Genomic DNA, 46,083 nt, shown 5'->3' with positions numbered 1-46,083 from the left:
GGTGTTTCCGACTCTATCAGATCTTTTTCCGATCCGATTTCCTCGGCGCTTTCCAGGTTCCCGCTCTCGCGTTTCCCTTTCCGGCGGTTCCGACTTTATCAGAGATTCTGAGTCGGTTTTCCGCCGGTTCCGGGAGTGTCCCCCGAAGTGCTTGAAGCCTTCGGGTTCCCGTCCTGGCGGAGCCGTAAACGTACTGGAGCGGGGCGCCCCGATGCAAATCGAGGTGCCCCGCTCCCAGTTCGTCCCGGGGGACGTACTCGGGTCAGACCTCCACGACGACCGGGAGGATCATCGGCCGGCGCCGGTAGGAGTCCGAGACCCACTTGCCGAGGGTGCGGCGGATGAGCTGCTGGAGCTGGTGGGAGTCCGCGATGCCCTCCTGGGCCGACTTCTCCAGCGCCTCCGCGATCTTCGGGATCACCGCGGCGAAGGCGGAGTCCTCGATGCCCGAGCCGCGGGCCTGGACGTGCGGGCCGCCCGTGACCTTGCCCGTGGTGGAGTCGACCACCACGAAGACCGAGATGATGCCCTCGTCGCCGAGGATCTTCCGGTCCTTCAGCGCGGGCTCGCCGACGTCGCCGACCGAGAGGCCGTCCACGTAGACGTAGCCGGCCTGGACCTTGCCGGAGATCCTGGCCTTGCCCTCGACCAGGTCGACGGTCACACCGTCCTCGGCGATGACGATCCGGTCGTGCGGGACTCCGGTGAGAGCGCCCAGCTCGGCGTTGGCCCGCAGATGGCGCCATTCGCCGTGGACCGGCATGAGGTTCCGCGGGCGGCAGATGTTGTAGAAGTACAGCAGCTCGCCGGCCGAGGCGTGGCCCGAGACATGCACCTTGGCGTTGCCCTTGTGCACGACGTTGGCGCCCCAGCGGGTCAGGCCGTTGATGACCCGGTACACCGCGTTCTCGTTGCCCGGGATCAGCGACGACGCCAGGATCACCGTGTCGCCCTCGACGATGCGGATCTGGTGGTCGCGGTTGGCCATGCGGGACAGCGCCGCCATCGGCTCGCCCTGCGAGCCGGTGCAGACGAGCACGACCTCGTGGTCGGGCAGGTCGTCCAGGGTCCGGACGTCGACCACCAGGCCCGGCGGGACCCTCAGATAGCCCAGGTCCCTGGCGATGCCCATGTTGCGGACCATGGACCGGCCGACGAAGGCGACCCGGCGGCCGTACTCGTGCGCGGCGTCCAGGATCTGCTGGATGCGGTGGACGTGGCTGGCGAAGCTGGCCACGATGATCCGCTTGCGCGCGCCGCCGAAGACCTGGCGCAGCACGTTGGAGATGTCCCGCTCGGGCGGGACGAAGCCCGGCACCTCGGCGTTGGTGGAGTCCGCGAGGAGGAGGTCGATGCCTTCCTCGCTCAGCCGCGCGAACGCGTGCAGGTCGGTCAGGCGGTTGTCCAGCGGGAGCTGGTCCATCTTGAAGTCGCCGGTGTGCACGACCATGCCCGCGGGGGTGCGGATGGCGACCGCGAGGGCGTCCGGGATGGAGTGGTTGACCGCGATGAACTCGCAGTCGAAGGGGCCGACGCGCTCACGCTGTCCTTCCGCCACCTCCAGGGTGTACGGGCGGATGCGGTGCTCCTGGAGCTTGGCCTCGATGAGGGCGAGGGTCAGCTTGGAGCCGATGAGGGGGATGTCCGGCTTCTCGCGCAGGAGGAACGGGACTCCACCGATGTGGTCCTCGTGGCCATGGGTGAGGACGATGCCCTCGATGTCGTCGAGACGGTCACGGATGGACGTGAAGTCCGGCAGGATCAGGTCGATTCCGGGCTGCTCCTCCTCGGGGAAGAGCACTCCGCAGTCGACGATCAGCAGGCGGCCGCCGTATTCGAAGACGGTCATGTTCCGGCCGATCTCGCCGAGGCCACCGAGAGGGGTGACCCTCAGACCGCCGTCGGCAAGGCGCGGGGGCGAACCCAGTTCAGGATGCGGATGACTCAAAAGACTCTCCTCAAACACGCGCGCCACGTACCGGTGGGCACGTGGCGCGCGTGACGTTCGTGCAGAAGCAGTTGTCATGTTGGGTTGCGGGCACCGGTGGCCCGCCTATTCAGTTGTCAGGCCTCGGGTTCACGGGGTGGTGCGAAGTCTCGTTGTCAGAGCTGTACCCCGCCGGCGGCAAGATCGATCTTGAGCTGCTCGGTCTCCTCGGGCGTGAGCTCGATCATCGGGGCCCGCAGCGGACCGCTGGGCAGGCCCTGGAGGGCGAGCGCGGCCTTGGTGGTCATGACGCCCTGGGTGCGGAACATCCCGGTGTACACCGGGAGCAGCTTCTGGTGGATCTCGGTGGCCTTCTGGACGTCGCCGGAGGTGTACGCCTCGACCAGGGCGCGCAGGTCCGGGGTGACGACGTGGCCGACGACGGAGACGAAACCGACCGCGCCGACCGAGAGCAGGGGCAGGTTCAGCATGTCGTCGCCGGAGTACCAGGCGAGGCCGGAGCGCGCGATGGCCCAGCTCGCCCGGCCGAGGTCGCCCTTGGCGTCCTTGTTGGCGACGATCCGCGGGTGCTCGGCGAGGCGCACGATCGTCTCGGTGTTGATCGGGACGCCGCTGCGGCCGGGGATGTCGTAGAGCATGACCGGCAGGCCGGTCGCGTCGGCGATGGCCTTGAAGTGCCGGTACAGGCCCTCCTGCGGAGGCTTGTTGTAGTACGGCGTGACGGTCAGCAGGCCGTGCGCGCCGGCCTGCTCGGCGGCGCGGGCCAGTCCGATGCTGTGCCGGGTGTCGTTGGTGCCGACGCCCGCCACGACGTGGGCACGGTCGCCGACCGCTTCCCGGACCGCGCGCACCAGGTCCGTTTTCTCCGCATCGCTGGTGGTGGGGGACTCGCCGGTGGTGCCGTTGACGATCAGGCCGTCGTTGCCTGCGTCCACCAGGTGGGCGGCGAGCCGCTGCGCGCCGTCGAGGTCGAGTGCGCCGTCCGCCGTGAAGGGCGTGACCATGGCGGTGAGGACCCGCCCGAAGGGGGTCTGCGGAGTCGAGGTCGGAGCCATGGGTAACACGCTACTCGCTGCTCAAGGTGGGGGCTGCCCTCGGGGGGCGGACCGACGGGTGCCGGCAAAAATGGAGCCCGGCACTGCCTGCTCGGGGGTTCAAGCAGTGCCGGGTCCGTTTGATCAGGCTAGATGAACTTCTGCAAGCCCCGCAATCCGGACACTTCGCCCGGCTGAACCGTACATCTGTACCTGCCTGGGGCGGAGGGCGCCGGTTACGGCGCTACCCGGCCGTTGGCGTTGAAGGCGGCGTGGGTCAGCGGCATGAGCCTGGCCCACTCGGCCTCCATCTTCTCGCCCACCATCTCGATCTCCCGCTGCGGGAAGGACGGCACCTTGGCCAGCTCGTGCTGGGTGCGCAGACCGAGGAAGTGCATGAGCGAGCGGGCGTTGCAGGTGGCGTACATCGACGAGAACAGGCCGACCGGCAGGACCGAGCGGGCCACCTCGCGGGCGACACCGGCCTCGAGCATCTCCTGGTAGGCCTCGTACGCCTGCCGGTAGGAGTCCGTCATGACCCGGCCGACCAGCTCCTGCTGGGCCTGGGTGCCCTCGACGAACCGGTACTTGCCCGGGCGGCCCTCCTGGACGAGCTTGCGGGACTCGTCGGGGACGTAGAAGACCGGCTCCAGCTCGCGGTAGCGCCCGCTCTCCTCGTTGTACGACCAGCCCACGCGGTGCCGCATGAACTCGCGGAAGACGAAGATGGGGGCGCTGATGAAGAAGGTCATCGAGTTGTGCTCGAAGGGGCTGCCGTGCCGGTCGCGCATGAGGAAGTTGATCAGGCCCTTGGAGCGCTCGGGGTCCCTGTCCAGCTCGGCCAGGGACAGCTCGCCGAGGGTGGAGACGCGGGCCGCGAACAGCACGTCGGCGTCCGACGCGGCGTGCTTGACCAGGTCGACGGTGACGTCGCTGCGGAAGCTGGGCTTCGGGTCGTCGGCGGGGGTGGCGGTCACGGCTGGGCGGGTCCCTTCCTTCACGTCTGACGGGCGGCGCCCACTTTACGGCTCTACGGCCCGCATCCGGCATCGGGGCATTCGGTGCCGGGGCGCGACATCTTTGGTGAAGATCTGCGATTTCGGTGGAACCGGGCACCTTTGGGGACACTCGGTCGTCCGTATGGGTGAGACACCCCTGTTCGACCCCCGGAAGGAGTCGTACCCCCGATGCTCCGTCGGCGCGAGCCCGTACCGTTCGCCTTCGTCGCCGAAGCCGACCGGTTCCGCAGCAATGTCGCTCCCCCGCCCCGCGAGCGCGTGTCCACCGGGCGAATAGCCGGGCGCTGCCTGCTGGGGCTGACCATCGTCGCCGCGCTCGTGGGCTCCGTGATCCTCGGCACGCCCGCGCTGACCATCAGCCACTCCCCCGCCGAGACCCAGCAGTCCCAGGTCTCCCCCGGACACTGAGCCGGTGCGGGCGCCGTGCCACCGCCCCGGTGGCACGGCGGGCACCTCCCCCGGACCCCCACGGGTGGTGGGCGCGGACCCATGCGGATAGCCTCACCGGGCACAGCCCACGCATGGATTGAGTGAGGACCAGCCGTGCCCCTGTCCTTCCTGACGGCCGACCGCGCCTTCGACGCGGCGGACGACGTAGCGCTTCCGTTCGACGACCGCGAGCGCTGGCGACGCCCCTACCGGCCCGGGCCGTGGCGCGTGGGGGTGGCCGCCCTCGTGCTGCTGCTCGCCTCCTTCGTGCTGCTCGCGGGGGTCGTCACGGCGGTCACCGCCACGCTGTCCTCCGCCGGTTTCTGCTTCGTCGTCGCCCTGGTCCTGATCGCGGGCGCGCTGCGGATGCTGCGCATGGGCGTCTGGGTCAGCGCGCGCGGGCTGCGCCACGTGAGCCTCCTCGTCACCCGTACGACGCCGTGGCCACAGGTCGCCGGCGTGCGGACCGTGCAGCAGCCGGTGCGCTGGCTGGGGCTGCCGCGCACGGTGCAGGGACAGGCGCTGGCGCTCAGCCGCACGGGCCGTGGGCAGCAGGAGCCGCCGCTGCTGATGACCACGCACAACGCCGACTTCCTCGGGCGCGCCGAGGCGTTCGACCGGGCGGCGGACGCGGTGGAGGCGTGGGCGGAGGAGAACAGGCAGCGTTGACGCCGGCCGCCGATGTGCGTGAAGGGGCCCGGTCCGCGCGTGCGGACCGGGCCCCTTCGCGTACACGGCGGTGTTCCGGGCGTCAGACGGTCTGCACCGGTTTGCCGTCGTGCAGGGCGATCGCCCGCTGCATCGCCTTGCGGGCCCGGGGGGTGTCGCGGGCGTCGTGGTAGGCGACGGCGAGGCGGAACCAGGTGCGCCAGTCGTCGGGGGCCGCCTCCGTCTCGGCCCTGCGCTCGGCGAAGACCCGGTCCGCCGAGTCACGGTCGATGCGCCCGCTGGGCGTGCGGCTCAACTCGTCGAGGGGCAGGCCCCCTTCGGCGTCGAGCTCGGCGGCGAGCTGGTTGGCCCGGCGGACGAACTGGGTGTTCTTCCACAGGAACCACAGGCCGATCACCGGCAGGATCAGCACGGCGATCCCGAAGGCGACGGTGACGGGTGTGCCGTACTGGATGAGCATGACGCCGCGGCTGCCGACCAGGACGAAGTAGAAGACCAGGACGGCGGCCGTGACGAGGTAGGTGATCTTCGCGCGCATGAGGGGCTTCGGGGCTCAGTTCAGGTCGAGGAAGTGCTCCAGGCCGATGGTCAGGCCCGGAGTGGTCACCACGCGGCGCGCGCCGAGCAGGATGCCCGGCATGAAGCTGCTGTGGTGGAGCGAGTCGTGGCGGACGGTGAGCGTCTCCCCCTCGCCGCCCAGCAGGACCTCCTGGTGGGCGAGGAGACCGCGCAGGCGCACGGAGTGGACCGGCACCCCGTCGACGACGGCGCCGCGCGCTCCGTCCAGGGCGGTGACGGTGGCGTCCGGCGCGGGGGCCGAGCCCGCCTCCGCCCGGGCCTCGGCGATGAGCTGCGCGGTGCGGGTGGCGGTGCCCGACGGGGCGTCGGCCTTGTTCGGGTGGTGCAGCTCGATGACCTCGACCGACTCGAACCAGGGCGCGGCGATCTGCGCGAACTTCATGGTGAGCACGGCGCCGATGGAGAAGTTCGGCGCGATCAGCACACCGGTCTGCGGGGACAGGGCCAGCCAGCCCCGCAGCTGCGCGAGGCGCTCGTCGGTCCAGCCGGTGGTACCGACGACGGCGTGGATGCCGTGCCGTACGCAGAAGTCGAGGTTGCCCATGACCGACCCGGGGGTGGTCAGTTCGACCGCGACCTGCGCGCCGGTCTCGGCGAGGGTCTCCAGCTTGTCGCCCCGGCCGAGGGCGGCGACCAGTTCCATGTCCTCGGCGGCCTCCACCGCCCGTACCGCCTCGGACCCGATCCGGCCCTTGGCACCGAGGACCGCCACGCGCAGCTTGCTCATCTCTTGCTTCCTTACCACCGACGGACGGACAGGGAGTCAGGCGACCGCGTCGTGCAGACGCTCGGCCTGCTTGTCCTTGAGCGGGCCGATGACCGACAGCGACGGGCGCTGTCCCAGGATGTCCCGGGCGACCGAGCGGACCTCGTCCGGGGTGACCGCGGCCATCCTGGCCAGCATGTCGTCGACGGAGATCTGCTCGCCCCAGCACAGTTCACTCTTGCCGATACGGTTCATCAGCGCACCCGTGTCCTCCAGGCCGAGGACGGTGGAGCCCTGGAGCTGGCCGATGGCGCGGCCGATCTCGTCGTCGGTCAGCCCGTTCTCGGCGACGTGGTCGAGTTCGTCCCGGCAGATCCTCAGCACGTCGTGCACCTGGCTCGGGCGGCAGCCGGCGTAGACGCCGAACAGTCCGCAGTCGGCGAAGCCGGAGGTGTAGGAGTACACGCTGTAGGCCAGGCCGCGCTTCTCCCGGACCTCCTGGAAGAGGCGGGAGGACATGCCGCCGCCGAGGGCTGTGTTCAGCACGCCCAGGGCCCAGCGCCGGTCGTCGGTGCGGGCCAGGCCCGGCATGCCGAGGACGACGTGCGCCTGTTCCGTCCTGCGGTTCTGCAGCTCGACCCGGCCGGCGGCGCGCAGGGTGCGGCGGCCGTCGCGCGGGGCGATGGGGGCGGCGTGGGCGTTGCCGAGGGCGCCGGCCTTCTCGAAGGCGGCGCGGACCTGGCGTACGACCTTGGCGTGGTCGATGTTGCCGGCGCAGGCGACCACCAGGTGCGTGGGGTCGTAGTGCTTCTTGTAGAAGCGGCGGATGCGGTCGGCGGTGAGGGCGTTGACCGTGTCGACCGTGCCGAGGACCGGGCGGCCGAGGGCGTTGTCGCCGAACATGGTGTGCGCGAACAGGTCGTGCACGCAGTCGCCGGGGTCGTCCTCGGTCATGGCGATCTCCTCGAGGATCGCGCCGCGTTCGACGTCGACGTCCTCCTCCAGGATCAGCGAGCCGGTGAGCATGTCGCAGACGACGTCGATGGCGAGGGGCAGGTCGGTGTCGAGCACGCGCGCGTAGTAGCACGTGTACTCCTTGGCCGTGAACGCGTTCATCTCGCCGCCGACAGCGTCGATCGCGGCGGAGATGTCCAGGGCGGACCGGCGGGACGTGCCCTTGAAGAGCAGGTGCTCCAGATAGTGCGTGGCGCCGTTGAGCGCGGGCGTCTCGTCGCGGGAGCCGACGTGCGCCCAGATGCCGAAGGTGGCGGAGCGCACGGAGGGCAGGGTCTCGGTGACGACGCGCAGGCCGCCCGGGAGGGTGGTCCTGCGGACGGTGCCGATGCCGTTCTGGCCCTTGACGAGGGTTTGGGTACGGGCGACGGCCCGCGCCTCCGAAGAGGTGCGGGCCGTCGCCTTGAAGCCACGGGACGTCACTTGTCGGCGTCGTCCTTCTTGTCGTTGCCGTCTTCCTCGCCCTCGATCACGGGGACCAGGGAGAGCTTGCCGCGGGAGTCGATCTCGGCGATCTCGACCTGGACCTTGTGGCCCACGCCGAGCACGTCCTCGACGTTCTCCACGCGCTTGCCGCCGGCCAGCTTGCGGATCTGCGAGATGTGCAGCAGACCGTCCTTGCCGGGCAGCAGGGAGACGAACGCGCCGAAGGTGGTCGTCTTCACGACCGTGCCCAGGTAGCGCTCGCCGACCTCGGGCATCGTCGGGTTGGCGATGCCGTTGATCGTGGCGCGGGCGGCCTCGGCGGACGGGCCGTCGGCGGCACCGATGTAGATCGTGCCGTCGTCCTCGATGGTGATCTCGGCGCCCGTGTCCTCCTGGATCTGGTTGATCATCTTGCCCTTGGGGCCGATGACCTCACCGATCTTGTCGACCGGGATCTTCACGGTGATGATCCGCGGCGCGTTCGGGGACATCTCGTCCGGCGTGTCGATCGCTTCCATCATCACGTCGAGGATGTGGAGGCGGGCGTCACGGGCCTGCTTGAGGGCGGCGGCCAGGACGGAGGCCGGGATGCCGTCCAGCTTGGTGTCGAGCTGGAGGGCGGTGACGAACTCCTTGGTGCCGGCGACCTTGAAGTCCATGTCGCCGAAGGCGTCCTCCGCACCGAGGATGTCGGTGAGGGTCACGTAGTGCGTCTCGCCGTCGATCTCCTGGGAGATCAGGCCCATGGCGATACCGGCGACCGGGGCCTTCAGCGGCACACCGGCGTTCAGCAGCGACATGGTGGAGGCGCAGACCGAGCCCATCGAGGTCGAGCCGTTGGACCCGAGGGCCTCGGAGACCTGACGGATCGCGTACGGGAACTCCTCGCGTGTGGGCAGCACCGGCACGAGCGCGCGCTCGGCGAGGGCTCCGTGGCCGATCTCGCGGCGCTTGGGGGAGCCGACGCGGCCGGTCTCACCGGTGGAGTACGGCGGGAAGTTGTAGTTGTGCATGTAGCGCTTGCGGGTCACCGGGGAGAGGGTGTCCAGCTGCTGCTCCATGCGGAGCATGTTCAGGGTGGTGACGCCCAGGATCTGGGTCTCGCCACGCTCGAACAGCGCGGAGCCGTGCACCCGCGGGATGGCCTCGACCTCCGCGGCCAGCGTGCGGATGTCGGTGACACCGCGGCCGTCGATGCGCTTCTTCTCCTTGATGACGCGCTCACGGACCAGGGTCTTGGTCAGCGAGCGGTACGCGGCGGAGATCTCCTTCTCGCGGCCCTCGAACTCGGGCAGCAGCTTCTCGGCGGCCAGCCCCTTGACGCGGTCCAGCTCCGTCTCGCGCTCCTGCTTGCCGGCGATGGTGAGCGCCTGGGCGAGCTCGGGGCGGACGGCGGCGGTCAGCGCCTCCAGGACGTCGTCCTGGTAGTCGAGGAAGATCGGGAACTCGCCGGTCGGCTTGGCGGCCTTGGCGGCGAGGTCCGACTGGGCGCGGCAGAGCACCTTGATGAAGGGCTTCGCGGCCTCCAGACCGGCGGCGACGACCTCCTCGGTGGGGGCCTCGGAGCCGCCGTCGACCAGCTTGATGGTCTTCTCGGTGGCCTCGGCCTCGACCATCATGATCGCGACGTCGCCGTCCTCCAGGACGCGGCCGGCGACCACCATGTCGAAGACGGCGTCCTCGAGCTCGGTGTGCGTCGGGAACGCGACCCACTGGCCGCTGATCAGCGCGACGCGGACGCCGCCGATCGGGCCGGAGAAGGGCAGGCCGGCCAGCTGCGTCGACGCGGACGCGGCGTTGATCGCCACGACGTCGTACAGGTGGTCGGGGTTGAGCGCCATGACGGTGCAGACGACCTGGATCTCGTTGCGCAGGCCCTTCTTGAAGGACGGGCGCAGCGGGCGGTCGATCAGGCGGCAGGTGAGGATGGCGTCCTCGGACGGACGGCCCTCACGGCGGAAGAAGGAACCGGGGATCTTCCCGGCCGCGTACATCCGCTCCTCGACGTCGACCGTCAGCGGGAAGAAGTCGAGCTGGTCCTTGGGGTTCTTGGACGCGGTGGTGGCTGACAGCACCATGGTGTCGTCGTCCAGGTACGCGACGGCGGAGCCGGCGGCCTGCTTGGCCAGGCGGCCCGTCTCGAAGCGGATGGTACGGGTGCCGAAGGGGCCGTTGTCGATCACGGCTTCGGCGTAGTGGGTCTCGTTCTCCACTAGCGTTTTCTCCTCGTCGTCGTCCTCCCGCCCGTGTGGCGGGGGGACGGTGGCGGAGAGGCGCTCCGTCCGGTGCGGGCCGGTCTTCGATCGAAGCACCCGGGGTTCACTTCTCCCGGGGGCCACTACCGAGGACCGGCGGCGGCGAGGTGCGCTCCTCCTCGTTTCGTCATGGGCGGACATGCCGTGCCCGCCTGGGGCAGGCCCTGTCACGCCGTGTCACAGGTACTGCGTACTGCGTCTACTGCGTCGTGCTACCACACTACAAAGCGGCACCGACACTCCGCACGTTCCCGTGCGTTCTCTTACGTACGGCAAAGGGAGCGGTCCCCTGTCTCGCGGGAACCGCTCCCTTCACGACGTCCTACTTGGCGCCCGCCGCACCGCGGCGGATGCCGAGGCGGTCGACCAGCGCACGGAAGCGCTGGATGTCCTTCTTGGCGAGGTACTGCAGCAGGCGGCGGCGCTGACCGACCAGGATCAGCAGGCCGCGGCGGGAGTGGTGGTCGTGCTTGTGGGTCTTGAGGTGCTCCGTCAGGTCGGAGATCCGACGGGACAGCAGAGCGACCTGGACCTCGGGGGAGCCGGTGTCACCCTCCTTGGTACCGAACTCGGTGATGATCTGCTTCTTCGTTGCGGCGTCGAGCGACACTCGTACTCCTCGTGCTCCGTGAGTGGCCTCCGAGTGCCCCCGGTCTTCGTCTCGGGGGAGCTTCCCTGACTCGGGAGGCGGGGATCCGCTGGGCGCGGCCTCCAGGGCCCGCAGGACTTCCTGCGAGGGCTCCGGGGGTGCGTACACAAACGGCCGTCACACAGCGTACCAGGCCGCGACGGCCCGATTTCCCCCGGTTCTCCGATCCTGCCTAGGGGGGCCGGCGGGCCACTAGGGTGAGCGCGGCACCGTTGGGCTCGTCTGGAAGGGGTCGCTGCGACATGGCGGAGACGGAAGCGGAGATCAAGGCTCGCAAGGAACGCGAGCGCGACGAACTGTACGCGCTCGACATCTCCGGTGTGCAGTGGCACTGCGCGCCGGGCACGGAGGAGCACGAGGAGCGCGTCGAGATCGCCTATCTGCCCGACGGCGCCGTCGCCATGCGGTCCTCCCTCGACCCGGAGACGGTGCTGCGCTACACGGAGGCGGAGTGGCGGGCGTTCGTGCTGGGCGCACGGGACGGCGAGTTCGACCTGGAGCCCGCTCCGCACAACGGGGGGCTCGCGGCCGAGTGAGGGGCGCGCGGACATGAAAGGGGGCGGCACGTGCGCGTGCCGCCCCCTTTCGTCAACCCGCGTGACGGATGGGCGTGGTTGCCGGATCGGTCCTTCAATGGCCCTGCCGGCCAGGCCGGTTCGTGAGCCGTGGTGTCTCGGGGTTCAGGGTTCACCTTCTGTACGGCTTGAGTACGGATGTGTCCGTTCTGCTTGCGGATGCCTTGCTGTGCACGGCGATTCGGGGCAGGTTGTCGTCAAGTGTGCGGGCGCCGGGGGACGGACGGGCCTGCCGTGGTGAGTCTCCTGGTGATTAGGCTGGGACAGGGGGCGCGATGTCGGAACCCGTGAACCGGGCATCGTCGTCACGGGGGGAAGTCGGTGGATCGGACGGCCTCGAACGACCAAGGACGACGAGAAATGGTCGCCCCCGCACGGCATTGAGGGCGCTCGACCACACCAGGAGGAACTGTGAGCAGCGATCGGGACGGGATCCGCGGGGGCTGGGCCACGCCCGGCGACGACCAGCCCGACGCGGCGTCCGCCATCGAGGCGACGGGCGAGTTCACGATCGACTACGCGCCGCCCGCCTGGTACACGCAGAACGCGTCGAGCGGGCCGGGGCAGTCGGCCGACGCGGCCGGTGGGGCGGGAGGCCCTTCTCCTGACGCCCCGGTTCCGCCGGGGGCCCCGGTTCCGCCGGGGGCCCCGGTTCCGCCGGGGGCCCCGGCTGCGCCGGGCGGTCCCGGGCGGCCCGCCGCTCCGAGCGGTCCGGTGCCCGGGCTGACTCCGCCGCCGCACGCCACGGCGACGCCGGGGGCGCCCTTCACACCTCCTCCGCCGACGCCGGGAGCGCCCTTCACGCCGCCGGCTCCCGCGCCGGGGGTGTCCCTCACCCCGCCTCCGCCCGCGCCAGGCGCGCCCTTCACGCCGCCGGCTCCCGCACCAGCAGCGTCGTTCACTCCACCCGCTCCCGCACCGGGGGCACCGTCCACTCCACCTCCGCCCGCGCCAGGCGCGCCCTTCACTCCGGCCGCGCCTGCGCCGGGGGCACCGTTCACGCCGCCCCCGCCGGCGGTGGGGGGCCCGGTCGCCGTGCCGAAGCTGCCGCTGGGTGACGGGTTCGAGCCGCAGCAGGCGGCGGATTCGCCGGAGGAGGATACGGCCGGTGCCTCGTCTCCGGCGGCGGTGCCGCACATCCCGGTAGGCGGGTCGCCCTCGGGCCCGGGTACCGGGGCCGGCGACCTTGAGAGCGGTGCCACCATGCGGATCTCCGCCGTCGCCGTCCGGCGGGAGGCGGCGCAGGTGGCCGACGAGCAGGGCGAGGCGCCCGGCCCCGAGGACGGGGAGGACGAGTCGGCCGCGGTGACGGACACGGACTCTCAGGCCGGGACCGGTGCCGGCGCCGCGACTCACGAGGCCGACGAGTCGGGCGACGAGCCGGAGGGGTCCGGGGAGACCGAACCGGCCGGCGTGACCGGGCTTCGGGACGGCTCCGACGCAGCGGAGGATGTGGCTGAGGATGCCGACTCGGGCGACGTGGACGTGGTCCCGGCGGATTCCGATGCCGAGTCCGCCGACGTCGAGGCCGAGGAGGACCAGGTAACCGAGCCGGCGTCCGCCGAATCCTCTGATGCCGAGGAGGCGGAGAAGACGGAGGAGACCGAGGCGCACGCGGAGGCGGAGGCGGATGCCTCGGTGTCCGACACCGAGGTGACGGACGGCGCGCCCGAGGAATCCGCTGCCGCGGCCTCGGAGCCCGTCCCCGACGAACTTGAGGACGCCACTCCGGACGACTCGACGCCCGCCGCGGAACCGCAGGACGCTGCCCCGCAGGACTCGGAGCCGCAGGACTCGGAGCCGCAGGACGCCGTTCCGCAGAAGCGGGAGGAACGGGAGTCCGAGCCCGAGGACGCCGTTCCGCAGGACGCCGTTGTTCAGGCCCCGGCATCCCCCGACACGGCGTCCCAGGAGGCCACCCCGGCAGCGGCCGCCGAGGCTTCGCAGGGCGCGCCCGCCGCCTGGGCTCCGCCGCCGGTCCCGCAGGGTCCGGTGCCGCCCCTGCCGCCGTCGTACCAGCCCGCGGTGCCCGCGTCAGCGGCTCAGTGGCCCAGCGAGCCGCAGCCGACGGCTCCGCAGGGTCAGCCGCACGAGTCGGCCCAGCAGCCGCCCTTCCAGCCGCAGGCGCCTCAGCCCGCGCCCGCTGCCTGGACTCCGCCCGCCGTACCGTCACCGCCGCCCCCGGCGTCCGCTCCAGCGGCCCCGCAGCAGGGCTACGGCTTCCCGCACCCCGGCACCCCCGGTGCGCAGCAACCGCCGACCGCTCCCCCCGAGCCCCCGGCCGGATACGGCTTCCCCCAGCCCGGCACCCCCGGTGCGCAGCCCTCGCCCGGCAGCCGGCCGCCGACCAGCCCCACCGCACCTCCCGCCAACCCGCAAACCGGATACGGCTTCCCCGGTCCCGGCATCCCCGGCACCCAGCCGCCGGCAACCGCCCCCGCCGAGCCCCCGGTCGGCCCCCAGGCCGGATACGGCTTCCCCCAGCCCGGCACCCCGGGCGCGCAGGCCTCGTCGGCGGGCCGGCCTCCGACGGGCCCCACCACTCCCCAAGCCGGATACGGGTTCCCCGGCACCCAGCAGCCGCCCACGCGGCAACCGGCAACCGCCGCCGCCCCGGACCCGGCCAACGCCCAGCCCGGTTACGGCTTCCCGCAGCCCGGCACCCCGGGTGCGCATCCCGCGCCCGGCGGCCGGCCGCCGACCGCCCCCACCGCACCTCCCGCCGACCCCCAAGCCGGATACGGGTTCCCCCAGCCCGGCGCCCCCGGTGCGCAGCCCCCCGCCGCGGGCCGGCCGCCGGTTCCTGGCCCGGTGGGCGCGGAGCAGCCGGGCGGATACGGGTTCCCGCAGGGCCAGGGCCCGGCCGCCGCCCCTGGTGTCCCCAACCCGCCCGCGCAGCCCGGCGGAGCTCAGGCGCAGCCGCCGGCTCCCCCGCAGCAGCCCGTCGACCCCCGTCTCGGGGCCAGTTGGCCGCAGCCCATACAGCACGACCAGCGCCAGCCGATCAACCCCGGTGCGGCACCGCTCGGTTACACGGCGGCCGTGGAGCTGTCCTCCGACCGGCTGCTCAACAACAAGAAGCAGAAGGCCCGCAGCACTCGGCCCGCCGGTCCCGGAGCACGGTTCCGGATCGGCGGGAAGAAGGAGGAGGCCGAGCGGCAGCGCAAGCTGAGCCTGATCCGTACACCGGTGCTGTCCTGCTACCGCATCGCGGTCATCAGCCTCAAGGGCGGCGTCGGCAAGACGACCACCACCACCGCGCTCGGCTCCACGCTCGCCACCGAACGGCAGGACAAGATCCTCGCCATCGACGCCAACCCGGACGCCGGCACGCTCGGCCGCCGGGTGCGCCGGGAGACCGGGGCCACCATCCGTGACCTGGTCCAGGCGATCCCGTACATCAACTCCTACATGGACATCAGGCGGTTCACGTCCCAGGCGCCCTCGGGTCTCGAGATCATCGCCAACGACGTCGACCCGGCCGTGTCCACGACGTTCAACGACGAGGACTACCGCCGCGCGATCGACGTGCTCGGCAAGCAGTACCCGATCATCCTGACCGACTCAGGTACGGGTCTGCTGTACAGCGCCATGCGCGGTGTGCTCGACCTCGCCGATCAGCTCATCATCATCTCCACGCCGTCCGTGGACGGTGCCAGCAGTGCCAGTACGACGCTGGACTGGCTGTCGGCGCACGGGTACGCCGACCTCGTCTCCCGTTCCCTCACCGTGATCTCCGGGGTGCGCGAGACCGGCAAGATGATCAAGGTGGACGACATCGTCGCGCACTTCGAGACCCGTTGCCGCGGTGTCGTCGTGGTGCCCTTCGACGAGCATCTGTCCGCCGGTGCCGAGGTCGACCTCGACATGATGCGGCCGAAGGTGCGGGAGGCGTACTTCAACCTCGCGGCGATGGTCGCGGAGGACTTCGTACGGCACCAGCAGGCGCACGGACTGTGGACCTCCGACGGCAACCCGCCGCCGGTCGCGGCCCCGCCCATGCCGGGCCAGCCGTACCCCGGCCGGCCGGTTCCCGGACAACCCCATCCGGGCCAGCCGTACCCCGGCCGGCCCGCCCCTGGCCAGGCGTACCCCGGACAGGCGGTCCCAGGCCAACCCGCCGTCGGCCAGGTGCCCTACGGCCAACCCGCCCCCGGTCAGCCGCTTCCGGGCCAGTTCGCTCCCCAGCCGCCCGGCCAGACCGGGCAGCCCGGACAGCCCGGTCCTGCTCAGCCGTACCCGGCCCAACCGCAGCCCTACCCCGGCCACCAGCCAGGACAGCCGGGCCACCCCGCTCAGCCGGACCAGGCTGACCAGCCCTACCCCCAGACCCCGCAGCAGCCGGGCCAACCCAGCCCGGCTCACCCGCAGACTCCTCCCCCGCCCCACCAGTAGCTCCACCACCCCTCCGGGCCCGCGCCGTTCCCACGGCGCGGGCCTTCGCGTGTTCGCAGTCAGAACCGGTCGTATTCCGCCGCCACGCCCTCACCAGGAAGGCTTCAGTGGTCTCCACCAATGGGAGCAAGATCGCACTCAAGTCGTTATTTCCGCAGGCCACATGGGGTTTGACGCACCGTTGACGCGCGCAGACTGCCGCTGATAGACACTCACTTCATTCCGCCGGCGCCACCCGATCAAGCCCGTTCAAGCCAGCCCGGCAGAAGGCGCAAACCGTCTTCTGCGAGCGACGACGCGAGGTCACCGAGCCATGAAGACACACGATCAGCACGGCAGAGGACGTACCGGCCCCCGGTTGAAGGGGACACGGTTGCTGGCCGCGGGCGCCGCCGCCCTCGCCCTCACGGCCGGGCTCGCGACCCCCCTCGCTCCGGCCGCGCCGCAGGCCCACGCCGCGGAGAGCGCGCAGGGCAAGAAGGGCAAGAAGGTCCTCACGGTCGCCGTCGCGCAGAGCGTCGACTCGCTCAGTCCCTTCCTCGCGGGACGTCTGCTCAGCACGAGCGTCCACCGGCTGATGTACGAGTACCTGACCAACTACGACCCCAAGGACGCCCACGTCGTCCCGGCCCTGGCCACCAAGTGGGAGCCGTCGCCGGACAAGCTGACCTGGACGTACACGATCCGCTCGAACTCCAAGTGGTCGGACGGACAGCAGGCCACCGCCGAGGACGCGGCCTGGACGCTCAACAAGATGATGACCGACGAGGGCGCTGCCACCGCCAACGGCAACTTCGTCACCAACTTCGCCGAGGTCACCGCGCCCAGCCCCACCGAGCTCGTGATCCGGCTGAAGAAGCCGCAGGCCACGATGACCGCGCTCGACGTGCCGATCGTGCCCAAGCACGTCTGGGAGAAGGTCGACGACTTCTCGAAGTTCAACAACGACAAGAGCTTCCCGATTGTCGGCAACGGGCCGTTCGTCCTGACCGGCTACAAGCCCGACAGCTACGTGCGGCTGGAGGCCAACAAGAGCTTCTGGCGAGGCGCGCCGAAGTTCGACGAGCTGGTCTTCCGGTACTACAAGGACCAGGACGCCGCCGTCGCCGCGCTGCGCAAGGGCGAGGTCTCCTTCGTGGCGGGCTCGCCGGCCCTGACACCCGCTCAGGCCGCCTCGCTCAAGGGCGCACAGAACATCCACGTCAACGAGGGCCCCGGCCGCCGCTTCTACGCCCTCGCCACCAACCCGGGCGCCCAGGCCAGGAACGGCAAGAAGTTCGGTGACGGCGACTCGTCCCTGCTGGACGAGCGGGTGCGGCACGCGCTGTTCATGGCGGTGGACCGGCAGACCATCGTGGACAAGGTCTTCCAGGGCCACGCGGAGCAGGGCCAGGGCTACATCCCGCCGCGCTACGAGTCGTACTTCTGGAAGCCGTCGGCGGACCAGGAGCTGGCGTACGACCCGGCGAAGGCCGGCCTGCTCCTCGACGAGGCGGGCTACAGGAAGAACGCGGACGGCAAGCGCGTCGGCAAGGACGGCAAGCCGCTGAACTACCGCGTGCTGTGCCACGCCACCGACCCCAACGACAAGGCGGTCGGCAAGTACCTCCAGGAGTGGTGGGGCAGGCTCGGCATCGGGGTCGAGCTCAACTGCCTCGACAACGTGACCGATCCATGGCTCGCGGGCAAGTACGACCTCGCCTTCGACGGCTGGTCCGTCAACCCGGACCCCGACTACGTGCTCTCCATCCACACCTGCGCCGCGCTCCCGGCGACCCCGAAGGACACCGACGCCACCGACGACTTCATCTGCGACAAGAAGTACGACGAGCTGTACGCCAAGCAGTTGGCCGAGTACGACCCCGCCAAGCGGGCGGACCTGGTCAAGCAGATGGAGTCGCGGCTGTACGACCTCGGGTACATGAACGTCATGGCCTATCCGAACGCCGTCGAGGCCTACCGCACGGACCAGATCGAGTCGATCACGACCATGCCGGCCAAGGCGGGCAACATCTACGGCCAGGACGGCTACTGGAGCTGGTGGTCGGCCGTTCCGGCGAACTCCGGCGATTCCTCGGGCGGTTCCACGTCGACGGGCGTCATCATCGCGATCGTCGCCGGCGTCGTCGTCCTCGGCGGCCTCGCGGCGCTCTTCGCGGTGCGCCGCCGGGCGACAGCAGAAGACCGCGAATAGGCAGTGAGCGCACATGACCGCTGAAGCGACACCCGCGCTGGTCGAGGGGCCCGCCGCCGATCCGGGGAAGTCCGGACCGGCGGCGGGCCGCGGACCCCGGGCGCGGACCGGTACCACCTATCTGCGGTACGCGGCGGGCAAGCTGGGCGGTGCGGCCGTGTCCCTGCTCGCCGTCCTCGTCACCAGTTTCTTCCTCTTCCGGCTGATCCCGGGCGACCCGGTGAAGTTCATGACCGCCGGCCGGCCGGTCTCCGCGCAGCAGCTCGCCGCCTACCGGCGGGAGTTCGGGCTCGACCTGCCGATGTGGCGGCAGTTCACGGACTACTGCGGCAAGGCGCTGACCGGGGACCTGGGAACCTCGTACCAGTTCCGCACACCGGTCATCGACAAGATCACCGAGGCGCTGCCGAACACCCTGCTGCTGACCGGTACGGCCTTCGTGCTCTACACCGCCCTCGGGGTTCTCCTCGGCACCCGCTCCGCCTGGCGGCACGGGAAGCTCGGCGACCGTGTCAACACGGGGCTGGCGCTGACGCTCTACTCGATCCCCGCGTTCTGGCTGGGGCTGCTGCTCATCATCGTGCTCTCGGTCGGCGTGGGCCCGGTCCCGGGCCTGTTCCCGACCGGGGGCATGGAGTCGGGCGGCAAGGAGGGCCTCGCGTACGCCGTCGACGTCGCCCACCACCTCGTGCTGCCGGTGGTGACGCTGGTCGCGGTCGAGTACGGGCAGACGTTGCTGGTCACGCGGTCGGCGCTGCTTGACGAGATGGGCAGCGACTATCTGACGACCGCGCGGGCCAAGGGACTTCGCGACGACCTCGTACGGCGGCGGCACGCCGTGCCGAACGCGCTGCTGCCGACCGTGACGCTGATCTTCGTCAATCTGGGGCGGACGGTCGCGGGAGTGATCCTCGTCGAGACCGTGTTCTCCTGGCCGGGTCTGGGCGGACTGTTCTACCAGGCGCTGAGCGTGCCCGATCTGCCGCTGGTGCAGGGGCTGTTCTTCGTCTTCGCCGCGGCGGTGATCCTGATGAACACCCTTGCCGACGTCCTGTATCCGCTGCTCGACCCGAGGGTGGGACGATGACCGCCGACACCACCGCGACCACCGGTCCGGACCGGGCACCCGACCCCGATTCCGGCCCCGGCCCGCGCGCGCTCGCGAGGCAGCGCCGCCGGGCCTCGGTCGTCCGCTTCTGGATGCAGTACCGGACTCACCGGGCGGGCCTGGTGGGGCTCGCCGCCCTCGTGCTGTGCGCGCTGGTCGCGCTGACCGCGCCGCTGACCGTCGGGTCGGACGTGCAGAGCGTGACCGACGCGCCCGGCGGGCCGCTGGAGAGTCCGAGCGCCCACTTCCCGCTGGGCACCGACCAGTTCGGCAGGAACCTGCTGGGCCTTCTGATCTGGGGCTCGCGCGTCTCGCTGCTGGTCGGGCTGCTCGCCGCCGTGCTGTCGGTGGCGATCGGCGCGGTCATCGGCGTCACCGCCGGGCACTTCCGCGGCTGGTACGCCACGGTGATCATGCGGGTCACCGACTGGTTCCTGGTGATGCCGACGCTGGTGCTCGCCATCGCGCTGGCCACCGTCATGTCCCGCTCGCTGGGCACGATCATCCTGGCGATCGGCGTCACCACCTGGCCGACCACCGCCCGGCTGGTGCGGGCGCAGACGCTGGCGGTGGAGTCGCGGCCGTACATCGAGCGGGCCAAGGCGCTCGGCGGCGGCCACTGGCACGTGATGTCCCGGCATGTGCTGCCCAACGTCATGCCGCTGGTGCTCGCACAGACGACCCTGATCATCTCCTCGGCGATCCTGGCGGAGGCGACGCTCGCCTTCCTCGGGCTCGGCGACCCGACGCTCGTCTCCTGGGGCGGGCTGCTCCAGGACGCGCGCGAGGCCGGCGCGGTCAGCTCCGGCGACTGGTGGTACCTGGTGCCGCCGGGCATCGCCATCGCGGTCGTCGCGCTGGCGTTCACCCTGTGCGGGCGGGCCGTCGAGGCCGTTCTCAACCCCAGGCTGGGGGTGTCGCGTTGAGTCTCCTCGAAGTGCGCGACCTGGAAGTGACGTACGCGTCGGGGGCGGCCGCGGTGCGCGGGGTGGACCTCACCCTCGGCGCCGGCGAGAAGCTCGGCATCGCGGGCGAGTCCGGCTGCGGCAAGTCCACGCTGGCGCTGGCGCTGCTGCGGCTGCTGCCGGCCGGGACCCGGGTCGGCGGCGAGATCCTGCTCGACGGCGAGGACGTGCTGGCCATGAAGTGGGGCCGGGTGCGGGCGGTCCGCTGGGCGGGGGCGTCGATCGTCTTCCAGGGCGCGATGCACTCGCTCAACGCCGTGCACCGCGTCGGCGACCAGATCGCCGAGCCGATCCTGCTGCACCGCAAGGCCACGCCGGCCGGCGCGCGGAAGAAGACCGGTGAACTGCTGGAGCAGGTGGGGCTGCCCGCCGCGCGGGCCGGCGCCTACCCGCACGAGCTGTCCGGCGGCCAGCGGCAGCGCGTGATGATCGCGATGGCCCTGGCCTGCGACCCCCGGCTGGTGGTCGCCGACGAGCCCACCACCGCGCTCGACGTGATGATCCAGGCACAGATCCTGCGCCTGATCGAACGGCTCGTGAGCGAGCAGGACCTGGGCCTGCTCATGATCAGTCATGACCTCGCCGTGCTGGCCGACACCTGCGACCGGCTCGCGATCATGTACGCGGGCCGCGTGGTGGAGGAGGGCCCGGCCCGGCAGGTCTACGAGGACGCCCGGCATCCCTACGGCAAGGCCCTGTCGGACGCCTTCCCCCGGATCGGCGACCCGGCGTCCCGCTTCGCTCCGCGCGGTCTGGCGGGCGACCCGCCGGACCCGTCCGCCGTTCCCTCAGGCTGCGCCTTCCACCCGCGCTGCCCGGTCGCCCTCGACCTGTGCGGCACCCAGGACCAGTTCCTGAGGGAGGCCGGTCCGCGACGGCGGGCGGCCTGCGTCCACGTGGACGCGGGGGCGGAGGCGGAGGCGGAGACGCCAAAAGCGGAGACGACGGAGGACGACGTGAGGAGCGGCACGCCATGACCACATCCGCGCTGCTGAGCGTCGAAGGGCTGCGGGTCGTGTTCCCCGGTCGGCACGGCGGGCCCGCGGCCCGCGCCGTGGACGGGGTCGACCTCGACATCCGGCGCGGCGAGATCGTGGCGCTGGTCGGCGAGTCGGGCTGCGGCAAGACGACCCTGGCCCGCTCCCTGCTCGGTCTGGTGCCGCCGACAGCGGGCCGCGTCACGTTCGACGGTGCCCCGCTCGACTACTCCTCCCGGGCGCTGAAGGCGTACCGCAAGCGGGCCCAACTGGTGCTCCAGGACCCGAACGGCTCACTCAACCCCCGGCACACGGTGTACGACGCCGTGGCCGAGGGTCTGCGCGTCCACGGATACCGAGGGGACGAGCGCGCTGCCGTCGCCGGAGCGCTGGCACGGGCAGGGCTGCGACCGCCCGAGCGCTTCTTCCTGCGCTACCCGCACGAGCTGTCCGGCGGCCAGCGCCAGCGCGTGGTCATCGCGGGAGCCCTGGTCCTGGAGCCGGAACTCCTCGTCGCCGACGAGCCGGTGGCCTCCCTGGACGCCTCGGTGCGTGGCGAGATCCTCGCCCTGCTGCTGCGACTGCGTGCCGAACTCGGCCTGTCCGCGCTGGTGGTGACGCACGACCTGGGGCTGGCCTGGAACATCGCCGACCGGGTCGCGGTGATGTACCTCGGCCGGATCGTGGAGACCGGTGAGGTGGAGCAGGTCCTGACCGCTCCCCGGCACCCGTACACCCGGGCCCTGTTGTCGGTCCTGCCCGAGGCGGCCGGAGAACCGGTCGTCCTGACGGGTGAGCCCCCGGACCCGTCCCGGATCCCCTCCGGCTGCCGCTTCCACGTCCGCTGCCAGGTCCTGGCGGACGGCGACGCGGAACGGGCGGGCGTGGCGGACGCGTGCCGCGGCCGGGACCTGGAGATCCTGCACGGGGGCGGGGAAGCCCAGGTGGCATGCCACTGGGCGCGCGCCATGACCGTGCCCGGGGAAGAGACCGGGCCACAGGCGGTGGCTGAGGCACAGACGGAGGCGGGCGCAGAGGCGTAGGCCGGTCGCCGGTCGCCGGTCGCCGGTCGCCGGTCGCCGGTCGCCGGTCGCCGGTCGCCGGTCGCCGGTCGCCGGTCGCCGGTCGCCGGTCGCCGGGGAGGTTACCGGCGGCCGGGCGACCCAGGGGTCCGGCTACGCCGTCCTCGCGTCCTCCGCGACGATCCGCCGGCACTTCTCGACGTCCTCGGCCATCGTCTCCAGGAAGGCCTCCAGCGAGTCGAACTTGGCCTGGCCGCGGACGAAGTCCAGAAAATCGACGCCGACGTGCAGTCCGTACAGGTCGAGGCCCACGCGGTCGATGGCGTACGCCTCCACCGTGCGCTCGGTCCCGTCGAACTGCGGGTTCGTGCCCACGGAGATCGCGGCGGGCATCACCTCGCCCTGGGCGTGCAGATAGCCGGCGTAGACGCCGTCAGCGGGGATCGCGGTGTGCGGAAGGGTCTCGACGTTGGCCGTGGGGAAGCCCAGTTCACGGCCGCGCTGGGCGCCGCGGACCACGACGCCCTCGACCCGGTGCGGGCGGCCCAGGATCTCCCCGGCGCCCCGGACGTCGCCCTCGGCGACCAGGCGGCGGGTCAGGGTCGAGGAGAACGGCTCGCCGCCGCCCGCCTCTCCGGTGACGTACAGGTCGACGACCTCGACCTCGAAGTCATAGGTCTTGCCCTGGTCGGCCAGGAACTCGACGTTGCCTGCGGCCTTGTGCCCGAAGCGGAAGTTGGGGCCCTCGACGACCGCTTTGGCGTGCAGCTTGTCGACCAGCACCTTGACGACGAAGTCCGCCGGGGACAGCTTGGAGAACTCGGCGGTGAAGGGCAGCACGAGGACCGCGTCCACGCCCAGCCCGGCCATCAGCTCGGCCCGGCGGTGGTGGGGGGCGAGCAGCGGCGGGTGGCTGCCGGGGCGCACGACCTCGCTGGGGTGCGGGTCGAAGGTGACGACGACGGCAGGGACGCCCAGGTCTCGGGCGCGGTCCACGGCGTGCTCGATGATCAGCTGGTGTCCGCGGTGGACTCCGTCGTAGGAGCCGATGGTGACGACGCTGCGCCCCCAGTCCTGGGGGATGTCCTCCAAGCCACGCCAGCGCTGCACTGTGACCGCTCCTCGTCGAACCCGTGTCCGTGTTGTTCCGGGTTGCCCTAGTTGTTTTCTGCTGCTTGTCCGCAGGTCTAAGGGTGCCATGCCCGGCGGTCGCCGCCCGCACCGGCATGGGGGGCTGTGATCCGGCGCACGTCGTCAGGCGGGGACGGGTACGCCCGCCGTGTTCTCGATCGTCCGGCGGGCGGCGGGACCCACCAACGGGGCCCAGTCCCGTGGGGCGTCGGTCAGCCAGCAGGCCACGCGGGCGGCGAGGCCGGGCACGTCCCGGCCCAGCTCCACCAGGCTCCGGTCGAACAGGGCCGCGCCGTCGGGGGTCCGGACGAGGAGCAGTCCGACGCGGTGGACCAGGCCGCGGAGGTCCTCCTCGGCGGTGGAGGCGGCGGCGCGCAGCACCGCGTCCAGGACGGCCGGGGCGTCCTCGTGGGCCAGGAGGAAGTCCAGCAGCTCCCGGCGCAGCGGGCGGGAGGCGGGGGCGCCGGGGGTGGCGAGCACGCCGGCCAGCGCGCGGCGCAGCCGCTCGCGGCCGTCGTGGGCCCGGTCGCCGGCACCCGCGCCCTCGTCGCCGTCGAGGAGGCCCGCGACCAGGGGGAACAGCACCGATCGGGCGGCGGGGTCGTCGTCCAGGCGCTGGTCGACGTACGCCGCCACCGGCCCGGCGCTCTCCGGATGCCGTGTCACCGCCTCGCGGACCACGACGGCGACCCGGCGGGCGAGCGCGGGCGTGGCGGCCTCGCCGAGCGCGCGCAGGGCCTCACCGATGCCGGTGCCGCTGTCGCCGCCGCTGCCGCGCCCGCCGGTGGTGTCCCGGCGCAGGCACGCACCGATGGCGGCGAGGACCGCCTCGGGGTGGGTGGCCAGGGCGGGCGTCAGCGCGCTCGGCGGCAGGTGCCGGTCGCCCGCCGCGAAGTGCCGCAGTGCCCGCGGCAGATGGCGGGCGCGGGTGTGCGGATCCCGGACGAGAAGGGCGAGCGCGCCGCCGTGCAGCGCGGAGTCGGCGGGGCGGTCGAGCAGGGCGAGGGCGGCCTGGCACAGCAGTTCGCGGTCGGCCTCGGTGCGCGCCCGGGGCGCGGTGCGCAGGCCGTAGGCCAGGGCCTGCGTCCTCAGCGCGGGACGGTCGTCGTGCGCCCACCGGGCCACCGCACGGCAGAGCGCGGACGGCTCCTCCTCGGCGAGCACGGCCAGCAGCTCCTCGGCGCGCGGGTGGGCGCACCCGGCCAGCGTGTCGGTGAGGTCGTCCAGGGCGCGGGCACGGTGGGTGTGGAGCAGGGCCTGGGCGGCCGTGGCCACGGTGGCGTGCGGCGCGGCGGGCAGCGGGCGCTCGTCGTCGAACCAGCGGGTGAGGTGCCGTTGCACGGCGGCGGGGTCGGCGGTGAGCAGGCGCGCGACGGCGTCCAGGTAGCGGGACGGGCGGCGGGACCCGCTTCGTGTGACCAGCGGTGCGCCGTCGGCGATGAGGAGGCGTCTGAGCAGGTCGCAGCGGTCGGCGTCGGACAGGTGCAGAGCGGTCCAGAAACCCGGTCCGAAGCCGGTCGGCACGGGCAGGTCGCACTGCTGCCACACCGCGATCCGCTCGGCGAGCAGCCGCAGCACACGGAGGTACGGTGTCGCGTCCGCCACGCGCAGCAGTGCGCCGGCGAGCAGCCGCGACGCCCACCAGGAGTGCGGGTCGGTGTCGAGGGCGCACAGCAACTCCTCGAGCCGGACGGCCAGTCGGCGGGTGCCGTGCTGGCGGGCCAGGAGAAGCAGGGCGTGGACGACGGGGCCGGCGCGGTGGTGCGGAACGGGCTGCGGGGGCCGCGGCGCGCCGGGTGTGTGCCGGCGGTGGACCAGGACGCTCAGGGCCTCGTCCAGGTCGAGGTGGGTGCCCTGGATCCAGTCGGCGATCTCCTCGTGCGCGAAGCGGTAGCCGCTGCCCGCCGGGACGAGCAGCCCCTCGGCGAGGACGGCCGCCGCCCAGCCGGTGCCGCCGCCGAGGCGGGCCGGGGTGGGTCCCCGGGGGAACAGCTCCTCGAACGCCGCCGGGGCCAGTTCCCCCGGGCCGAGGCTGCGGCGGGCGGCCTCGTGCACCTGGCCGGAGACCTTCGCCGCCAGGCGCCGTACGGCGGTGCCGCGCAGCCCGTTCTCCGCGGCGAGGCGGACGGCGATGCGCAGGCACATCAGGTCCAGGTGGGCCGCGAGGACGTCGTCACGGTCGAGTGGGGGGTGGCCGGCGGCGTCGGGGAGGGCGGCGCGCACCTCCGACAGGAGCCTGAGGGTGAGCGGGTGGCGGGCGGCGGCGTCCACCAGCGCGCCGTCCGGGATGCCGTGACGGGCGCAGGCCTCGTGGGCCTCGGCGGGGGTGAGGCCGCCGAGGGGCAGACAGGGCGGCAGGTGGCCGATGGCGCCGTCCGGGCCGGCCGGCGCCGTGACCGGGGTGTGGAGCAGGTCCACCGGGAAGCACGCTCCGGCCGTCTCCCAGTACGCCTCCCGGCAGGCCACCACCAGCCGCGCCCCCGTGCGGCGCAGCCACTGCGCGGTTGCCTCGGTCCACTCGGGGAGCCGGTCGGCCAGGGCGGGCGGCATCCCCTCGGGGTCGTCGAGGAGGAGCAGGAGGGGGCGGCCGTGGGCGTGGGCGAGGCGGGCGACGCGTTCCGGGGTGAGGTCGGCGCGTTCGGTGGTCAGGGGCGCCCGGGCGGCCGCGACGATCCGGGCCGCCCGGTCCAGTGCCCGGCCCACCGCGTCCGCGACCGAGGCGTCGGTGCCCAGCAGATCGGCCCCGCGCAGCCACAGGGTGGGCGCGGGCGAGCCGCCGCGGGCACGGTGGCCGGCCAGCGCCGCGAGCTGAGTCGTACGGCCGCTTCCGGACTCCCCGACGAGCCCCAGCACGGCGGCCGGGCTGTCACCGAAAGCGGTCAGTTCCCGCGCCACCTCGGCCCGTTCGACCGGCCCGGCGGGTGCCCCCGGCCCGCCCGCCCTCGGGATAAGGGACGGCAGGGCTCCGGCGGGGCCGTCCTGGGCCAGGGAGGTGGCCGTGAGTTCGAGGACCGCGGCCAGGTTCAGGTCGGGTCCGTAGGCGGAGACCGTGGCCTCGTTGCGGGAGAGGAGGCCGGCGAGGGGGCCCTCGCCGGTTCGGCGCAGCGGTACCGCGAAGCCGGCGTCGCCGCGACCGGAGTGCAGTGCCGTGCCGAGGACGGCGACCACCGCGCCGGTCTCCGCGTCGAGGACCGGCCCCCCGGCGGCCCCGCCGCCCGGTCGGAGCGCCTCGCGGCCCGCCGTGCCGATCGCCAGTTCCGTGACGCCGTCGAGGAGGTGGAAGCGGTCCGTGGCCGTGTACGTCACCGTGGCCGTGCCGAGCACCCGTGCCTCGCGCCAGTGGTCGGCCGCGATCCGGACGTAGGTGCCGCTGCGGACGCCGTCGCGCACGGTGACGGGAAGCGGCTCCAGGCCGAGGCCCTCGGTGCGGATCAGGGCCAGGTTCAGGGCGGGCAGCGCGGTGATCGCGTCGGCCGTCACCACGCGGGAGCGGTCGCCCGGGCCGGGGTCGTGCAGGATGAGCTGGGGCAGTCCGTCGACCGCCTCGTGGCTGGTGATCAGCGTGCCCCGGTGGTCGGCCGCGAAGCCGGTGCCGCGGGGCCGTCCCGCCAGGTCGCGGATGCGGACCAGGGAGCGGTCCAGAGCGTGGTCCCGCGATTCCACCACGCGCTCCGGTCCCTGTGGTCGCCGCGTCTGTGTGGATTCATGGAGGTCCCGCCCCGCCATGCCCGAACCTCCCCGCCGTACCGCCGTGCCTGCCCAGTGCTGCGACCGTAGGCCGCGGATGATCAGCGGAACAGGCCGGGCGACAAACGCGCCCCCCTGCGCTCCCCCCGTTCACTCCGAGCGCCCGTGCAGTCGGGTGAATGGAACCGGGCCGCTGGACAAAGCTCATGGGTGGGGGAACCGAGGGGGGAGGGAACCGTGGAGCGGCGGATGGGGAACACCCCGTGTTCGCCGCTCCACGGTCACCGCCGGGCGCGTTCAGCCGAAGACGGCCAGGCTCTTGGCCTTGCCCCGCTGCTCCTCCACGAGCGCGAGAAGGCGGCCGTCGGGGCCGTAGACGGCGACGGCACCGGCGCCCGCGTACTCGTCGGGCACCTCCAGCCGTACGCCGTTCATGAGGAGCCGCGCGCGCCGGGCGTCGACGTCCCAGCGGGGGAACGCCGCCGCGGCCGCCTCGGCGACCGGCATCACGGTCAGTTCCTGCTGGAGCTGGTCCAGTGTCCTGGCGGAGTCCAGCTTGTACGGGCCGACCCGGGTGCGGCGCAGCGCCGTGAGGTGGCCGCCGACGCCGAGGTCGGCGCCCAGGTCGCGGGCGAGGGCGCGGATGTAGGTGCCGGAGGAGCAGACCACGGACACCACCAGGTCGAGCACGGGGGTGCCGTCGTCGGCGACGGCGTCGCGGACGTCGTACACGGTGAAGGAGGAGACCGTCACCGGCCGGGCCGGGATCTCGAACTCCTCGCCCTCCCGCGCCCGCTTGTACGACCGCACGCCGTTGATCTTGATGGCGCTGACCTTGGACGGCACCTGCATGATGTCGCCGGTCAGCTTGGCGACGGCGGCGTCGACGGCGTCCCGGGTCACCTTGGAGGCGTCCGTGGAGGAGGTGATCTCGCCCTCGGCGTCGTCGGTGACCGTGTTCTGGCCGAGCCGGACGGTGCCGACGTACTCCTTCTCGGTCAGCGCGAGATGGCCGAGGAGCTTGGTGGCCTTCTCCACGCCGAGCACGAGCACACCGGTCGCCATGGGGTCGAGGGTGCCCGCGTGGCCGACCCGCCGGGTCCTGGCGATGCCGCGCATCTTGGCCACGACGTCGTGCGAAGTGAAGCCCGACGGCTTGTCGACGATGACGAGGCCGTCGGGCGGGGTGGGCTTGCTGGTCATGCGGTGGTGTCGTCCGTCCCGTCGTCGGACCCCGGCTTCTTGTACGGGTCCGCCTCACCGGCGTACGAGGCACCGGCGGACGTCTCGCGCACCTTCTCGTCGGAGGCACGGGCCTTGTCGAGGAGGTCCTCGATGTTCCGGGCGGTGTCCGGCAGGGCGTCCGCGACGAAGGCGAGGGTCGGGGTGAACTTCACCCCGGCCGCCCGGCCGACCTCGGAGCGCAGGATGCCCTTGGCGCTCTCCAGGCCGGCGGCCGCCGCCTTCCGCTCCTCGTCGTCCCCGTAGACGGTGTAGAAGACCGTCGCCTCCCGCAGGTCACCCGTGACCCGGGTGTCCGTGATGGTGACGTGCGAGCCGAGCCGCGGGTCCTTGATCCCGCGCTGCAGCTTCTGGGCCACCACCTCTCGGATGAGGTCCGCCAGCCTTTTCGCCCGCGCGTTGTCGGCCACTGGTCCGTCTCCCGTTCTTTCTTCTTCTGCTGGTGCGGTGTGGATGGTGCGGTGGGGCGCGGCCTAGTCGTCCTCGCCGTGGAAGCGGCGTCTGACGGACAGCAGCTCCACGTCGGGACGGCCGGCGACCAGCCGTTCGCACCGGTCCAGCACGTCGGTCAGGTGCGTCGCGTCGCCGGAGACCGCGGCGAGACCGATGACGGCCCGCCGGTGGAGGTTCGTGTGGTCCACCTCCGCCGCGCTCACCGCGTACTTGCGCTGGAGCTCGGCGACGATGGGGCGGACGACGGAACGCTTCTCCTTCAGCGAGTGGACGTCGCCGAGGAGCAGGTCGAAGGACAGAGTCCCCACGTACATGTGTGTGCCCGGGTTGCCCGCCGGTACGGGTTCGACGGTCCTGCCTTCTCGGTGGGCAGGGACATCAAGAACGGTACCGCGAACCCCGCCGGTGACTCGACGGGGTTTTCCGCGGCCCGGGTGGGGCAGGTTCTCCCGCCGGCCCCCGGGCACGGCTCGCGGCCCCGGACACGGCCGTGCCGGCCGACGGGAGTGGTCCCGCCGGCCGGCACGGGGTGTCTGCGGCGTTACGCCCGCGGCTTCTCGCGGAGCTCGTACGTCGCGATGACGTCGTCGATCTTGATGTCGTTGAAGTTTCCGAGGTTGATACCACCCTCGTAGCCTTCGCGGATCTCGGTGACGTCGTCCTTGAAGCGGCGCAGACCCTCGATGTTGAGGTTCTCCGCGATGACCTTGCCGTCGCGGAGCAGGCGCGCCTTGCTGTTGCGCTTGACCTCGCCGGAGCGGATGAGCACACCGGCGATGTTGCCCAGCTTGGACGAACGGAAGACCTCGCGGATCTCCGCCGTGCCGAGCTCGACCTCCTCGTACTCCGGCTTGAGCATGCCCTTGAGGGCCGCCTCGATCTCCTCGATCGCCTGGTAGATGACCGAGTAGTACCGGACGTCCACACCCTCGCGCTCGGCCATCTGCGCGGCACGCCCTGCGGCGCGCACGTTGTAGCCGATCACGATGGCGTCGGAGCCCATGGCCAGGTCGATGTCCGACTCCGTGACCGCACCCACACCGCGGTGCAGGACACGGATGTCGACCTCTTCGCCGACGTCGAGCTGGAGCAGCGAGGACTCGAGAGCCTCGACCGCACCGGACGCGTCGCCCTTGATGATGAGGTTGAGCTGCTGGACCTCGCCGGCCTTGAGCACCTTGTCCAGGTCCTCGAGCGAGACGCGGCGGACGCGCTTGGCGAACGCGGCGTTGCGCTCACGGGCGGCGCGCTTCTCCGCGATCTGACGGGCCGTACGGTCCTCGTCCACCACGATGAAGTTGTCGCCCGCACCCGGGACGTTGGTCAGGCCCAGGACCTGCACCGGCGTCGACGGACCGGCCTCGGCCACGTTGTTGCCGTTGTCGTCGAGCATCGCCCGGACGCGGCCGTACGCGTCGCCGACCACCATGGTGTCGCCGACCCGCAGCGTGCCTCGCTGGACGAGCACCGTCGCCACGGCACCGCGGCCGCGGTCGAGGCGGGACTCGATCGCGATGCCCTGCGCGTCCTGCTGCGGGTTGGCGCGCAGGTCGAGCGAGGCGTCGGCGGTCAGGACCACCGCTTCCAGCAGCGAGTCGATGTGCAGACCCTGCTTGGCGGAGATGTCGACGAACATCGTGTCGCCGCCGTACTCCTCGGCCACCAGGCCGTACTCGGTCAGCTGACCGCGCACCTTGGTCGGGTCGGCGCCCTCGACGTCGATCTTGTTGACCGCGACCACGATCGGCACGTCGGCCGCCTTGGCGTGGTTGAGCGCCTCGACCGTCTGCGGCATGACGCCGTCGTTGGCCGCGACGACCAGGATGGCGATGTCCGTCGACCGGGCACCGCGGGCACGCATGGCGGTGAACGCCTCGTGACCCGGGGTGTCGATGAAGGTGATCGCCCGGTCCTCGCCGTTGACCTCGGTCGCGACCTGGTAGGCACCGATGTGCTGGGTGATGCCGCCGGCCTCGCCCGCGATGACGTTCGTCTTGCGGATGGCGTCGAGCAGTCGGGTCTTTCCGTGGTCGACGTGACCCATGACGGTGACGACCGGCGGGCGGACGACCAGGTCCTCCTCGCCGCCCTCGTCCTCGCCGAACTCCAGGTCGAAGGACTCGAGCAGCTCGCGGTCCTCCTCCTCGGGGCTGACGATCTGAACCGTGTAGTTCATCTCGTCGGCGAGGAGCTGGAGCGTCTCGTCGGACACGGACTGCGTGGCCGTGACCATCTCGCCCAGGTTCATCATGACCGCGACGAGCGACGCCGGGTTGGCGTTGATCTTCTCGGCGAAGTCGGTGAGCGACGCACCGCGCGACAGGCGAATGGTCTCGCCGTTGCCGCGAGGCAGCATCACGCCGCCGACCGACGGGGCCTGCATGGCCTCGTACTCCTGGCGCCTCTGCCGCTTCGACTTGCGGCCACGGCGCGCGGGACCGCCGGGACGGCCGAAGGCGCCCTGCGTGCCACCACGGCCACCGGGACCACCCGGACGGCCGCCGAAGCCGGGACGGCCACCGCCGCCACCGCCGAAGCCGCCGCCACCACCGGGACGACCGGCGAAGCCGCCGCCACCACCGGGACGACCTGCACCGCCGCCGCCACCGGGACGACCGGCGAAGCCGCCGCCACCACCGGGACGACCGGCACCGCCGGGACGACCCGCACCACCCGGACCACGACCGCCGCCACCGGGGCCGGGACGCGGGCCGGCAGCGGGACGCTGCGGCATCATGCCGGGGTTCGGGCGCGGACCGCCCGGACGCGGACCGCCCTGCGGACGGGGCATCGAGCCCGGGGTCGGGCGCGGACCGCCCGGAGCCTGCGGACGCGGACCGCCGCCCTGGGCACCGGGGCCCTGCGGACGGGGACCGGCGCCGGGGGCACCGGGGCCGCCGGGACGCGCGCCCTGCGGACGCGGCGCCTGCGGACGCGCCATGCCGGTGGAGCCACCGGACGTGAAGGGGTTGTTGCCCGGACGCGGGCCGGCCGGACGACCGCCCGGACGCGCACCCTGGCCACCGGGGCGCGCGGCACCCTGGCCGGGACGCGCTCCCTGGCCCTGACCCTGACCCTGACCCGGGCCGGGACGGCCACCGGGCTTGGGGGCACCCGGACGGGCACCACCGGGCTTCGGCGCGGCCGGAGCCGGAGCCGACGGCGGAGCGGTGAACTCCGGCGTGGTGGGCGCGGCCGGAGCCGGACGCGGCGCGGGCTTGGGACCCGGCACCGGACGCGGGCCCGGAGCCGGCGCGGACGCCGACGGGACCGCGGGCTGCGCCGGGGCGGGCCTGGGCGCTGCCGACGGCTTGGGCGCGATCGGACGCTCGCCCGCCGGCTTGGCGGGGCGAGAGGGACCCCCGGCCTGCGCCGGCGAGGGCGCGGCGGGCCTGGGGGCGGCCTTCTTCGGGGCACCCGGCTTCGCGGCGGACCTGCCGCTGCCGTTGCCCTGCTGGAAGGCGTCAGTCAGTTTGCGTACTACGGGCGCCTCGATCGTCGAGGATGCCGATCGGACGAATTCACCGAGTTCCTGGAGCTTGGCCATGACGACCTTGCTCTCCACACCGAACTCCTTGGCGAGTTCGTATACCCGGACCTTAGCCACTTCGCTCCTTTGAGGTCCGGGTTGCGGCCGGACCGTCGCTAGTTCATGGGCGTACTCATCGCGTACTCATCGAGTGCTCATCGCAATCTCGACCTGCTTTCGACTCGCGAGGTACCAGGCCGCACGGGGACTTCCGTACGGCACGTTTTCCTTGCCGTGTTGCCTCAGCAACCTTGTGCCTGCTCGACGTACCGGCGCAACGCCATTACGTCGAGCGGTCCCGGGACGCGGAGCGCCCGCGGAAACGCCCGGCGGCGCACCGCCTGGTCGAGACAGACCGGGGCGGGGTGCACATAGGCACCCCGGCCGGGCAGCGTACCGCGAGGATCGGGGACGCATTCGCCCCCGACCACCACGGTCCGCAACAGTTCGATCTTGGCCGCTCGCTCCCGGCATCCCACACAGGTACGCTCAGGGCATGCGCGGGCACGCGTCCGGCCAGACACAGCTAAGTCTACCTCCCCGCACCGACCTCACCCCTGCGGGGCAGAGATCGAACGGCTGTTGTCGTATTCCGAGCGACCTGCGGCTCGGATCCATTCCCTCCGTACGGGTGAACTGCCCCGCGCGTCCGGGTGAACCCGACCGCGGTCGCGCCCGGACGGCTACTCGGGTGCCCGCTCGGACGGCTGCTCGGTGTCCGGGCGGATGTCGATCCGCCAACCGGTGAGCCGGGCCGCCAGCCGGGCGTTCTGGCCCTCCTTGCCGATCGCCAGCGAGAGCTGGTAGTCCGGCACGGTGACGCGGGCCGAGCGGGCGGCCAGGTCCACGACGTCCACCTTGGAGACACGGGCCGGCGACAGCGCGTTGGCCACCATCTCGGCCGGGTCGTCCGACCAGTCGACGATGTCGATCTTCTCGCCGTTCAGCTCGCCCATCACGTTGCGCACCCGGCCGCCCATGGGGCCGATGCAGGCGCCCTTGGCGTTCAGGCCCGAACGGGTGGACCGTACGGCGATCTTGGTGCGGTGACCGGCCTCACGGGCGATCGCGGCGATCTCCACGGAGCCGTCGGCGATCTCCGGGACCTCCAGGGCGAAGAGCTTCTTCACCAGGTTCGGGTGCGTGCGGGACAGCGTCACCGAGGGGCCGCGGACGCCCTTGGCGACCCGGACCACGTACGACCGCAGCCGCAGGCCGTGGGGGTAGGTCTCGCCCGGGACCTGCTCCTGCACCGGCAGGATGGCCTCCAGCTTGCCGATGTCCACCAGCACGTTCTTCGGGTCGCGGCCCTGCTGGACCACCCCGGTGACGATGTCGCCCTCGCGGCCGGCGTACTCGCCGAGCGTCGCGTCGTCCTCGGCGTCGCGCAGCCGCTGCAGGATGACCTGCTTGGCGGTGGTGGCGGCGATACGGCCGAAGCCGGACGGGGTGTCGTCGAACTCGCGGGGCTCCTGGCCCTCCTCGAGGTCCTGGGGGTCCTCCTTCGCCCACACGGTCACATGCCCGGTCTGCCGGTCGAGCTCCACGCGCGCGTGGCGGCGGCTTCCCTCGGTGCGGTGGTAGGCGATGAGGAGGGCCGACTCGATCGCCTCGACCAGCAGGCCGAAGGAGATCTCCTTCTCTCGTACCAAGCCCCGCAGGGCACTCATGTCGATGTCCACGGCTACGCCTCCTCTTCCTTCTGGTCCTTGCGGCTGAACTCGACCTGCACCCGCGCCCTGACGACGTCCGGGAAGCCGAGTCTGCGGGTCGTGGGCCTGCGCCCCTTCACTCCGGGCACTTCGAGGTCGAGTCCTTCGTCGTCGACCTCGAGGATCCTGGCCACCAGCTCGCCGCCCTCGGCCAGCTGGAACTTCGCCAGCCGGCCCGTGGCGCGCACGTAGTGCCGGTGTTCCGTGAGGAGGCGTTCCGCGCCCGGGGTGCCGACCTCGAGGGTGTACTCGCCCTCGCCCATCGCGTCCGTCTCGTCCAGCCTCGCCGAGAGCGCACGGCTCACATCGGCGATCCGGTCCAGGTCGGCCCCGGTGTCGGAGTCGACGACGACGCGCAGCACACGCTTGCGTCCTACGGAGTCCACGGCGATCTCTTCGAGATCCAGGCCCTGGGAGGTGACGAGCGGTTCCAGCAGTTCCCGCAGCCTCTCGCTCTGGGTGGTGCTCATCCGGGTGACTCCTCGGCCGCGTGTGCTGTTGTGGGTTGGTCGCGTGTCTGGTCAAAGGGTATCCGGTCCGCAGGGGTGTTGCCGTCCACCTGGGCAGCGGCGGTGCCGCTGGGTGAAGCGTGCGCGGGGCGCGGGTACCGTGATCACGGGCGAGCCGCCCCTGCCCTCCCGTCCATTTCGTTTCGTACGCACCCGAGGACGTCTGCCGTGCCGTTCCCCTCATCTCCGCGCGTCCTGACAGGCCCGCGCAGAAGGAGCCTGCTCGCCTCGGCCGCGGGGGCCGCCCTGCTCGTGGGCTGCTCCACCGGTTCCGACTCCGGCGGTGCGGGCGAGTCCCCGTCGCCCGACGAGCGGGTACGCGCGCGTGCGGCACGTGACAGCGAGGAGCTGGCGCGGCGGTACGACGCGGTGATGGCCGCCCATCCGGCGCTGGCGGAGCGCCTGCGGCCACTGCGCGCGCAGATCGCGGCGCACGTGGAGGCGTTCGGCGGCGCGGCCAAGGCCTCGCCCGGCGCGACGGCGCCGACCGCGCCGCCGTCGGGCTCGACCGCAGCGCCGACGGGCTCGGCGGCACCCGAGGGCTCCGGCTCGCCCGACGGGTCGCAGGCACCGGCGGGAGCCGAGGCCTCCGGCTCTCCCGCCGCCCAGCAGACCGCGAAGTCCGCCCTGGCCGGGCTCGCCGCGGCCGAGCGTTCCCTGTCCGACCGGCGCACCGCCCTCCTGATCCAGGTGCCCGGCGAACTGGCCCGCCTGCTCGCCTCGGTGGCGGCGGCCGGGGCCGCCCACGCGTATCTCCTGACGGAAGGTGACAAGTGAGCCAGGTGACGGACCGGCGACGGCTCACGGCCCTGCAGGCGGCGCTCGCCGCCGAGCACGCGGCCGTGTACGGGTACGGCGTCGTCGGGGGCCGGATCGGCGAGGGCCGGCAGGCCGAGGCGCGGTCGGCGTACGACGCCCATCGGGCGCGGCGGGACGCCCTGGTGCGCGAGGTGCGGGACCTTGGCGGGCAGCCGGTGGCCGCGGCGGCCGCCTACGCTCTGCCGTTTCCGGTGCCGGACTCGGCGGCTGCGGTACGGTTCGCCGCCGAGCTGGAGGAACGTGTGGCCGGGGTGTACTCCGACCTGGTCCGGGCGAGCGGGGGCGAGCGGCGGCGGGAGGCCGCCGGGGCGCTGCGCGAGGCGGCGGTCCGGGCGGTGCGCTGGCGCGGGGAGAGCGTAGCCTTCCCTGGTCTCGCCGAACGGGCCGGCGCGGCGGGCACGCCCACGGTCTCGACGTCACCGACGCCGTAGGGATCCCGCTGGCGGGCACGGACGGGAGGAACGGAACGGCACAGGAGGCGCCCACGGCGCACGGCGACAGACGCACGGCGACCGCGAGGACCACGGGGAACGCGGCGAACGCGGCGAACGCGGCGAACGCGGCGAACGCGGCGAACGCGGCGAACGCGTTCAGGAAGTCAGGAAGGAACGACTCGCGCATGGCTTTCGAACCGCCGCGGCGGCTGGTGCGGGCGCTGGGTGAGACCGCGCCGGACGGGGACGACTGGCTGGAGAAGCTGCCCGGACTGGCGCGGCAGGCCGTGGAACTGCGCGAACTGACCGTCGAGCGGGTGCAGATGCCCGGCGGACGCAGCAGCCTCGTCGTGCTGGTGCGGACGGCGGACGGGACGCCGGCCGTGCTGAAGCTGGCCCCTGCCCGGGCCCGTCCACAGAGCGAGCGGGCCGCGCTCGCGCACTGGGGCGGGCGGGGCGCCGTGCAGCTGCTGGAGGACACTCCGGCCGGCCCTGTTCCGGGCGAGGGCGTGCTGCTGCTGGAGCGGCTGCACCCGGAGGTGTCGGTGCGGTCACTGCCGGAGGCGAGGGCGCTGCTGGAGGCGGCGGGCACGCTGCGGCGGCTGTGGGTCGAGCCGCCCGCGGGGCATTCCTTCGAGACGGTCGAGGAGCGGACCGGGCGGCAGGCCGAGGCGATGCGGGCGGGCGCGGAGGCCGACGCGGAGGTGGCGCCGCTGGTCGAGGCGGCGCTCGCGGCCCGTACGGAACTGCTGGCCGCGCCGCCCGAACGGCGGTTGCTGCACGGCACGTTCCGGCAGAGCAAGGTGCTCGCCGGGGACCGGATGCCGTGGCTGGCCGTGGGCCCGGACCCGGTGGTCGGCGAGGCCGCCTTCGACCTGGCGCGGCTGGTCCGGGACCGGGTGGAGGACCTGATCGCCTCGCCGTCCGGCGCCGCCATCACCCGGCGCCGCATCAAGCGGCTGGCGGAGTCCCTGGAGGTCGACCGCGACCGCCTGCGCGGCTGGACCCTCTTCCGAGCCGTGGAATCCGGCGCCCGCGCCCGCCGCGTGGGCCGCCCGAAGGACGCGGAACTCCTCCTGGAATTCGCCACCTGGCTCTGACCGGCGTCCGCGTCCGGCCGGAGGAGGATCGGTGGGCGCGGGACCCGGTGCGGCACGCCGTGTCCTGCGGCCTGCGCACCCGGCCCCGCGGGCCCGTGCCGCTACGCCGTGAGGCGGGTGAGGGCCTCCTCGATCGAAAGCTCCTCGCGCTCGCCGGTGCGGCGGTCCTTCAGTTCGACGACGCCCTCGCCCGCGCGGCGGCCGACGACCAGGATCTGCGGGACGCCGATGAGCTCGGAGTCGGTGAACTTCACGCCCGGGGAGACGCCGGCCCGGTCGTCGACCAGGACGCGGACGCCCGCCGCGGCGAGCTTCTGGGAGACCTCCAGGGCGACCTCGGTCTGCAGGGCCTTGCCGGCGGCGACCACGTGCACGTCGGCCGGGGCGACCTCCTTGGCCCAGATCAGGCCCTTGTCGTCGGCGTGCTGCTCGGCGAGGGCCGCGACCGCGCGGGACACGCCGATGCCGTAGGAGCCCATGGTGACGCGGACCGGCTTGCCGTTCTGGCCGAGGACGTCGAGCTTGAGGGCGTCGGCGTACTTGCGGCCGAGCTGGAAGATGTGGCCGATCTCGATGGCCCGGTCCAGCTTGAGGCCGGTGCCGCACTTCGGGCAGGGGTCGCCGTCCTGCACGACCACGACGTCGACGTACTCGTCGACCTCGAAGTCGCGGCCGGCGACCACGTTCTTCGCGTGCGTGTGCTCCTTGTTGGCGCCGGTGATCCAGGCCGTTCCGGGTGCCACGCGCGGGTCGGCGATGTACTTGACCTTGCCCAGGCCCTGGGGACCGACGTAGCCGCGGACCAGGTCGGGCCGGCCCACGAAGTCCTCGGCGGTGACCAGTTCGACGGCGGCCGGGGCGAAGTGCGCCTCGACCTTGCCCAGGTCCACCTCGCGGTCGCCGGGGACGCCGACGGCGACGATCTCCCCGTCGATCTTGACGAGCAGGTTCTTCAGCGTGGCGGAGGCCGGCACGCCGAGGGAGGCGGCGAGGGTCTCGATGGTCGGGGTGTCCGGGGTGGGGATCTCCTCGGCCGCGGGCACGGCGGAGCCGTCCACCGGCACCAGCTCGTACTCGATCGCCTCGGTGTTGGCGGCGAAGTCGCAGTTCGGGCAGTCCGCGAAGGTGTCCTCGCCCGCGGCGGCCGGGGCGAGGAACTCCTCGGACTTGGAGCCGCCCATCGCGCCCGCGGTCGCGGCGCAGATCCGGTAGTCCAGACCGAGGCGGGCGAAGATCCGCTCGTAGGCCTGACGGTGCAGGGCGTAGGACTCGGCGAGGCCCTCGTCGGCGAGGTCGAAGGAGTAGGAGTCCTTCATCAGGAACTCACGCCCGCGCAGGATGCCCGCGCGGGGCCGGGCCTCGTCGCGGAACTTGGTCTGGATCTGGTAGAGGATGACCGGCAGGTCCTTGTAGGAGGTCGCCTGGTCCTTCACCATCAGCGTGAAGATCTCCTCGTGGGTCGGCCCGAGGAGGTAGTCGCCGCCCTTGCGGTCCTTCAGGCGGAACAGCTCGGCGCCGTACTCGTCCCAGCGGCCGGTGGCCTCGTACGGCTCGCGGGGCAGCAGCGCGGGCAGCAGCACCTCCTGGGCGCCGATGGCGTCCATCTCCTCGCGGACGATCCGCTCCACGTTGGCGAGGACCTTCTTGCCGAGCGGCAGCCAGGTCCAGATCCCGGCGGCGGTGCGCCGTACGTAACCCGCGCGGACCAGCAGCTTGTGGCTCAGGACCTCGGCGTCCGCCGGGTCGTCGCGCAGCGTCTTCGCCAACAACTGGGACATGCGCTGGACCGGTGCGTTGGCCATGGTTCTCGTACTCCTGCCGTGGTGGCCCCCCGCCCGGGCGGGGCCGGGAGTGAGGGAAGCTGATGGCTAGGAGGTTAGCCGGGCTTGCCGCGCCGGTGGAAATCGGTTAAAGCCGACCCGGCGCAGGGTCCGGACGGCGGCGCAGCGGCAGCGGGGCGCCCATCACGGCGTACGGTTTCGGCGCGCTGGGGAAGAGGACCTGGCGGGCGAGGTCCTCGTAGCCCAGGGAGTGGTAGAGGCCGCGGGCCGGGCTGTCGGTGTCGATCGCGGAGAGGATCGAGCGGGGCTCGCTGGCGCTGTCGGTGATGGCGGTGATCAGGGCCCGTCCGATGCCGCGGTTCTGGTGGCTCGGGTGGACGTGCAGTTCGGTGATCACGAAGGAGTCGTCGAGCCAGTCGTCGTGGCCGCGGGCGCGCAGATAGGGCTGGACGACGGTGGACCACCAGTGGGTGCGGTCGTTGGGCATGCCGTAGACGAAGCCGACGAGCCGGCCGTCGGCCGCGGTGGCGCCGAGCGCGCGGGCCCCACGGCAGGTCATGTGGCGCAGCACGATCTGCCGGCGTACGGCCACCTCGTCGGCGCCGAGGCCGAAGGCGACGGCCTGCACGGAGAGCGCCTCGTCGACATGGGCCTGCAGGTCGAGGGGGCCGATCACGACGTCGTCGCAGCGGCGGTGTCCGTGATCGGGGAAGTGCGCCATGCCCGGAGACTACAGGGCGTGCACAGGGCGCTGAACAGTGAAGTCAGGCGCAGGTCAGAACAGCACGCTCATGAACGCGCCGACCTCGCGGAAGCCCGCCTTCAGGTAGGTGCGCCGGGCCGCGGTGTTGAAGTCGTTCACGTACAGGCTGACCACCGGGGCCACGTCGGCCAGCGCGTAGCGCAGCACCGCGGCCATGCCCGGGCCCGCCAGACCGCGGCCGCGGTGCTCGGGGGCCACCCATACGCCCTGGATCTGGCACGCCTCGGGGGTGGCGGCGCCGATCTCGGCCTTGAACATCACCTTGCCGTACTCGTCGAGGCGGGCGAAGGAACGTCCTGAGCCGACGAGTTCGGCGACCCGGGCCTGGTAGAGCAGGCCCCCGTCACCGGCGAGCGGGGAGACCCCGACCTCCTCGGTGAACATCGCCACGCAGGCCGGCATGATCGTCTCCATCTCGTCCTTGCGGATGCGGCGGACGTAGGGATCGGGGGCGATGCCGGCGGGCATGCGGTCGGTGACCATGAGCGGCTGGTGGGCGCGGATCTCGCGGGCGGGGCCCCAGCCGGGTTCCAGGAGCCGCCACAGCTGGGCGGTGGGTTCGGCCGGTCCGACGATGGAGGAGCAGCGGCGGCCGGCCCGGCGGGCGCGGTCCGCGAAGGCCCGGACGGCCCTGGGGGTGGCGCAGATCGGGACGAGGTTGGCGCCCGCGTAGCACAGGGACGTCAATATGCCGTTCTCGTACCAGCCCCACATCTCGCCGCCGAGCCGCCACGGGTCGAGTCCGGCGACCTGTACGCGGGACGCCACGAAGGCGTTCGCGACCGGCTCGCGGCCGAGGACCGCGAGCGCGGCGTCGAGGTCGCTCGGTCCGAGGACCGTGGTGGTCGTCTGGGTCAACACGTCGGCGGGGCCTCACCACGAGGATCTACTGGTTCCCGCACTGTACCTGCCAGGAACGGGGGACGCCGCCCGGCGGTGAACAGCGCCGGACGGCGTCCCCCCGCTCGTGGGGACGGCCGCCGCCTACGCGGACCGGTCGTCCTTGACACGGGTCACCAACTGGGTGGGGTTGACGAAGCGCAGCGCGACGACCAGCAGCACGAGCATCGACAGCGTGTACATCACGGCCATCGCGTCGATGGACTGCTGGGTGCGGATACCGGCCGAGAACACGGCGTAGTAGAGCGCCACGACGAGGGTCTGGCTGTCCGGACCCGCGGTGAGGAAGGTGAGTTCGAACATGCCGACCGTGCGGACCAGGACCAGTACGGAGGCGGCGAGGATGCCGGGCACCAGCAGCGGCGCGAGGACGCGCAGCAGGACGGCGCCGGTCCGGGCCCCGCACATCCGGGCGGCCGCCTCGATCCTGGGGTCGATCTGCTCGATGAACGGGGTCATGGTCAGGACGACGAACGGCACCGACGGCACGAGGTTCGCCAGCACCACCCCGGTCAGGGTCCCGGCGAGCTGGAACTTGTACAGGACGGTGGCCAGCGGGATGCCGTAGGTGAGGGGCGGCACCAGGATCGGCAGCACGAACAGCAGCAGCACGGCCTTCTTGCCGGGGAAGTCCCGCCGGGCCAGGGCGTAGGCGGCCGGCACCCCGATCACCACGGACAGGACGACGACGAGCACGGACACCAGCGCCGTCGTCCAGAAGACCTGGCCGAGCTGGAACTCCCGCCAGGCGGAGCCGTACCACTTCGTCGTCCAGCCCTCCGGCAGCCAGCTGGTGAACCAGCGGGTGCCCAGGGAGTCGACGAGCGGGACGCCGATGACTCCGGCGAGCTGGAGGAAGAAGAACCCGAAGACGGCGGCGGCGATCCAGGTGCCGGGTCGGATCCCGCGCCACCGGGACGGCGCGGCCGGGTCCGTGACGGCGTCCGCCGCGGGTTCCTGGACGAGGTCGGCCATCAGCCCTTGCCTCCCGTCGCCCCTCGGTACAGCAGCGACCGCCAGGCGAGCACCAGGACGACGACCGCGAGCATCACCGCGGCCATGATCATGGCGATGGCGGAACCGAGGGAGTAGTCGAATTTCTGGAACGCCGCCTGGTACGCCTCGATCGAGATGACGTGCGTGGACTTGCGCGGGTCACCGACCAGTTGGGCGGACGGGAACACCGCGAACGCCAGGACGAACGACAGGCAGAAGGTGATGGCCAGACCCGGCGCGAGCAGCGGCAGGAGCACGTACCGCAGCCGTTTGCGCCAGTCCGCGCCGAGCGTCGCCGCGGCCTGCTCCAGGCTGGGGTCGATACCGGTCAGGTACGACAGCGTCAGCAGGTAGGAGAAGGGGAAGCCGGTGATGATCAACGAGGCCAGCACACCCCAGTAGTTGTGCACGAGGGCGAGCGGCTCGTCGACGATGCCGAGCCCCAGCAGGGTTTTGTTGAACCAGCCGTTGGGGCCGAGGTAGCCGAGCAGGCCCTGCGCGGTGAGGACCGTCCCGAGGGTGATCGGCATGACCAGCAGCGTGGTGATCAGCCGGCGGCCGCGGAACGCCCCGCGGGTGCGGAACGCGACCGGTACGGCGGCGAGACAGTTGATGAGCGCGGCGGGCACGGCAAGCCCGAGCGTGATCCACAGGGTCTCGCGCAGGTACGGATCGCTGAAGAAGAGCCGGTAGTTGGCGAACGGCCCTCCGCCCTGGGCGGGTTGGAAGGACAGTCCGAGACCGTAGAAGAACGGGTAGCAGAACAGCACGGCGAGGAAGAGCACGCCCGGGACCGCGAGGAGCAGAAGCCGGTCGATCCCGCGCTCGGCCAGGCGGTGGCGCAGCGCGGGCCTGGCGGCCGGGGGTTCCGGCGGCGCGGGCTGCGGCGCTGGGCGGGTGTCGGTGGCGCTCATGTGGCCACCTGCTTCGGGGTGTCCCGCGCCTCCCGCGCCTCCCGCGGCTCGTGCGCGGGCGGCGCCGCGTCCTCGTCCGCCGGTGCGGCCGCCGGGTTCCGCGGTTCGCGGGAGTCCGGCTCCCCGGCCTCGGGGGCGGACGGCCCGTCCTCGGCACCGGGGCCGCGGGACGGCCCGTCACCGCGGTCGTCCCTCTGTCCGTCGCCGTCCTCGGCGGCGAAGACGAGGACCCGGTCGGGCGGTGCGACGAGCCGTACCGAGTCGTCGGGCGCGAGCCGCTTCCCGGTGCGGAAGTGGACCCGGCGCCCGTCGGTCAGCCGTGCCTGTACGGCGAGTTCGCGCCCGTGGTACTCGACGACCTCGACCGTCGCGGGCAGTCCTGGTGCACCGGAGGTGCCATCGGGTTCGTCCCCGGTCACCGCGTCCAGGTCCTCGGGGCGGATGGCCGCCGTGACCCGGCCGCCGGCCGCGACGCCGTCACGGTCGAGCCCGACGAGCGGGCTGCCCGCGATGTCGACCACCACATGGGGGCCGCGGGTGCCGGTGACGGTGGCGTCGAGCAGGGTGCGGTAGCCCATGAAGGAGGCGACATAGCGGTTGGCCGGGCGGCTGTAGACCTCCTCCGGGGTGCCGATCTGCTGGGTGCGGCCGTCGCGCAGCACGACGAGCCGGTCCGCCAGGGAGAGGGCCTCCTCCTGGTCGTGCGTGACGTACACGGTGGTCAGTCCGAGCCGCTGGTGCAGGCGGCGGATCTCCGCCCGCATCTCCAGGCGCAGTGCGGCGTCGAGGTTGGACAGCGGTTCGTCCATCAGCACCAGCCGCGGTTCCAGGACGATGGCGCGGGCGATGGCGACCCGCTGCTGCTGGCCGCCGGAGAGCTGGCCGGGCCGCTTGTGGGCGTGCGCGGTCAACTGCACCATGTCCAGCGCCCTGTTGACCCGGTCGGCGGCCTCGGCCCTGGGGACCTTGGCCATCTTCAGGCCGAAGCCGACGTTGTTCCTGACGGTCATGTGCGGGAAGAGGGCGTAGTTCTGGAAGACCATGCCGAACCCGCGCCGTTCCGGGGCGAGTCGGTCGATGCGTTCGCCGTCGAGGAGGATCCGGCCGCCGGTCAGCGGCAGCAGTCCGGCCAGGCAGTTGAGGGCGGTGGACTTACCGCATCCGGAGGGGCCGAGCAGCGCCACGAACTCGCCGCCCGAGATCTCCAGGTCCAGCCCCCGCAGGGCCTGGTGCCCGCCGAAGCTGCGGGTGACTCCGTCCAGCCGCAGGGCCGAGATGCGGGCCGCCCCCGTCACTGGCCGGCCACCTGACGGTTCCACAGGTCGAACGCCTTGACCTGCGCCTGCGCGGACAGTGACGGCTTCTTCGGGAACTGGTCGATCCAGGTGTCGAACTCGGGGACGCCGTACTCCTTGACGACCTGCTGGGACTTGGCGGGCGCCATCGACAGCGGCACGTCCTTGACGGCGGGACCCGGGTAGAAGTAGCCGTCGTCGTAGGCCTTCGCCTGCTGCTCGGGGGTGAGCATCCAGTGGAGCAGGTTGAGCACCGCGGACATCTTGTCGGCGCTGACGCCGTTGGGGACCACGGCGTACTGGGCGTCGGTCACCCAGGTCATGTCGTCGAAGTGGCCGGCCTTCATCTTCTTGGGCACGGTGCCGAGCGCACGCGGGTTGATGTACCAGCCCGTGGTGCTCATGATCATGTCAACCTGACCGGTGGCCAGGTTCTTCATCGTCTCGGACGTGCCCGAGGCGTACACATCGACGTACTTGTCGAGCTCCTTCAGATACGCCCACGTCTTGTCCCACCCCTTCTCCGGATCGGACGGGTCCTTGTCGCCGAGGAGGTACGGCAGCCCCATCAGCCAGGTGCGGCCGGGGCCCGAGTTGGCCGGGTCGGCGTACTGGAAGCGCTTGGGGTGCGCCTTGGCCCAGTCGAGGAGTTCCTGCGGGCTCCTCGGCGGGTTCGGCACCTTGGCCGGGTCGTACTCGAACAGCGGCCCCGACGGGTAGTACACGACGGCCGTGCCCCTGCCCTGCGCCAGCTTCGCCATCTCCGCCGCCGGCGGCAGGTAGTTGGGGTTGCCGATGGCGTCCTGGTGCGTGGACATGTCCGCCCAGAGGTCCTGCTCAAGACCCGCGGCGAGACCGTCGGTGCCGGTGAGCACCATGTCGATCTGGACGCGGCCGGCCTGCTGCTGCGCCTTGATCTTGCCGGCGAGTTCCGGAGCCGGCGCCTTGGAGTACGAGACCTTGCTGACGATCTCCGGGTGCGTCTTCTGGAACTCGTCGATCATGCCCTGGGTCAGCTGGAGGTTCCCCGCGACGTCGAGGATCTCCAGCGAGACCGGCTTGCTGGGCTTGTCCGGCACCTTCCGGGTGGACTGCCCCTTGTCCCCCGACGACTGACTGCTCGGCGCGCTGCATCCGACCACCGTGACCGCGAGCAACAAGCCGGCGGCGACGAGGCGCTGAACGGACGGCATACGAAGACTGGCTCTGTGGACGGTGCGGGACACAGCAGCAACTCCCTGCGGGCGTCGGCCCGATATCGTCAGCGACGGTGAGGAAACGCTTTCTCGGCCTTGTGCCCGAACAAAATCCTGCCCACCATCGGATCTGTCAAGAAGGTGCGCCGGTCGAATAACGGATGTGCAGGTCAACCGGGATGGACTCGCACTCGATGTCGTCCTCGCCTGCCATCAGCCGCAGCAGCGCCGCACCGGCCGCCTGCCCGAGTCGTCCCCGGGGAACCGCTACCGTGGTCAGCGGCGGCGCCGAGAAGCGCGCCATGTCGATCTCGTCGAACCCGGTCAGCGACACGTCGCCCGGCACCCGCACACCGAGTTCGGCGAACCGCGCGAGCAGACCGAGCGCCACGAAGTCGTTGTAGGCCATCACGGCGCTCGCGCCGGTGCCGAGGGCGGCGTCGGCCGCCGCGTACCCGTCGTCGGCGGTGGAGCCGCCGTCGACCGTGCGCACGCGCAGCCCGAAGTCCTCGGCGGCGGCGAGGGCGCGCACCCGCTCGTGGTGGGCCCAGGCCCGGCCGGGCCCGGCGACGTAGACGACGTCCCGGTGCCCGAGCTGGGCGAGGTGGCCGCAGAGGGCGAGGACGCCGCGGAAGAAGTCGACGGTGATCGCCCGCAGCCCCAGGCCCGGCTCCTGCCGGTTGGTGACCAGGACCGGGGTGTCGCGGCCGGTCAGCGCGACGAGGTCGGCGCGCGGCATGCGCGGGGAGCAGAGCAGCAGGCCGTCGGCGTACCGGACGAGGTCCTCGGCCAGTTCCCGTTCGGCGGCGGGGTCCTCGTTGGAGTCCATGACCAGGACGCGGGACCCGCTGGATCTGGCCACCGTCGAGAGGGCCTTGATGATGTCGTGGAAGTACTGGTTCGCCAGGTCCGGGACGAGCACCCCGAGCGTGCCGGACCGTCCCCGGGCCAGGCCCTGTGCGGCGGCGTTGGGACGGTAGCCCAGGTCGGCGATGGCCTCGCGGACCCGGTCGGCGAGGTCCGGGGCGACGGTGCCGACCTGGTTGATCACCCGTGAGACGGTCGACACCGAGGCGCCGGAGACACGGGCCACGTCGGCGATGGTGACGCGTTTCTGCCCCCGGCCGGAGGACCGTCTCGCGGGCCCCTCGCCGCCGTTCCCGGCGCGCTCCTTGGTGCGCCGCGCTGTGGTCATCGCATCCCCCTGGAGTCGTCCGGTGCCGAGATAGCGATTTCTCAGCCCGCTCGTCAGCAAGTTAGCAGTCACAAGCGAGCGGGAAGAGGGCGTGGACGGCGGCGAGAGGCGAACCGTCGCAACATTTCGCTGAAAACGCTTCCCGGAGACCAGGAAGCCCCGCCCTTCAGGGGCGGGGCTTCGGTGTGGCGCGGCGGGGGGTCGGTCGCCGCCCCGGTGGTCAGCCGCTGACAGAGATCTCCGGCTCGCCCGAGGCGACGCCGTCCTGCTCCATCTGCTCGGCGAGCTTCATGGCCTCCTCGATCAGGGTCTCCACGATCTTCGACTCCGGCACGGTCTTGATGACCTCGCCCTTGACGAAGATCTGCCCCTTGCCGTTGCCGGAGGCCACCCCGAGGTCGGCCTCGCGGGCCTCACCGGGACCGTTGACGACGCAGCCCATCACCGCGACGCGCAGCGGCAC

The 46,083-nt window shown here is 72.2% G+C and carries 38 protein-coding genes and 1 pseudogene; 13 read left to right on the top strand and 26 right to left on the bottom strand.

Annotated features, from left to right (window positions below):
* Positions 1–262: 262 nt before the first annotated feature.
* The 3 genes from ACIOWN_RS32805 to thyX form a co-directional block, all read right to left on the bottom strand.
* Positions 263–1,948, bottom strand: coding sequence for a ribonuclease J (locus ACIOWN_RS32805; RefSeq protein WP_362357362.1), 1,686 nt, complete (start codon positions 1,946–1,948; stop codon positions 263–265).
* 155 nt (positions 1,949–2,103) lie between these two features.
* Positions 2,104–3,003: a 4-hydroxy-tetrahydrodipicolinate synthase gene (gene dapA / locus ACIOWN_RS32800; RefSeq protein ID WP_362357360.1), complete on the bottom strand. Its 900-nt coding sequence runs from the start codon at positions 3,001–3,003 to the stop codon at positions 2,104–2,106.
* 215 nt (positions 3,004–3,218) lie between these two features.
* A complete protein-coding gene (gene thyX, locus ACIOWN_RS32795) occupies positions 3,219–3,959 on the bottom strand; it encodes an FAD-dependent thymidylate synthase (RefSeq protein ID WP_362357358.1) in 741 nt (246 codons plus the stop codon).
* Between the two features lie 210 nt (positions 3,960–4,169).
* On the opposite strand from thyX, the gene ACIOWN_RS32790 reads away from it, so the two are divergent.
* Positions 4,170–4,409 (top strand): hypothetical protein, encoded by a 240-nt coding sequence (locus tag ACIOWN_RS32790; protein WP_362357356.1) that lies wholly within the window; start codon positions 4,170–4,172, stop codon positions 4,407–4,409.
* Between the two features lie 135 nt (positions 4,410–4,544).
* Positions 4,545–5,099, top strand: a complete 555-nt coding sequence (locus tag ACIOWN_RS32785; protein ID WP_362357354.1) for a hypothetical protein — start codon at positions 4,545–4,547, stop codon at positions 5,097–5,099.
* Positions 5,100–5,181: 82 nt separating this feature from the next.
* On the opposite strand, the gene ACIOWN_RS32780 is transcribed toward ACIOWN_RS32785, so the two are convergent.
* The 5 genes from ACIOWN_RS32780 to rpsO form a co-directional block, all read right to left on the bottom strand.
* Complete coding sequence (locus ACIOWN_RS32780) at positions 5,182–5,637, bottom strand: hypothetical protein (protein WP_401984243.1); 456 nt, start codon at positions 5,635–5,637, stop codon at positions 5,182–5,184.
* 15 nt (positions 5,638–5,652) lie between these two features.
* On the bottom strand, positions 5,653–6,405 hold the full coding sequence (gene dapB / locus ACIOWN_RS32775) for a 4-hydroxy-tetrahydrodipicolinate reductase (protein WP_362357352.1): 753 nt from the start codon (positions 6,403–6,405) through the stop codon (positions 5,653–5,655).
* Positions 6,406–6,441: 36 nt separating this feature from the next.
* The gene (locus tag ACIOWN_RS32770; protein WP_362357350.1) at positions 6,442–7,821 is read right to left on the bottom strand and encodes a pitrilysin family protein; all 1,380 of its coding nucleotides are present in this window, start codon (positions 7,819–7,821) and stop codon (positions 6,442–6,444) included.
* Entirely contained in the window at positions 7,818–10,037 is a 2,220-nt protein-coding gene (locus ACIOWN_RS32765; protein WP_362357348.1) for a polyribonucleotide nucleotidyltransferase, read from the bottom strand. The genes ACIOWN_RS32770 and ACIOWN_RS32765 overlap by 4 nt, the downstream gene beginning before the upstream one ends.
* 364 nt (positions 10,038–10,401) lie before the next feature.
* A complete protein-coding gene (rpsO, locus tag ACIOWN_RS32760) occupies positions 10,402–10,689 on the bottom strand; it encodes a 30S ribosomal protein S15 (RefSeq protein ID WP_100571636.1) in 288 nt (95 codons plus the stop codon).
* 281 nt (positions 10,690–10,970) lie between these two features.
* Between rpsO and ACIOWN_RS32755 the strand changes: the two genes are divergently transcribed.
* From ACIOWN_RS32755 to ACIOWN_RS32720, 8 genes and pseudogenes are all read left to right on the top strand, one after another.
* Positions 10,971–11,264, top strand: a complete 294-nt coding sequence (locus tag ACIOWN_RS32755; protein ID WP_362357346.1) for a DUF397 domain-containing protein — start codon at positions 10,971–10,973, stop codon at positions 11,262–11,264.
* A 450-nt stretch (positions 11,265–11,714) separates the two neighbouring features.
* A pseudogene (locus ACIOWN_RS32750) lies at positions 11,715–11,846 on the top strand (SCO5717 family growth-regulating ATPase); the annotation flags it as partial.
* A gap of 660 nt (positions 11,847–12,506) precedes the next feature.
* A complete protein-coding gene (locus ACIOWN_RS32745) occupies positions 12,507–15,698 on the top strand; it encodes an AAA family ATPase (RefSeq protein WP_362357342.1) in 3,192 nt (1,063 codons plus the stop codon).
* A 313-nt stretch (positions 15,699–16,011) separates the two neighbouring features.
* Positions 16,012–17,892 (top strand): ABC transporter substrate-binding protein, encoded by a 1,881-nt coding sequence (locus ACIOWN_RS32740; RefSeq protein ID WP_362357340.1) that lies wholly within the window; start codon positions 16,012–16,014, stop codon positions 17,890–17,892.
* A gap of 13 nt (positions 17,893–17,905) precedes the next feature.
* A complete protein-coding gene (locus tag ACIOWN_RS32735; RefSeq protein WP_362357338.1) occupies positions 17,906–18,979 on the top strand; it encodes an ABC transporter permease in 1,074 nt (357 codons plus the stop codon).
* Positions 18,976–19,926: an ABC transporter permease gene (locus tag ACIOWN_RS32730; protein WP_362357336.1), complete on the top strand. Its 951-nt coding sequence runs from the start codon at positions 18,976–18,978 to the stop codon at positions 19,924–19,926. Before ACIOWN_RS32735 ends, ACIOWN_RS32730 begins: the two co-directional genes overlap by 4 nt.
* Positions 19,923–20,942: an ABC transporter ATP-binding protein gene (locus ACIOWN_RS32725; RefSeq protein WP_362357334.1), complete on the top strand. Its 1,020-nt coding sequence runs from the start codon at positions 19,923–19,925 to the stop codon at positions 20,940–20,942. Before ACIOWN_RS32730 ends, ACIOWN_RS32725 begins: the two co-directional genes overlap by 4 nt.
* On the top strand, positions 20,939–21,985 hold the full coding sequence (locus ACIOWN_RS32720; protein WP_362357332.1) for an ABC transporter ATP-binding protein: 1,047 nt from the start codon (positions 20,939–20,941) through the stop codon (positions 21,983–21,985). Before ACIOWN_RS32725 ends, ACIOWN_RS32720 begins: the two co-directional genes overlap by 4 nt.
* A 132-nt stretch (positions 21,986–22,117) precedes the next feature.
* Here ACIOWN_RS32720 and ACIOWN_RS32715 read toward each other — a convergent pair whose 3' ends face one another.
* The 9 genes from ACIOWN_RS32715 to rimP all read right to left on the bottom strand — a co-directional run bounded on the left by ACIOWN_RS32715 (position 22,118) and on the right by rimP (position 34,188).
* Positions 22,118–23,074, bottom strand: a complete 957-nt coding sequence (locus ACIOWN_RS32715; protein ID WP_362357330.1) for a bifunctional riboflavin kinase/FAD synthetase — start codon at positions 23,072–23,074, stop codon at positions 22,118–22,120.
* Positions 23,075–23,218: 144 nt separating this feature from the next.
* On the bottom strand, positions 23,219–26,821 hold the full coding sequence (locus ACIOWN_RS32710; RefSeq protein WP_401984238.1) for a trypsin-like peptidase domain-containing protein: 3,603 nt from the start codon (positions 26,819–26,821) through the stop codon (positions 23,219–23,221).
* Between the two features lie 258 nt (positions 26,822–27,079).
* A complete protein-coding gene (gene truB / locus ACIOWN_RS32705) occupies positions 27,080–27,985 on the bottom strand; it encodes a tRNA pseudouridine(55) synthase TruB (protein WP_362357326.1) in 906 nt (301 codons plus the stop codon).
* Complete coding sequence (gene rbfA / locus ACIOWN_RS32700; protein WP_362357324.1) at positions 27,982–28,434, bottom strand: 30S ribosome-binding factor RbfA; 453 nt, start codon at positions 28,432–28,434, stop codon at positions 27,982–27,984. The genes truB and rbfA overlap by 4 nt, the downstream gene beginning before the upstream one ends.
* A gap of 63 nt (positions 28,435–28,497) precedes the next feature.
* Entirely contained in the window at positions 28,498–28,791 is a 294-nt protein-coding gene (locus ACIOWN_RS32695; RefSeq protein WP_362357322.1) for a DUF503 domain-containing protein, read from the bottom strand.
* A gap of 227 nt (positions 28,792–29,018) precedes the next feature.
* The gene (infB, locus tag ACIOWN_RS32690; protein WP_362357320.1) at positions 29,019–32,084 is read right to left on the bottom strand and encodes a translation initiation factor IF-2; all 3,066 of its coding nucleotides are present in this window, start codon (positions 32,082–32,084) and stop codon (positions 29,019–29,021) included.
* Positions 32,085–32,248: 164 nt separating this feature from the next.
* On the bottom strand, positions 32,249–32,530 hold the full coding sequence (locus tag ACIOWN_RS32685; RefSeq protein WP_362357318.1) for a YlxR family protein: 282 nt from the start codon (positions 32,528–32,530) through the stop codon (positions 32,249–32,251).
* A 159-nt stretch (positions 32,531–32,689) separates the two neighbouring features.
* Positions 32,690–33,688: a transcription termination factor NusA gene (nusA, locus tag ACIOWN_RS32680; RefSeq protein WP_362357316.1), complete on the bottom strand. Its 999-nt coding sequence runs from the start codon at positions 33,686–33,688 to the stop codon at positions 32,690–32,692.
* Positions 33,689–33,690: 2 nt separating this feature from the next.
* The gene (gene rimP, locus ACIOWN_RS32675; protein ID WP_362357314.1) at positions 33,691–34,188 is read right to left on the bottom strand and encodes a ribosome maturation factor RimP; all 498 of its coding nucleotides are present in this window, start codon (positions 34,186–34,188) and stop codon (positions 33,691–33,693) included.
* A 207-nt stretch (positions 34,189–34,395) separates the two neighbouring features.
* Between rimP and ACIOWN_RS32670 the strand changes: the two genes are divergently transcribed.
* From ACIOWN_RS32670 to ACIOWN_RS32660, 3 genes are all read left to right on the top strand, one after another.
* Positions 34,396–35,004: a hypothetical protein gene (locus ACIOWN_RS32670; RefSeq protein WP_362357312.1), complete on the top strand. Its 609-nt coding sequence runs from the start codon at positions 34,396–34,398 to the stop codon at positions 35,002–35,004.
* A complete protein-coding gene (locus tag ACIOWN_RS32665) occupies positions 35,001–35,477 on the top strand; it encodes a ferritin-like domain-containing protein (RefSeq protein WP_362357311.1) in 477 nt (158 codons plus the stop codon). The genes ACIOWN_RS32670 and ACIOWN_RS32665 overlap by 4 nt, the downstream gene beginning before the upstream one ends.
* 188 nt (positions 35,478–35,665) lie before the next feature.
* The gene (locus ACIOWN_RS32660; RefSeq protein WP_362357309.1) at positions 35,666–36,580 is read left to right on the top strand and encodes an aminoglycoside phosphotransferase family protein; all 915 of its coding nucleotides are present in this window, start codon (positions 35,666–35,668) and stop codon (positions 36,578–36,580) included.
* A gap of 101 nt (positions 36,581–36,681) precedes the next feature.
* On the opposite strand, the gene ACIOWN_RS32655 is transcribed toward ACIOWN_RS32660, so the two are convergent.
* The 9 genes from ACIOWN_RS32655 to ACIOWN_RS32615 all read right to left on the bottom strand — a co-directional run.
* Positions 36,682–38,382, bottom strand: a complete 1,701-nt coding sequence (locus tag ACIOWN_RS32655; RefSeq protein ID WP_401984233.1) for a proline--tRNA ligase — start codon at positions 38,380–38,382, stop codon at positions 36,682–36,684.
* 106 nt (positions 38,383–38,488) lie between these two features.
* Positions 38,489–39,082: a GNAT family N-acetyltransferase gene (locus tag ACIOWN_RS32650; RefSeq protein WP_362357305.1), complete on the bottom strand. Its 594-nt coding sequence runs from the start codon at positions 39,080–39,082 to the stop codon at positions 38,489–38,491.
* Between the two features lie 54 nt (positions 39,083–39,136).
* A complete protein-coding gene (locus tag ACIOWN_RS32645; protein ID WP_362357303.1) occupies positions 39,137–39,985 on the bottom strand; it encodes a GNAT family N-acetyltransferase in 849 nt (282 codons plus the stop codon).
* Positions 39,986–40,108: 123 nt separating this feature from the next.
* On the bottom strand, positions 40,109–40,999 hold the full coding sequence (locus ACIOWN_RS32640; RefSeq protein ID WP_362357301.1) for an ABC transporter permease: 891 nt from the start codon (positions 40,997–40,999) through the stop codon (positions 40,109–40,111).
* The gene (locus tag ACIOWN_RS32635) at positions 40,999–41,934 is read right to left on the bottom strand and encodes an ABC transporter permease (protein WP_401984230.1); all 936 of its coding nucleotides are present in this window, start codon (positions 41,932–41,934) and stop codon (positions 40,999–41,001) included. Before ACIOWN_RS32635 ends, ACIOWN_RS32640 begins: the two co-directional genes overlap by 1 nt.
* On the bottom strand, positions 41,931–43,229 hold the full coding sequence (locus ACIOWN_RS32630; protein WP_362357297.1) for an ABC transporter ATP-binding protein: 1,299 nt from the start codon (positions 43,227–43,229) through the stop codon (positions 41,931–41,933). The genes ACIOWN_RS32635 and ACIOWN_RS32630 overlap by 4 nt, the downstream gene beginning before the upstream one ends.
* Positions 43,226–44,422 carry an extracellular solute-binding protein gene (locus tag ACIOWN_RS32625; protein ID WP_362357295.1) on the bottom strand — a complete coding sequence of 399 codons (1,197 nt, stop codon included), beginning with the start codon at positions 44,420–44,422 and terminating at the stop codon, positions 43,226–43,228. The genes ACIOWN_RS32630 and ACIOWN_RS32625 overlap by 4 nt, the downstream gene beginning before the upstream one ends.
* A 136-nt stretch (positions 44,423–44,558) precedes the next feature.
* Positions 44,559–45,620 (bottom strand): LacI family DNA-binding transcriptional regulator, encoded by a 1,062-nt coding sequence (locus tag ACIOWN_RS32620; protein ID WP_362357293.1) that lies wholly within the window; start codon positions 45,618–45,620, stop codon positions 44,559–44,561.
* 220 nt (positions 45,621–45,840) lie between these two features.
* The coding region (locus ACIOWN_RS32615; RefSeq protein ID WP_401984228.1) for a flavodoxin-dependent (E)-4-hydroxy-3-methylbut-2-enyl-diphosphate synthase at positions 45,841–46,083 on the bottom strand (243 nt) is incomplete at its 5' end.

The organism is Streptomyces sp. NPDC087787 (genome assembly GCF_044743035.1).
In the GTDB taxonomy this organism is placed as follows: domain Bacteria; phylum Actinomycetota; class Actinomycetes; order Streptomycetales; family Streptomycetaceae; genus Streptomyces.
Note: the sequence above shows the minus strand (reverse complement) of the source record. Positions and strands in the feature narration are given on the sequence as shown.

What these genes read in the sequence shown, in the direction of transcription:
- ACIOWN_RS32780 (WP_401984243.1), bottom strand. Translation starts at nt 5,637, where the DNA reads ATGCGCGCGAAGATCACCTACCTCGTCACGGCCGCCGTCCTGGTCTTC.
- ACIOWN_RS32660 (WP_362357309.1), top strand. Translation starts at nt 35,666, where the DNA reads ATGGCTTTCGAACCGCCGCGGCGGCTGGTGCGGGCGCTGGGTGAGACC.
- ACIOWN_RS32625 (WP_362357295.1), bottom strand. Translation starts at nt 44,422, where the DNA reads ATGCCGTCCGTTCAGCGCCTCGTCGCCGCCGGCTTGTTGCTCGCGGTC.
- ACIOWN_RS32640 (WP_362357301.1), bottom strand. Translation starts at nt 40,999, where the DNA reads ATGGCCGACCTCGTCCAGGAACCCGCGGCGGACGCCGTCACGGACCCG.
- dapB (WP_362357352.1), bottom strand. Translation starts at nt 6,405, where the DNA reads ATGAGCAAGCTGCGCGTGGCGGTCCTCGGTGCCAAGGGCCGGATCGGG.
- rimP (WP_362357314.1), bottom strand. Translation starts at nt 34,188, where the DNA reads ATGAGCACCACCCAGAGCGAGAGGCTGCGGGAACTGCTGGAACCGCTC.
- ACIOWN_RS32730 (WP_362357336.1), top strand. Translation starts at nt 18,976, where the DNA reads ATGACCGCCGACACCACCGCGACCACCGGTCCGGACCGGGCACCCGAC.
- ACIOWN_RS32790 (WP_362357356.1), top strand. Translation starts at nt 4,170, where the DNA reads ATGCTCCGTCGGCGCGAGCCCGTACCGTTCGCCTTCGTCGCCGAAGCC.
- ACIOWN_RS32695 (WP_362357322.1), bottom strand. Translation starts at nt 28,791, where the DNA reads ATGTACGTGGGGACTCTGTCCTTCGACCTGCTCCTCGGCGACGTCCAC.
- ACIOWN_RS32755 (WP_362357346.1), top strand. Translation starts at nt 10,971, where the DNA reads ATGGCGGAGACGGAAGCGGAGATCAAGGCTCGCAAGGAACGCGAGCGC.
- ACIOWN_RS32740 (WP_362357340.1), top strand. Translation starts at nt 16,012, where the DNA reads ATGAAGACACACGATCAGCACGGCAGAGGACGTACCGGCCCCCGGTTG.
- dapA (WP_362357360.1), bottom strand. Translation starts at nt 3,003, where the DNA reads ATGGCTCCGACCTCGACTCCGCAGACCCCCTTCGGGCGGGTCCTCACC.
- ACIOWN_RS32745 (WP_362357342.1), top strand. Translation starts at nt 12,507, where the DNA reads ATGCGGATCTCCGCCGTCGCCGTCCGGCGGGAGGCGGCGCAGGTGGCC.
- ACIOWN_RS32650 (WP_362357305.1), bottom strand. Translation starts at nt 39,082, where the DNA reads ATGGCGCACTTCCCCGATCACGGACACCGCCGCTGCGACGACGTCGTG.
- ACIOWN_RS32735 (WP_362357338.1), top strand. Translation starts at nt 17,906, where the DNA reads ATGACCGCTGAAGCGACACCCGCGCTGGTCGAGGGGCCCGCCGCCGAT.
- ACIOWN_RS32655 (WP_401984233.1), bottom strand. Translation starts at nt 38,382, where the DNA reads ATGGCCAACGCACCGGTCCAGCGCATGTCCCAGTTGTTGGCGAAGACG.
- ACIOWN_RS32635 (WP_401984230.1), bottom strand. Translation starts at nt 41,934, where the DNA reads ATGAGCGCCACCGACACCCGCCCAGCGCCGCAGCCCGCGCCGCCGGAA.
- ACIOWN_RS32620 (WP_362357293.1), bottom strand. Translation starts at nt 45,620, where the DNA reads ATGACCACAGCGCGGCGCACCAAGGAGCGCGCCGGGAACGGCGGCGAG.
- ACIOWN_RS32720 (WP_362357332.1), top strand. Translation starts at nt 20,939, where the DNA reads ATGACCACATCCGCGCTGCTGAGCGTCGAAGGGCTGCGGGTCGTGTTC.
- truB (WP_362357326.1), bottom strand. Translation starts at nt 27,985, where the DNA reads ATGACCAGCAAGCCCACCCCGCCCGACGGCCTCGTCATCGTCGACAAG.
- ACIOWN_RS32710 (WP_401984238.1), bottom strand. Translation starts at nt 26,821, where the DNA reads ATGGCGGGGCGGGACCTCCATGAATCCACACAGACGCGGCGACCACAG.